Here is a 57193-nt window from a genome sequence, read left to right on the forward strand (position 1 = left end):
TGGTTCCCGGCTCTAAGGTCAGATTAACATCGCGAATCAACACATTCGCCCCCCGATTACAATCCACGCCACTAAGCCGCAACTGCTGGACTGGACTCGCCGCCTCGGTTTCCATCTCACATTCCCTTTCTCGAATAGGTTTTTCGGCTTCCGCCACCGGGTCACCACCCAGTGCCCCAGCAACTACAACCATGTTCCCACCGGAAAGAACCCGAAATCTAGCGCCAAATGTACACACTTCCCATCAACAAATGTTGAAACCCCACATCCCCCCAGGCCAGACCATTATTCCAACCACGCTCGCCACCCCGGATGACACCTCATGAAGCCGGGAAACGGCGAAAACGCAACCACCGAGACTAAACACACCACCGGTCAACACACCGTGGGCAACACCGTCCCCCATTTTAAACACAGACTCCCGGAAAGACCGGGCGGGGTGTTTTAGAATGGGGACATGGCTCGTTTAGAAGCGGGGCAAGTCGCCCCGGATTTCCACGTTGAAACCACGCAAGGCCAGGTTTCCTTGCAGGATTTATTGGCGAAGTGCGACAAAGGCGTGGTGGTGTACTTTTACCCCCGCGCCTCCACCCCCGGTTGCACCAAGGAGGCCTGCGATTTTCGCGATTCGTTGCCCTCGCTGTTGGGGGCAGGGTACCAGGTCATCGGCATCAGCCCTGACAAGACGCCCGCCCTGGAAAAATTCCGCGACAAACAAGGACTGGCGTTTCCACTGGGTTCCGACCCGGAGAAAACCGTCCTCGAGGCCTGGGGCGCGTGGGGCGAAAAGAAACTCTACGGCAAGATAACACGCGGGGTCATCCGCTCTACCATTGTGGTCGGCAAGGATGGACACGTTATGTTGGCTAAATACGGGGTGAAAGCCACCGGACACGTCGCCAGGCTACGCCGAGACTTGGGACTGGACTAGCACTTTTCACCAGCGCAGACCGTCAACAATTACATGGTTTGCAAAAGTGTGGCGGTCTTACACACTCATGCCCCGTAAATCATAGTTTGGGCTACCAGCAGCGCCCCTCCGAAAATCAGTACGAATATGACCATTGGCCAAACGAATTTGAGCCAGTGCGTGTACTTTATATCCAGCATTTGCAAGGTGGCCATCACTCCCCAAACCATGATGGGGAAACCCGCAAAAAACAACAGCAGGATAAGCACACGCCTCCAGGTGAAAGGAATGACCTCACCGCTGGCAACGCCCCATTTTTTCTGGTACCTTTCGCGGTCTTCCCAAGCATAGGAAAACTCGGGATTGGCTTTGATTTTTTTGGCATACCAATAGAGGTAACCGATTACGACCGCCGAACCCACAATACAGCCGCCGATGCGCCACCACACGCCTTCAGTAAAGGGAACCCCCATCGTGACGATGGCATCGTAGCCCATGGCAATGAAAATCGGGCACATAATCGGATAGAAAGCCACGGCTTCTTCTTCCAGACCACACAGAGTGCCGCTAATAACCATAAAAATAGACATGGCGAAAACCAAGACGAACTCGTGGCCTTTGGTTTTTTAGTCAACGCCACCAAGCCGGATTCGAAGGCGCCGGTCGCCCTGACCACGCTATCAGTCCACCAAGGGTAAAGATGAACACCATGATGTCCACGGCTTCCATCGTGCCCTGCACCATGACCAGTGGTACTTTATCCAGACCCGCCGGATTTGGTTTCAACCGTTAGTATGTTCCAGGAACCGAGATGGGCTTGTTAGTGGATCCGTTTTCGAACTGTTCATATTTAATCTTGATATCCAGTTTGTCCAGAAACTCCTGGCTGCCAGGGATTTCTTTCACTTCTCCCTGGGGACTGGTGATAGAAAAAACATTAGTTTCCTGGTCATAGGCTAGCTTTGAATACTGACCCGCCGGAACCAACCATGTAGCGATAACCGCGATGATTGTCAGGAAAAACAAAATGGTAAACGCCGTGGGGATTTGGAGTCGAAAACGTTTCTTTGATTTTGAAGTGGTTTCAGTGTCGGTGCCTTTGGCATCAACGCTCATACTTCGTCCTCTCTTGCCTTTGAGTTAAAAACATATCATTGTCCGCTACAGTTCCAGTCTTGCTAAGCGCTTATGTCACTGAAAACATGACAAGGTCGGTTTCTCTACGCCCGACAGACGCAGGGTTTAGTGCTCCCCCGGGGTGAAGTCCAGTTCTTTCAAAAACCTAGGAACAAAGCCTGGGACGCTTCATTGGAGCAAGATTTACCCGGCACATCCCGGTAAATCCCGGTGAACCCGGGCGGGGTTGCCCAGCGCCACCACATTGGCCGGCAAATCCCGGGTCACCACTGAACCGGCACCAACCACGGTGTTATCCCCGATTGTCACGCCCGGCAAAACCAGCGTATTCGCCCCCAACCACACGTTGTCACCAATGGTTATCGGGGTGCCGCTCTCCCAGCCGGCTCGGCGCGGTTCAGCCTCCAGGGGATGCCAAGCGGTCAAAAGTTGCACCCCGGGAGCCAGCTGGCAGTACTCCCCAATAGTGATGTCCGCCACATCCAACAGGACACAGTTATAGTTCAGGAAAGTACCCGCCCCAATCCGGGCATGAATCCCATAGTCGATATACACCGGGGGGCGTATCGTCACACCTTCCCCCACAAAAGCGAACATTTCCCGCAGTACCGCCATCCGGGTTTCCGAGGATGCTGCCCCTAGTGTGTTGTAGTGGCTCATGCGTTCAGCGGCTTGCTCCCCCAGGCGCTCAATTCGCTCCCCCTGGGCGATGTATAGTTGCCCCGCGCGCATTTTCTCGTACATATCATCAGCAGCCAAGTTTGCTGTATCCATAACCCCAGCCTATCGAAAACAGCAAGCCGAGTGGAAAACACCCGTATTCGAATTCCTGAAAGGGCATATCGAAAACACTGCCGGCAAGATAAACCACGATGCCAACAAATTTATTGACCGCAGTGCGAGAAATCGGCACAATAGAGCTTATGGACGCACCCTCTGGAATCAACACGCCCACCAGTTTGGCTCTGTGGCTGCAAACCCAACCGGAAGCAGCCACCAACCACACTCTACGTGTCCTTTCCTCGGAAACATCTAAGTGGGAGAGACTACCCCTCGAGACATTCCAAAAAATCGCTCACGTTGAACCGCCCTCGACCAACAGTCAGCACTGGGATGCGTTCATCGAGGCTATCACCGCTAAGAGACTTCATAATCGGGGATTGTCTGCTCCCGAGTGGACGCGGAAAACCAGCCTCGAGGAAAACTGGAACCCTTACGCAGAAGCTAATCCCCACACTGCACCTATCCAAGACTTTTGGGACATGATTCACACCACTCCAGAATTTATAGAAAAAGCCATTATCTATCCCCAACAAGACCTGGTAAACCTGTAGGCATGAGTGAAAACCAGCAAGACCTTGGACATGAAGACATACAGCGACTGCTTGGCAAGCTAGGCGAGGTTTTAGCCCGCAAACAACAGCGACTGGTTCTCTACGTGGTGGGTGGCGCCAACATCGCCCTAGCGATAGATGACACGCGTATAACCAAAGACATCGATGTAGTAGTCAAGGCTGGTAAACAATATTTACAAGCGGCAGCCGCTGAGGTCGCATCCACAGAACCCGGCCTAGCTCCGGATTGGATTAACACGGAGTTTACTGGAGATACCTATGACGGGGGCATGACCTGGTCTTGGTTCGATAATAAGAAACAAGACACACCAATACGGCGAGAATACGGTAAAGGTCTGGAAGTGCAGTTAGCATCGCCGGAAATGATTCTGGCGTTGAAAACCCTAGCGGGACGTCCTAAAGACATCGAGGATATCGCAAAACTCATGCGTCTGACAGGAATTCGTACCCCACTAGACCTCGGTAAAAACCTGTATCGTTTCACAGGAAGACGGATTTTTGATGCGCAAATCGATCCGATGATGTACTTGCATATTGACCCCGAATTTCGAGAAATTTTCAACCGGCTTCCCCCAGATTTACAGCCCGCAAAACCGCCAAAAAACACTTTGAGAGACAGAATCAAAAGATTCTTTAGCAAGAAAGCGCGCTGAGGGTTACCCCACCTCTACTTTCCTGTTTGTTGGCACCTCATGAAGAAGCCTACCTTGAAATCAACTGCAAATCGCGAACAGGTATGAAGCCGATGGGACCGGGGAGCGGAAACTATCAGGAAAATACTGCAAGCATTTCCAACCAATCCGCTAGTCAGACTAGCAAAATGATTGGTGACTGACCGTTTTATCAAACTTTGATGACCACTTGGGCAGTTATATAGATTATTAAAGGAGATAGCTATGTCCTATACGCGACAGCGTTTGGCGAAACTGGTGGCTTCATGTGCCACCGCTTCCCTGGTCTTTACCGGACTGGTAGGGAGCGCATATTCCGGCGAATCCGCAAATGACACCGAATTTAGGGAATCCCCGGTTTTGGTAAAAAACCTCTCGAAAACCCCGGATAGAGGCGTAATCGTCACTGCCCTTCAACAAAACTGGAACAGTATCGCTAAGGAATGCGCTGCTACTTATGGCCCCGAAGGTGTCAAATATGTGCAAGTCTCCCTCAAGACCACATCAGGGGTAAAGAATGGTGGACCAGCTACCAGCCCACTAGCTATAAGCTGAACTCTAAACTGGGAACCGAAGCCGAATTCAAGAGTATGGTTGCCGCCTGCCAGGCGCAGGGCGTGGGTATCACTGTCGATACAGTAATCAACCACACAGTGAATGCCAACGGCATCGGAAGCCTCAGCGTGGATGGTACCAAATATGACATCAAAAACCTGTCTTTCCCAGATGCCGGATACACTAAAGAAGATTTCCACTCCGAAGAAAAGAACATTGAAGATTACAAGGATCCCAAACAGGTTTGGAACTATCGCCTAGGTGGTCTGCTCGACCTGGATACCTCTAAACCCCATGTGCGACAGACAATCGGCAAGTTTTATGCCGACCTCCTGGCTATTGGCGTGGCCGGGTTCCGTATCGACGCGGTGCAACACATGTCACCCGAAGATTTGCTGGCGATTAAACAGGAGGCCGCTAAACAAACCGGGCGAAATTGCCTTCCACAATGCGGTACAGGGCGAACCCGTCACCAAATGGCAAGATGATGGCGACAACAACATTGCGTTCAGCCGCAGCGCTAAAGGATTTTTGGCGATTAATAACGAAATTAGGTTACCTATAAAACCGACCTGCCGGACGGTGAATATTGCAACGTGTATGCGGCTGGCGACTGCTCCCAGATCGTGAAAGTCGAGGGTGGCCAGGTCAAGACCACGATTCCGCTACGGGAGGCCGTGGCGCTGTATGTGGGGGCAACCCCGGCCAGTCATCCGAACGGTGCTGCCACCGATCCCAGTGATCCCATTTACGGCGAGGAGAAGGCAGAGGATACACTCCCTCCTGACCCGCAGGTCACCGTGTATTTCAAGCCGAATAAGGGCTACGGCAAGGGACGCTACAAGCTGCACTATCAGAAGCCGGACGGCGCCTGGACCGATAATTTTGGCGAAAAGATGGATAAGGCCTGTAAAGGCTGGTGGAAACGAACCATTACCTCCGAGGGGCTCGAATTCCCCATGGTGATTAACGACGGGAATAACCACTGGTACAACAAGGACAATGAGGGCGGCGCCAACTATGACATCCCCCCACGGACAGACACCTATATTACTCAAAACTATCAGGGGCATCCCGGAGTAAATCCCTGCCCGATAAAGTCACGAACCGCCAAAGTCAGTCACGCCGCCACCACTTGAAAGTAGTTGGCTGAGACTATTCGGTTGTGGCGTGGCTAGCAGCTGGTCGCTACCTTGGCGGCATCCCCCAGGGTGGCGACCAGGACTGCTTTAATGGTGTGCATCCGGTTTTCGGCTTGGTCAAACACAATTGAGGCCGCAGAGTTGAACACTTCATCGCTGACTTCCACGCCGTCCAAGCCGTATTCTTGGTAAATCCGTTCTCCCACCGTGGTATGGCGGTCGTGGAAGGCCGGCAGACAATGCATGAACTTCACGTCCGGATTGCCGGTCAGTTCCAGCATCGCGGTGTTTACCTGGTAGGGACGCAGCAAGCCAATCCGCTTGCCCCAGGCCGAGGCCGGCTCCCCCATGGACACCCAAATATCGGTGTACACAAAATCCACCCCGCGCACTCCCGCAGCCACATCGGCGGTGTGGGCAAGTTTCGCCCCGGTGTCGGCGGCAATCCCCCGCGCGGTGGCGACAATTTCCGGGTCATTCCACAGCGCTTCGGGTGCGACTATCCGCACATCCATCCCCAGCATCGCCCCCGTAACCAGCAACGAATTCGCCATATTGAACCGGGCGTCCCCCACATAGGCAAAAGACACCTGATGCAAAGGTTTACTGGAGTGCTCGCGCATGGTCAGCATGTCGGCGAGCATTTGGGTGGGATGCCACTGGTCGGTCAGCCCGTTGAACACCGGCACGCCCGCAAGCCGTGCCAGGGTTTCGACTTTTTCCTGGGAATCCCCGCGATATTCGATACCGTCAAAAAACCGTCCCAACACCCGGGCGGTGTCCGCGATGGATTCTTTGTGGCCAATCTGGGAGCCGCTAGGGTCAAGGTAGGTCACGTGGGCGCCCTGGTCATGAGCCGCCACCTCAAAAGCACAGCGGGTTCGGGTGGAAGTCTTTTCAAAAATCAGGGCGATATTCTTACCTTCCAGGTGTTTCGCTTCGTGGCGAGCTGTTTTAGCGGCCTTGAGTTCGGCCGCCAAGTCAAGCAGTTCCAGCCATTCCCCCGCAGTGAAGTCCAGTTCTTTCAAAAAATGGCGGCCGCGAAAGTCGGTCATTGGGGTTCCTTTCCGTTGTGGCTGTTGACGTTTCTGTACTGGGATCAAGTTTACCCGCTGGGAACGGTTTTCCCTGGGTTACCCTGCGGTTCATGAGGTGCTGGTCGTAACCGGTGCGATTTGGGTCGCATCGTCGGATATAAAACGATGTTGCTAAAATCGCACCACTTGTGACACAAGCATCGAGTACAGGCTGAACCTCAGGCTCCCTGCAGTATCTCATGAACTCGCGCCTTACTGCGCCAACCGCCCCATCACAACGGGATAAAGTCAGGATAAACCCCAGGTCACAGGCTCTATTCCGGAAAAGCGTGGCCAGCCATGTTTTTCCGGAGTGTGGCTTGTCGTTCTGGATGGCACCTCATGAAAACGAATCCCTCGTACCACCAGCCGAAATCGCAGCCAGGGCTTGAAAGTTTTGTAAACTTTCACATACAGGGAGCCGGCAAAAACTTGGCTAGTTCTTACTGGGCTCCGTTCCACACGGCTACGGCTATGCCTTGATCCAGGCTCGCCACCGGTTTGCCATTGTCCAGTGATAGTGCCCCCAGGGGTACTGTGTCGGGTGCACGTCCGGGGAAGAATTCATCGTCAATTGCTACGGGGTTGTCCCCGCAGCGGCTCAGACACACCAGAATAGTCTGTTCTTGATGTTCACGCATAAACACGACCACGTCCTCGGAAACCTGCACCCAGCGCAGCGAACCGGAGGGCAAGGCCGAACCGCTTTTACGCAAGCCACCCAGCACCCGCAGCAGCTCCCGGTTGTCTATCGTTTGATTTTCCACATCCTCCCACGGAATCGGAACCCGACAGTTGAAATCGCCCGTGCTGGCCAGGCAATATTCCTCGCCATACAAAATCATGGGTACTCCCGGCAGGGTATAGCACAAAGCCAATGCCACCCGAGCCCGCTGCGAATCCCCGGCGATATCCATCAGCCGGGCAGTATCATGCGAAGTCACCAAGTTGAAAGAAGCCGCACGTACATTCCACGTCATTTGCGCCGAAAAATCCTCGGTGGTGTCCACGAACTTTTCTCCCGTCTGGGGTCTGACCGGAACTGGGGATCCCATGAAAATCGGGGTTCGTTCGTCCATCGCGGTCACCCATTCCCACACGGGACGGGTGAAACCGGAATAATTCATGGCTCCATGGAAGGTCTCGCCCCGAATATCCAGCGTGAAATCATGGGCGTGTTCCGCCACCAGGACTTTGTCTCCACCAGCAGCGTCAACCGCTGCACGTAGCTCGCTGGCCACCGACTCATACAGGTCGCTTTGGCCAAAGCGCCCGGTCATGTTGGCCACGTCAATACGCCAACCGTCCATGTTGAAGGGTGGTTTCAAGTATTTCTGTACCACGCCACTGGGTCCAAACATACGATGTCGCAGCTCCGCCGAGTTATAGTTCAACTTGGGCAGGGTTTCCACTCCCAGCCATTTCGCGTAATCCCCAGTTTCATCGAAGAAATAAAAACCCCGTTCCACGGAATCCGGATCCGCCATGGCCTTCCTAAACCACTCATGGGTAACCCCGGTGTGGTTGGTCGTCAAATCTCCCAAGAATCGCATTTCCCGCTGGTGGCAAGCATCTACCAGAGCAATCAACGCCTCGTCCCCACCCAAATCAGCATCCACGTGTTCAAAAGAATGCGCATCGTAGCGGTGTGAGGAACGCGCCTCGAAAAACGGTGTGGTATAAATCGTGTCGAACCCCAAGTTTTGAATATAGTCGAGGTGGTCGATAATCCCCCACAAGTCCCCGCCAAACAGTTTGGTTTGCGCCGCGTCATCGTTCCACTGTGCAGGGTCGGGGTTCAGCCATCCGGTTGACCACTCCGGCAACCCGCGCACCTCCGTCTGAGCTGAACGCGCAAAACGGTCGGGGAAAATCTGGTACACCGATGAACACAAGTGTTCATGAGGAGCCGAACCATCCAACTGCACCCGGAAATCCGCATGATCCGGAACCGTATGTTCCCACACGCCCTCGCCGTTCAACCACAGCCACTCATCACCTCTGAGGCCAATCAGCCACCGGTAGGCAAATATTTTGGCACGGGTAGAAACCGATACTTCCCACCACTGGCCACTCGCCCCGACTGTTTGCGCGTCCAGACGCTCGCCCCACGCAAAGTACGGTTCCCCGTCTACCAGGGTGCGAATTGCCGCTCTTTCTATCGGCGCCTCCGGGGAACACCGCAGCCGAATTTTCAAATCCCACCCCTGCGCAGTGGGGGTTTTATGGACATAAAAAACCGAGGCGTCATGATGAAAAATCTGGTGTCGCATTATTTTACACTCCCTTGGGTAAGTCCACCGGTCAATTCATTTTGGAACATGAAATAGATTACTACAACCGGAATTGACGCCAACGCTACGATTTTCTGCGGATTCATTAGGTGCCGCCCCGCGTTTATGCCCCACAACAACCAGCACCAGTAGAATCTCGCAGTTTTGGGCACCGTAAAATCCAATCACACACACGGTATCGCCATTACCCGTTGCTGTTAGCGCTCCGCTACGCTTGACTTGAGCTGACGTTAACCGTCATTTCGTGCAGATTACCACCGCAGCTAACCGTCATTTCGTGTATATTTGAGCTAAATCTAAGTGTCATTTCGTGTTCATACCGGATTATCTCAGGAAACGAGGCGCAGAAAATGGCGACGCAACTACGGCGAAAAATTTATGCTGACCTGCTGGAATGGAAGCGGCGCGACCGGGGCACCTCCGCAGCGTTCATTGACGGCGCCCGCCGGGTTGGGAAAAGCACCATCTGTAAGCACTTCGCGCAGCGAGAATACCGCTCGTATCTGCTGGTAGACTTCGGGCACCTGCCCAGCGGAGTGCAAGAAATTTTCGAACACGATTCGAGCAATCTCGAAGTATTCTTTTTGAAACTCGCAGCTGTCTACCACACCACCTTGTACCGGCGCGAATCCGTGATAATTTTCGACGAAGTCCAGCTCTATCCCCCGGCACGTCAACTCATCAAGTACCTGGTGGCAGACGGCAGGTATGACTACATCGAGACCGGTTCCCTGACCACTTTAAAGAAACACGCTGGCGACGGTGAAATCCTCATCCCTTCGGAGGAAGAGCATCTCCAGATGTTTCCCCTCGACTTCGAGGAATACTTGTGGGCTAAGGGTGATGAAAACACGATTCCGATGCTGCACGAATTTTTCGAGCGACGGATGCCACTGGGGCAGGCTTTACACCGACGGGTGATGAATGATTTTCGCGCCTATATGCTGGTGGGAGGCATGCCCCAAGCGGTTTGCGAGTTCATGGAAAACGCTAATCTAGAGCAAGTCGACCGGATTAAACGCCGGATTATCAACCTATACCGCGAGGATGTCTCTAAGTTCGCGAAAGGGCACGAGGCACGGGTTTACGCGATTTTTAATCAAATCCCCTCGCAGCTCTCCAAGCGGGAAAAGAAATTCAGGCTGGCTGACCTCGAAAAATCCGCGCGTTTCCGCACCTACGAAGAAGCTTTCGTGTGGCTCGATGAGGCGATGGTGGTCAACACCTGTTTCAATGCCACCGACCCCATCGGGGTGCTGGCTATGAGCGCCGACCACTCGACCCTGAAATGCTACCTGGGGGACACGGGTTTGTTGACTACCCTGGCGTTTTGGGATCAGTCCTATCGCGACAATGATTTGTACCAGGCGATACTGCTGGACAAGATGAATGTAAACGAAGGAATGCTGGCGGAAAACGTGGTGGCGCAAATGCTACGCGCGGCGGGTCACCAGTTGTTTTTCTATTCCCGCACGGATTCCCAAAACCGTGCCAACACGATGGAGATTGACTTCCTAGTACCCCACGGCCGCCAAATCTGCCCCATTGAGGTCAAGTCCGGGCGCTATCAACGCCATGCTTCTCTTGACAAATTCCGAGCCAAGTTCGGCACAAACCTCGGGCAAAGCTACATCCTCTACGGCAAAGACCTGCTGGAAAAGGACGGTATCCTCCATCTTCCCCTCTACATGGCAATGTTCCTATAGCTCCGGAGGCGCTCTATCACCGCTGTGGCCGAAGCAACCTCGGCAGTGAAACGCTGATGTCCCGGCTCGGCGATTGCCAGTGTTTCCCGCACTGTGTCGAGCTCAGCCGGGGTAAGTGTCCGCTCGAAATTCCGGCGAAAAACCTCTACCGCGTCGCGGTCGCGTCCGGAATTTTCAACGGGTCGGTAGTCAATAACCGTTTATATTCCGGGTGATAGTGTCGAAAATCGTCACCGATAATCTCTGCTACAGCGCTCTTTTCATACTGAGACAAAGCAAAATTCTTTCCCCGTGTCTTACCCGCGCCAGGTTGACCACCCAGAAAATTGTCACCGGCTGGGTTGCCGCCCCAGACCTACGGAAAACTTTGTCCCGGATTTCATCCCGCCAAATCTCTATGGCCTGAAGTTCACCCATCAGCTTGCTACCAAGACCTTTTGAGCATCGAGTTCAGCGCAGCGGACATGCCACTGTTCAATCTTGGCTATCTGAGCGACTCTATCGAAAGCACCGACATCATCACGTTCGTCAAGCATAGCTATATGCTCGGCCTCATATTCGGCCGCCGCCGCTATGTTCCCCCGAGCCAGCGCCTCTCGTTTAGCGGCCACCAGCCACCCGCCGAGCATCGTTCCGGCCTCATAGAACACGTCATACAGCACAGTGTCGAAGTAGTCCTCGTATTCGTTACTGACCATTTCTTCACCTCCCGTTTTAATAGCATTTTACCGGTTTCGGCGGGCAAATCTGCGCCTCCCGGATTCAAGTTTGCAGTGTGACAGTGGGTGCACGTTTCTGTTTTCATCGGGTTCATGAGGTGCTAGCCGGATTCCCGGGCAATCTTCCCAGACTCTAGGTCAATCTGGTCACGTTCCCACTGGTGCCTCACGAACCGAAAATATAGCCCCAGCCTACAACACCCCGTAATTTATTTAAATTAAAGCATAATCGCTATTCCTTCCCAAGGTGAAAGACATTCCCGAACAAGGGAATGCACAGCGTGACTTTTATTATATGTAGATATTAATATTTTACTTGAAAGCAACGGCATAGAATTAGCCATATCTGAACAATCAAGATTGGAGCAGGTAGATTTTTTAGAAAGCCATGCGTTTCGCAGTAACGTTATGGTTTCTTTAGGAATCAATGAAGTTTCTTTGGACAAGTTTACTATTACTAATAGTTTTTCATTATTCAAAGAACGGGTAAATGAATATACATTCAAATCACTAGCATCAAGAAGATTCCAGTCACCTGTCGCAACAATAGGTTGCGCATGCCGCAAATGAATAAGACGCCTGTAGAAGTTATAAACAGAATCGTCATCATTAATCTGGCTACTAGCATTAATTTCTAAATAGTTAGAATTAACAGAAATCCACGGTTCGGTTGCACCCCGCCATGTGAATCCTGCATATGGAGAAGCGTCCCACTGCATAGGGGTTCGAGAGTTGTCGCGCGCTCTTCGGCCAAGGGCTTCAAGCATTGATTGCGGAGACTGAATACCAGCCTGTTCAACACGCTGATGGTACATATTTAATGCTTCCAAATCACGATACTGAGAAAGCGAATTAAAATGAGCATTGGTCATACCAAGCTCCTCTCCCTGAAATATGTATGGTGTCCCACGGTGCATGTGTAGCAACAGAGCCAACGCTTTTGCACTCTTTGCCACGGAATCTACTGATTTATCATCACCCCAACGAGACACTATTCTCGGTTGATCGTGATTGTTAAAATATAAACTTGTCCATCCTCTACAAGATACTGCTTCCTGCTGCTTTGTCATACACTTTTTCAAGTCAGGTAGATATAAAGGTTTAGGATTCCATTTAGTTCCATTGCTACAATCAACTTCGACATGATCAAATAAAAACAGCATATCTAACTCATTATGCTTTGGATCTGTAATAAATTGATTCCGGCTAGCAGATATTCCGGGAGCCTCGCCCACTACAAGATAGCCATCTCGATTTGCAAATACTTCACAACGCATCTCATGTAAGAATTCGTCGAGACGGGGGCCATCGGAACAGAACGGGAACGGCGAGGAATACCCATCATCGCCAGCTGGCAAATCTGGAATAGCACTGCCTTCTTCTCCAGGAAGATGCCCGGATTCATCTGTAATTTTTGAAACTTGCGTTATCACATCCATACGAAATCCATTAATTCCACGATCCATCCACCAATTCATCATGCTATAAATTGCACGCCGTACTTCTGGATTATTCCAATTAAGGTCAGGCTGTTTCGCAGAATATTGATGTAAGAAATACTCTTTACGCAGAGTATCGTAAGTCCAGGCCGATCCCCCAAAATACGAGCCCCATTTATTAGGTTCAGCCCCAGGCTCTCCTGGTACATATCCTGAACGTGCAGGTCTCCACCAATACCAGTCCGCTCTCGGATCCTGCGGGTTGCGCGAGGCCTGAAACCAGGAGTGTTCGTCAGAAGTATGATTAACAACCAAATCCATGATTATTCTTATTCCACGACGATGCGACTGATATATAAGCTCATCTAAATCATCTAAAGTACCAAACAAGGGATCAATGTCTTGATAGTCAGAAATATCGTATCCATTATCATCTTGGGGTGATTTATAAACTGGATTTAACCATATTACGTCAGCGCCAAGATTTGCAATATAATCCAGCTTTGAAATTATTCCCTTTATGTCCCCAACACCATCTCCATTTGAATCTTGAAAACTTCGAGGGTATATTTGATACACCACAGCATTTATCCACCAGGGGTTATCAGAAATTCCATTCGCCTGAAGCCCATTAGCTAGATAATTGCGATGCGAATCTGTCATAGTAAAACCTTTCATAAAACAAATATCGTATACGTTAAAGTTCATTCAATTAATACTCGGCGATACAAAATTAGATTATTTAAATAGAACACTAGGAACGTACTTTCAAAATGAATTTCTGCAAAGTTTTAGACACATAACCACTTTTTACGAAGGCTGGAATTATATCTATGGGTGTTGAAACTGTGACGGTTTGGTTACCTACATAGGATATGCCATCCCACAGACTTGTCCATTCTCCCTCCGGTAGATATACCTTCCATAATTTCGCATCAGGCTCCGTCACTGGGCAAATCAACAAATCATTTCCCAACATCCACTCTTGATGTTCGCCCCAGATTCTCTCATCGTGTGGGTAATCAAAGTACAAGGGGCACATCAAAGGTCTACCAGTTTCTATACTCGTATTTGTCTGCTCAATCAGATAGGGAATGAGCGCTTCTCTCATATGGGCAAATTTGCGGAATATTGGTATAACAGTGTCATCCTTACAGCGCTCTGCAATATTCCACGGTGTTCTATCTCGACAAGGCTTTCGGTGACAGTTGTATTCCGAGTGGTACTGCATAATAGGGAGAAAAAGTGAGGCTGCTGCTGCGCGTAGATACAACTCAGCAGAGGGTACTTCGCCGGAAAATCCAGCCATATCCCATCCCCAATACAAAATGCCAGACGCTGCGGCATTCAGTCCAGCATTAATCGACCAACGAAATGCCTCCCAAGTGGAATTTTCATCTCCTGCCCAATAAGCACCTCTAGATTGTGATCCAACGTACCCCGCTCGAGAAAATGTAACCGGAGATTTACCACATTCTGTTAGGAGATTGTCATAAGCACTAACATAATCGACGGGGAACGTATTGGTATACACAGGAGTGGTGCTATCACTAGAGAATAAGTCTGTTCCCCAGGCATGCTCGCCACCATCGGTTTTAAAACCGTCAATCCCCAATTCTTCAACCAGATACCGACGCTTATCTAGCCACCACTTGGCAGCTCTATCATTCCCCAAGTCTGGCATTAATGCTAGCGGAAACCACCAGCCGCGATTCCTGTAGGGACGTAATTTTCCATCAAATGTGCGCTCTTGAACAACATAACCGAATTTTTTCGCAGTCTCAGCGTCGATTTTTGCTTGGTTCTGAGGGTGTGGACGCATCTTTATTAATGGAATCTGCCAAAGAACCAGCTTAATGTTATGAGCATGAAGGTCATCAGTCATTTGTTTAGGGTTTGGCCAAGCACCATCTTTGGGAAATTTAAAATCAGATAGCACAAAAGGGGATGAATCTTTGCGAATTTGGTATTGCGCATCACGAAAAATATAAAATGTTTGTTCATCACTCCAGGCCTCAAGAACAAGAACACCGAAAGGAATGTCATACTTCTGGTGTAACTGCACTTGCCGCATAACTTCCTTTTGAGAATTCCACTCATTGCCGGATGCCCAAAGCTTAAAGACCCAGTCCGGTAGCGCATGAGGTTTACCTACATAATGCAAAAAATTACTCAAAACCTGGGTCGGGCTACCATCATAAAAAAAGATTTCAGGAATATCGCTTGTATTGCCATCAATAAACATATCAACAATACAAGTGGAGGAAGACTCGCGATTAGTAAAATCAAAATAAACCGAACAATTTGTCTTAATATAGAAACCCCAACCTTCCCCGCCAACAACATGGCCAAATGGCATAGGCATATATGTACGACCATACAACCCCTGGCTCTTATATTGCTCAAAAACTACGGATTCAAACGAATTTCCGAGTTGATCAATTTTGTCATATCTTTCACCAAAACCCGTCAAGTGCTCATAAGCCGCAATATCCAATTCAAATGATACACGTAAGGTACGTTTTCCATCGTGAAAACGTTTAACTGAATGTGGACGTATGTGAGAGTTTCCATGGACTTTAATAAGGGTATCGTCAGCAGCTTCCCAAATAGCGGGGTAAATTGAAAACCATCTTGTATGTTCAATACGCCCTTTGTCTGATTTACCTACAAATCTATATGAATATACGTGTCCGGATTCTAGTAGGGGCGTATTTACGCGCCAGCGCTTGCCTTCGCTTCTATTCCTTAGCTGAGCAAGTTCTAGGTGACCTTCACCAGTAGATAAGGTTTGTTTTTCCTGATAATGAGACATGGTAAGAAATGATTGTTGTATATCTGTTTCATTTACTTTATCGATAAATTCACATTCAACATGAATAATATCTTTACTACTAACTACTCCCAAGAAGGCAAAAGAATCAGTTTTTGGCGATACCGGCATTCTCTGAAAAGGCTCACAAGAATATGGATTGCCCGACCCACTAGGCTGGTGTTTTAGCATGGTTCATTCCTTAAACTTTACAATATAAACGAATTACGGATGTTAGAGAAAATAAATTTAAACAGCATCTGAAATATAGCTCGGGACGAGCAACTAAAATCAATGGTTAACTACTCGTCCCAAATTAGCTATCACTTAAGCAAATCTCCAACGATTTTCTCTAATTCTCCAAGATCATCAACCGACTTTCTTCCAGAAGCAACTTCTTCAAGATAATTCTTGAACTCGTCATTAATTTCTTCTCCTTTTTCTCCTAAGTTAGGAGCAGGAGTGGAATTATCGATTGATTTAAGTACAGCCTCCCTGTTTGCAGGATGATCTTGTTCGAGATAAGGTTTATACGTATCTGCATTACTAAGAGCAGGAAGCTCCCAGCCTGAATTCAGACGAGTATCCACCATAACTTTTGCTGAGGATAGGTATTCAGCAAATTTAGTTGCCGCCTTAATATGCTTTGATGACTTCGAAACTGCGATTGCATTGGAGAATGCTGCCGATTTTTGTTCTTTAGAGCCTGGTTCAACCACCACATCCCAATCAAAGTCAACGTCTTTTAGTGCGGAAAACATCCATATTCCAGTATGCCACATGCCAAGCTTTCCAGATTTAAACAAATTAGTATCGAAATCTGGCTTATTACTTTCTTCCACAGGTGGCATCACCTTGCCCGGCTTATCTGTCAGATACTTCACAGCATTAACACCAGCATCGGAATTAAACGCAGGCTTACCAGCTTCATCTAAGAATGATCCTCCAGCTTGCTCAATCACCTTATAGAATTCGTTATAAGTGCAAGGCTGCATATCTCCCCAAACACCTTCATCTTTATTAGTAATTTTTGATGCTGCATCTAATTCCTGGTTCCATTTCCAATTATCCGTAGGGTATTCAATACCAGCTTTATCAAATAAACTCTTGTTGTAGAAAAGAACCACGGTCGAAAACGAAGTAGGTACTGCTAATTGCTTTCCATCTGCAGAATACGAATTTAGTATAGATTGCCTATATTTGGAAAGATTATTTATTTCCAAATCAGCAAATACGTCATTCTTTTCTAATTTCTGGAACATTCCCATATCAACGTCGAAAACATCTGCAGCTGTGCCTGCTGATAAATCGGTTTGCAACTGGGTAAAATAGTTAGCATAATCAGTAGTCTTTACACTAACTTCAATATCCGGATTCTCTTTTTCAAAGGAGTCAACAATTTTCTTCAAATTGTCTTCATTTCCACCATTAGAAATAAAATTTTGGTAAACAATTGTCTCTTTGCCAATCCCGGCTTTTTCATTCGCGCTCCCTGAAGAGCATCCCGTCAAAAACATTACAGATGCCACACAGATAGCTCCAATTTTCATGCTCGTATTCATTTTGCGTTCCTTTCGCTTTGCTTATGCTGATTGTACTTATAACGAATATTAAGAATACTGTCTGACTATTTATTTGATTCCCACCCCCGCAACACCTTGAACAACATATTTCTGCGCAAAAAGATATACCAAAAACATTGGTATTATCGAGATTACTGAACCAGCCATTAGAATATCCCATTGCGTGGTATACTGCCCTTGTAGGGCTGTAAGTGCAACAGGCAAGGTTTGCGATTCTTTGTCCCTTAAGATTATCAGTGGCCATAAGAAAGAATTCCATATACCCAGAAATGCGAATACAGTCTCTGTGACTAATGCAGGCCTTACAAGTGGGAGAATAATTTTAAAGAATATCCTTACGTGCCCTGCACCATCCAAGGTTGCAGCCTCATCAAGCTGGTGTGGTAACGTTATCATTGCCTGTCTAAGCAAAAAAACTCCAAACGCAGATGCAGCCGAGGGCAATATCACACCGAAATAGCTATTTACAAATCCTAGTATCTTCATCTCGACAAACAAAGGGACTAACAATACCTGGAACGGAATCATCATTGTAGTCAAATACAGTATAAATAAGACACTGCGTCCCCTAAATGGCATTCTGGCAAAGACGTATGCCGCCATAGAACTGGTTACAACCTGTAACACCGTTCCAATTACAGCAATAACAATGCTATTGACTATTGCTCTCCCAAAGGGAACCGTGATGAACAGCTTTCGGTACGGTTCTAGGGAAAGATTACTAAGATTCATTTCGGATTGAAACGATAAGCTTGCATTGGGCGTGAATGAAGTAATCACCATCCAGCAGAATGGACAAATCATTATTACCACACCCACACATACGATAAAATATTTTATTATTGTAATTATTTTATTCCTAAAGATCATAATTAACCCATTTCTTTTGTCCCCAAAGTTGGATAATTGTTATTATCATAATTACAACGAATAGAATCATCGACAAAGCAGAAGCCATACCCGCTTCACCATATCGAAATGTCATATCATATATTTTTAACACAACTACTTCACTAGCTCTGTTAGGACCACCTTTCGTCATAACATACACTTGGTCAAATACTTGAAACCCATTGATAAAAGATAGCATCATAACAAAAAAAGATGATGGAGAAAGCATGGGTATTGTTATTGAAAATAGTTTTCGCCACCAGCCTGCGCCGTCAAGCGATGCCGCACTGTATAAGTCTGGATTAATGGACTGTAATCCTGCTAATAGGATAATCATTACAAATCCTAAGTCTTTCCATACTGATGCCAATACCACAGATGGAAGCGCCCAGTACGGATCAGCCCACCAGCCAGGACCTGTTATGCCAAAGATAGCAAGCATATTATTTACCAGTCCTGCTCTTGGATTTAAAATCCACTGCCATACCAATGCCACAACCACCCAGCTAGTCACAACGGGTAAGAAGTAAAGACTGCGAAAAAAAGAACGTCCACGTAATCTACTATTCAACAGTATAGCTAGACCCAAGCCACCAACATATACAAGCGGGAAGTACAATATTAAATAGAGTAACGTGTTAATAAATGCTTTCCTGACACTAGGATCCATTAAAGCATTTTGATAATTCTCTAATCCAACCCACCGCATTGGTGCTATTAAATTCCAGCTATGAAAGCTTATCCACACAGCTCCAAGCATCGGTATTATCACAAATAGTAATAGTGGAATGAGCGATGGCAGTAAAAAGCATGCAATAACTACATAATAAGTAATCGGTTTCTTACATTTTTTTCGTTTCTCATCATTCTCTGGATTGTTTTTCATCTCAGCTATAATAGGCATATCAAGTTTATGCATTTAAATTCACCTCTTCGTTTACTCATTCTTAGAGGAAAGAATTCGCTGACGTATTAATTCACCTTGCTCCCCCATACTTCCATCCACTTCAAATGGAGTCATCAATACTAAAGACGCCGCACCCAAAGCCCATTTATCATCACGCCATTGTCTTATTACCACATCAATATCTCTTAATTCTTTTATTATGTTACTCCTTAGCGTGTGCTTAAACACAGAATCCCAATATTTCCACGCCTGCGTACCTTCACCTTGAATGACAATTACTTCTGGAGCTAACACATTCACCACAGCCGCAATGCTCCTGCCAAGATGCTCAGCGCCACGAGAAAATATCTTTGCAGCGTCTTCATTACCACTATTTGCTAAATCTATCAGAGCTTCTATTTTTTGATCCTCTCTAATTAAACCTCGACTTCGAGCAGCAGTAATCAATGCACTTTCTCCGATCAGAGTTTCTAAACACCCACTATTACCACAATGACATTTCTCGCCGCCTGGTTTCACAATCACGTGACCCAGATTTCCAGCTGCTCCACGCATTCCGTGTAGCACGGTTCCTTCATTACAATACCCAGATCCCACGCCTGTCCCCAGAGTCACCACAAGTAAACTGTCATATACGTCACCAACACCAAATAAATACTCGGCTACTGCTAAAGCATTTACGTTATTTTCAACTATCACCGGCAACCGTAATTCGTTTCTAAGCAGTTTCCCCAGTGGCATTGTGTCCCACCCCAACAACGTAGAGTTGACCTCTCCTATTTCAAGAGCATCCACAGTTCCAGGAACTCCCACACCAACGCCAAGCACCCGATTCTCATACCCAGACCCCATAAATTTTTTCAGTTCTCGCGCTATTATTTCCGCTACCTCCAAAGATGAGGCATTAAGTGGAATCTCCGTACTTTTGCACACCTCGCCTGAAAGGGTACTTTCCACGCAAGAAATATGATCTGATGCTACCTTCAAACCCACAGCGGTATAATCAACCGATTTCAACCCCAGTTGCACCGATGGTCTTCCCATCTGTGTGGTTTCAGCCGAGTTGAGCTCCTGAATCAGCCCCTCGTCAAGCAGCTTCTTAACCACCTGCGTAATAAGTGCTGGAGATACTTCAAGCCGTCGCGCTAAATCGGCACGTGACTGACTGCCGTGTAGACCAAGAGACGCTATCACGGCAGCACGTCTACAGTCCGCACCCAAAAAAGAGCGAGCTGCAAAGGACTGAGTTTGTTTAGCCATAAATTAAGTATTACAGAAAGTAATTTAGATGTCAAGAAGTTCAGGAAATTCTACGAAAGTAAGACCATAATCCCAGGTAGAGGCCTACTAGCACTTGACGCAACAATCTCTGATTACACCTACCAACCACCTAGAGATACCAACAACTAGTCACTTTTTAGAATCCCCTTATCAGCTGTCCAAAGTGGAGCACACAAGGTAACTGGAACCTCATGAACCTGGCAGAAATCAGTGAGAATCCTCCCCAAAACCGGGTTTTTTAACCGCAAAAAAGATATTTTCACTCATTTCTGTCAGGCTCACGGATTGACTGACACCACTGACCAGAAGGCCTACTCCGGAAAAGCGTGGCCAGCCGCGTTTCCCCGGAACAGAGGAACAGAGCCCGCCACCCGCGATATATTCACCAAATCCAGCCTATGCCCCGAGATTTCCACAACTCACGACGTGAACCCCGTCGTCGCGGGTGTAGCTAAGCGAACCCTCGGTGACGACCAACAAAACCGGCGCGACATGCGAGCCGTCAACGTATCGTTTCGCAAAGGTTTTCAAGTGGGTGACGGCGGTCTCGATGGTGGCTTCGCTGGAACCAAGTTTCACCTCGGCCAAAACCACGCGACCCGCTATCTCCAGCACTGTGTCGACTTCTAGGCCGTCCGCGCCACGCCCGTGATAAGCCTCTTGGCGACTCATGAACCGCAAATCATGCACTACCTGGGACTCGAACACCTGGCCGAAGAACTCTAAATCCGCCAACAGCCCATCCGCATCCGTGTGCAGCGCGGCCACGGCCAGCGACGGGTCAGCCAGGTGCCGTTTCGGGGTTCCCGCAACGGGATGCGCGAGCGCAAATGGGGTCGCCACGCCGCCTGGTTTTGCATCACAAAGATACGCTCCAGGGAATCAAGGTATTCCCGTATCGTGTCGCGTGACAGTTCGATGTCACGCGACAGAACGCTGGTGGTTATCTCGGTTCCCACCCCGCGTGCCAGCGAGGCCGACAATCGTTTCACCCGCTGCGGGCGCGGTTGAACCCGTAAGAATGAACTGGCCAGGCTCGCGACGCTGGTCAATCTGGTGCCGGACTAAATCCCACAGAATCGGGTACACCTGTCACTCGTCTATCAACCGGAGAGTGGCGCCATGAAGTTCCTGGTCAGGTAGGGTTTCGAGCTGCTTGGCCAGCCCGGGGTCGGTATCCGCTTGCAGGATGTTTTGCGCGATTTGCCGTGCGGTTTCGGTTTTTCCACAGGCTTTCGATTCGGTAATCAACACCCCGCCCGCTCGTTGTAAGGCGGCTTTCAAGTCCTAATCGGCCAAACGTGGGTGATATGGTGTCGCGGGTGGTACAGCGGGTGTTTCGGTCATGTTTTCCCTGTTCACGAGGTGCCAGTCGCCAATTTAGCGTAGCTGGAGTCGTCTATTTATTAATTCCCAGTAGTCAGTTTGTTGTAAATCCAGCCGTCAATTTATAGTTTTAGCCAGCTTTACTCCCGCCGCAACTAAACCGATGCTACGTGTGGTGAACTCGCAGCATCGCAGGAGGCTGCGGTAGCCTCATGAAAACGGAGAGTCGTGATGATTGCCATCTCCATACAGAGTACCTCTGTGTGCCGAAACGGTGGTTCGTACGATATCTTTGGCCTTTCCCGGTTCTACTTTTACCGCCACAATTATACCGCCACTGGAGCTAATCGAGGACGGTGTATTCACTCCACCGCGTGTTTTCAGTCTTGCAACTGGCTTCTCGAGACCCGCCGGGAGGGCAGGCGCCCGCGCCAGGAAAATAACCATGCTCCCACAAACAAAACCGTACAGACCAGCACGATTGTCGCGCCGACCGGCAAGTCCAACGCCCAGGCCAGATACAGCCCCCAAAACGCCGCATTCGCTCCAATCAACGTCGCCAAGAACATCATCACCGGCAGTTTGTTGGTCAACAGCCTGGCCGTGGCTGCCGGCCCTACCAACAGCGCTAAAACCAAAACATTGCCAATAATCTGGACGGAAACCACCACCGCACCGGCCACGGTCAGGTACAACACCACGTCGAGCGCCACCAGAGGTAAGCCCACGGCCGCCGCGCTCTCCCGGTCAAGACTGACCGCCACCAGTTCCTTGTGAAAAAACCACAGCACACCCATAATCGCCACCCCGACAATCGCCACCCAGACAATGTCGCGGTTGGGAATCCCCGTAATCGAACCAAACAGGAAACTTTGCAGCGACCCGGAATAGCCCGCCACCCGCGACACAATAATCAGCCCCAGCGCGAAAGACCCCGCGAACAGAATCCCGATAATGCTGTCTTCTTTTACGTGGCGGTTTTGCGAAAACAGCGCGATAGCTACTGCTATCACCAGGCCTGCCACGGCTCCGCCCGCCAACAGTGACCCTTGCAGCACAAAGGCCACGGCGATGCCGGGGAATACCGCGTGGGATACCGCATCCCCAATAAAGGCCATGCCGCGCAGCACCACGTGGGTGCCGACCAGGGCACAAATCACAGCCGAGAACACGCCCACGAACAGGGCTTTCGGTAAAAACGCCAGGGCGGGGTTCGCCAAGTCGCCCAGGAAATCCAGGAAAGATATCATCGCGCGCCCCCCGAGTGGGTCGTGGTTGCAAGAGCCGCAATCAACCGCACCAGCGGCGAACCCGACCCTACCCCGAAAGTGCGCTGCCAAGGCTCCGGGGTCAAAAGCTCCCCCGGCGCGCCCGCGGCCTGCACGGTGCCACGCAACAGCACCAGCCGCCCACAGACTTCCAGGGCACCCATAAGGTCATGTGTGGACATCAGCAAAGTCTGTCCCCCGCCCGTCAGTTCGCTAAACAGCACGTTTAGGCTCTCTACGGCCGGCTGGTCCAAACCGGTGAAAGGCTCGTCCAAAATCAACAGTTGCGGGTGGTTCACCAAGGCGCGCGCCACCAGCACCCGCTGACGTTGCCCTCCGGAAAGCTGCTCCAAAGGCCGCCGAGCCAGCGCGGTCATCCCCACCAAATCCAAGGCGGCGTACACATCCTCCCAGTCGGCGGTTTTCGCGCGTCTGCCCCAACCCAGTTGCCGCACCTTGCCGGTCAAAACCGTTCCAGCCACGTCAATCGGGTAATCCCAGGCATAGGCATGGCGTTGGGGCACATAGCCGATTTTGGCCTGCCGGGCGGCCGCACTCCGAGCCCCGTCGACTTCGATAACACCTGTTCGCGGACGAATCAGCCCCAGAATGGTACGAATCAGCGTGGTTTTCCCCGCGCCGTTACCGCCCAGCAAACCCACGAACTGCCCCGGTTGAATCTCCAGATTCACATCGTGCAACACCGTGTTACTCCCGTAAGCGACCTCTAAGTCCTGCACTCGCAACAAAGGCTGGGGGGCGGGGGTGGCCAAGTCGTTCTCGCGCAATGCCGTGGCCGGTTGCCCCGTGGTTTCACGAGGCGCCCGCATGAATCCTTGGCGTTTGCCGGTTTTCTCTCCTGTTTCCAAGGAATTAGAGGTGGTTAGTACTTCAGTCATGCTTTCCTTCCGCGTAGCGTTTAGCCACGGCCTCCCGCTCCTGGATTCGCCGCCGCACCAGAATAATCACCCCAGCCGGCAGCAGCACCACCAACATGCCACCCACCAGCGGCAGCCACCATCCCGGTGTCGTCAGGCCGCCTTGGGGCTTCGTTTCTTCCGCAGGATTTCCCGCCGCGCCGCTCGTGGCCGCGCTCGCTGCTTTGTCCCCCGCTTTGGCCGCCGCGTCACTGTCGGATTTCGCGTCTGCACGAGGTGCCATCTCGAAACTGCCGCTTTCTTTCCAGGTCGCGGCCAGTGCCTGAGCCGGGGTTGTGTCCTTGCCCACGGCGAAGCGCAACAGCGCCGTCGCGGAAATCTGGTTCCCGGAACCGTCCGCGCCCAAGACCTTGAATTGCAGCAGGTGTACTCCAGGCTGGGTAAATACCCAGTTGGCGTGGGTATGAGTATTCGCGTCAATATAGATTTCACTGACCTGGTGTTGGGCAGTGGACCAAACCACTTGCGGGGTTCCGAAATTCCCGGATTGCAGGAAAACCTGAACCTCGCCTGGCCCCTCATGGCCCACCAGTTGTAACTTGACCCCGGTCACCCCAGTCTGCGCCAGTTCGGGGGCCTGGGTGTTCCACCCCAGCCACGGCACCCCAGAGACTTGGTTTTGGCCAATCACATACACCGGTGTGCCCGGTGCAACCCCCAGGAATTTATAGTCCGTGTTGTCTGGCACCCGCAAGACCGCGTTTTCCCCCAGCACGAAAGCCATGTCTGTGGGGCGGCGCCACACCGGGGTTTTCGCGGTGTCGTCGCGCGCGGCCAACACCCACTGGCCATCGACCAAGCGCGGACCGAGGTCAATATGCCCTTCGGTAATGGTGACTTGCGGAGCATCCTCGCCCAGCCGGGTTTCCTCGGTGGCGCTGACCTGATGGTCATGATGGTCGTGATGGTCATGGTCATGGTCATGGTCATGATCATGGTCATGATCATAATCATGACCATGATCGCGATGTGCGCCCGAAACCCGCTGGGACACCACCCCAGAATAAATTCGGTTTGAACCCAATGGGGCGGCCATACCCGGAATGACACCTAATGAACTCGCCACCACCAGCGAAACCGCCGCTAACACCGGCATCAACAAAAACAACCTGCGCATTCACTTTCCTTTCTGCGGGGGAAACGGTACCGCCGGAAGCGGCGCACCGCGATCCAAACATTCTTTTAGAGCCAGGGCATTGGCCTGCATCATGTCGATATAGCTCTGTACTGTGGAGTCGAAGGCGTCGCCGTAAATCCGGCACACCGCGATCCCGCGCTGTCCCGCCAGCTCTCGGAGGGTCGCCGCATAGGCGGCCAGATTTGGTTCCAGGAACACGGCTTTGACCTGCAACGCATCCAGGGTGCGGTTCAGCGCCACCAGGTCTTTTGTGCTGGGCTGCACGCCGGGGTTGGGCGAAACAAAACCCGCGATATTCACCCCGTAAGCCGCCCCCAAATACCCGTAAGCGTCATGCGTGGTCACCAAGTACCGTTTAGAGGCGGGAATCGAGCCGATAACCTCGCGCATCCAGGCGTCCAGGCGTTCCAGACGCTCCACCGCTCGGTCGCGATTTTCTTGATAATATCGCGCATTCGCAGGGTCAAGCTGGGTGAGGGTGTCAGTGATGGTTCGCAGGTAGGCGATAGCGTTTTTCACGTCATGCCAGGTGTGGGGGTCGAGCGTGCCGTGAATGTGTTTACCCAGCACGGCTTGCGCCAGTTGGTAGACCTCGGTGCCGGGGCGTCCCAGGAAGCGAAATTCGGGGCTGGCGGGTATCTGGGTCAGCGCCTGGTTCGGCACCACCACCACGGAATCCGCCAGGCCGTATGCCCGTTGTGCTTTGTAGCCTTGGCTGCCTTCGTTACCGTGTCCATGGTCGCAATCCGGTTCGGGTTCGTGCTTCGTTTCGGTTTCACGAGGTGCCAGCCCAGTGATAGCAGGGCTAACGGTGGTGGCAGCATCAATCTTCGAGTTTGTTCCTCCGTGGTTTCGCGCGCCTCCCGCTGCCCCGGAGTCTGCGTCGTGGCTTCCGTTTGTCAAGGATTCGGGGGATTCCGGAGTGGATTCTTGTTCATCCCCGTAAAGCTCAAGGGTCAGCCGGTTTTGTTCCCGGCGTGCGCTCAAGTCCACGTGTCCGCGATTCACGGCGGTTTTCCCCGCGAACTGCGGAATTTGTTCCGGCGAGGATCCCACTAGGAAAGTCAGCACCGACTCGGGGCTTTTTGCCACGTTTTTGCTGGTGGCTTGCAGATGCAGCCGGTAAACCCCCGGGTGTGAAAACGCCCATGACAGGTGGGTATGCGCCCCAACCGGCAAGGCCACAGCCTTGGATGGCGCCCCAACCGGCAAGGCCACAGCCTTGGATGGCGCCCCAGCGTGACATGAGGGGACTGCCGTATCCGTTTGCCCGGCTTTCGCACTAGGCTCGGTTTTCGCGTCTCGCCGGGTTGTCACGGCAGACCCAGTTTTCGCGCCAGAACTATTTTTTGCATCTCGCCGGGATTGCTCTGGCGCCTCATGAACCCGCGTCGCACCCGGCTTGACGGTCAAGTCCCAATACCGGGTGGGGTTACCGAAAGTCCCGGTCAGATACGCGTGTACCGAGACTTCCGGGGGCACCTTGCCTGCTGCCCCGCCCGTGGCCGCCTCTAGAGTCTGGTATTCCACGCAGGTGGCCTTGACGGCGACGGTTTCCTTGCGTTCGCGCGCCCCGTCCAGCAATTCACCTTGCCGGGCATCGTCAATCTCGCCGCTGCGTACCCGCAACCCCAGCCACACGGTGTTCAGCGTTACGTCTTCGACCAGGGGAATCAGTTTCACCCCGTTGGCGGCGGATTCTTCGGCCAGGTTGACGTTGACAGCACGGGGCGAGAGGTTCGCGTCTATCGCGCGAATCAGGGAGTGTTCCTCTAACATCAAATAGTTCGCAAAGGCCGCATCGGCATAGACAATATTGCGCACGTCACGCAGGGTGGGTTCATAGGAATGCGGGTCGGCATCTTTGGGCACCAGCGAGGTCACTTCGCCGCGCTCCCCCGCGATTTGTTTCACCAAATCGGCCAGCAAGGCGGTGGTGGTTACTAGATGCAGTTTTCGCCTGTCTCCCCTTGGGGGGTCGTTGGCGGTTGTGGTTCCGGTTGCATGAGGTGCCATCGCAGCATTGGGTACAGCCTTGGAATCTGGCGCAGCGAAATTCATTAATCCAGGCACCGCCAGGGCGCAACTGGCGGCTAGCGCCAGCATCGCCAGGCCTGCATTCTTGAACCGACTCACCCTCTAACGATAGCCGTTCTCATTATCGCGTGCAAAACGGCGACGCTGGGCACGTGTGGAATCGGGGATACCAGTCAAATTTTGCCACGCAGGTCTAGGATTGGCTAGGGTGTTTTCAGCATTTCCGGCGTAACTATGCACCACCAGGCATCTCATGACACAGCAAGGCGCCTCATGACACAGCAAGGAGAATCACCAATGGAAATCCGACCGGCACAACTCACAGACGCCCCCGCACTAGTGGTCTTGAGTCGCGAAACATTTACGGAAACTTTCGGGGCTGGCTACCCGCCACAAGATTTGGCAGCCTTCCTCGAGACGGCTTACACCGTGGCGGATTATTCCCAGCAAATCAATGACCCGTCATCCGGCGTGTGGGTGTTGGCAGATGGCGACGACCTGTGTGGATACGTAACTGCCGGGCGATGCAAACTGCCTAGCAAGTTGGTTCAGCCAGAGGACGGCGAAATCAAAAGACTCTATTTGTTGCAAAAATATCAACGCCGCGGCTGGGGCACAAAGCTGTTTGAAACCGCTTTGAACTGGCTGATTGACACCAATCATCCGGTGTTGTGGTTGGGCGTGTGGTCTGAAAACTTCGATGCTCAAAAGCTCTATCAACGCTACGGTTTCGACTACGCCGATGAATACCAGTTCCAGGTGGGCGAAAGTCGCGACCGCGAATTTATCTATCGCCGCATCGTTGCCTAGCCGTTCCTTGGTCAGACCAGCTCACCCTGCGTTCATGAGGCGCTTCTGTGAGTGGCGCCTCATGAAAACGGTAACTACCCAGAAACATCTCACAGAACCAACTTGACAGAAAAAGGGAAGCTTAATCCAAAGTTAGTAAATTCGGCTCCGGTGTCCCACATCAACAAGAATCAACACAATCTCTTGGTCGCATATTTCAGCTAGAATTCGATAGTCGCCAACCCGGTATCTCCATTGCCCGCTTCTATTGGCTCTTAGCGCTTTACCGAATAAACGCGGATTTTCACAATTCATAAGATTTTTTTCAATCCAGGATTTAATTATCCTTTGCGTTTGCCTGTCCAGTTTCTTGAAGGACTTATCGAATTTGTCGGTAGCGATAAGCTGATAGGTCATAGCCCTAGCTCTTCGAACAGCTCATTGACAGGGCGGGTTTTTAATGTTCCCGCTTGTTTTTCCGCTTCGTATTCTGCAAATACCTTAAGGTCATATTCATCCTCAATGCGCTCCAGCATAGTAGTCCTGATAATTTCAGACAAGGTAGCATTATTATGCTCGGCATAGGACTTAAAGATATCTAGTTCTTTTTCCGGAACCCTCAGACTAATCGTAGGCATCCCCACCTCCACTCTTAAGTAATACAATCGTATTACCCTATTCGACGTTCGTCAACCCGGGGTCTTGCCGCGTTCCCCACCTCGCCGCGATTTTTCGGGTTCATGAGGCGCTTCCCGACTTCCGACCGGTGGCACATGTCTCCCCGGGAATAATCCAGGTATACCCGAAAAATCTCGGGTTTTAGGGAATATTTCGGGTATACCTGAAATTGTTCACGAATCAAGAAGTTGCCGCTCGGCGGCCTCTACCACGTTCACCAACAGCAAGGCTCGGGTCATGGGTCCCACCCCGCCGGGATTAGGCGAGAGCCACCCGGCCACCTGGTCTACCCCAGCGGCCACGTCGCCCGCCAAACGCGACTTGCCCGTATCCGGGCAAACAACTCGTGAAACCCCCACGTCGAACACCACCGCACCCGGGCGCACCATGTCGGGGGTAATCAGTCCCGCCACGCCGCTAGCCGCGACGATAACATCCGCCGTGCGGCACTTTTCGGCCAGGTTGCGCGTCCCCGTATGGCATGAGGTGACAGTCGCATTAACGTCTTTTCGCCCCAGCAACAGGCCTATCGAACGTCCCACGGTGGTACCGCGCCCCACCACGCACACGTCCTTACCGGCAAAATCCACCCCGAAACGCCGCCCGAGTTCTATCACCGCCCGGGGAGTGCACGGCAGGGGCGAAGTAATCGGCTCGCTTACCCGCAAGACCAGCCGCCCCAGGTTCGTGGGATGCAAACCGTCCGCGTCCTTTTCGGGATCAATGGCTTCCAGCACCCGATTTGTATCCATGTCGGCAGGCAGCGGCAACTGCACAATATACCCGGTACAAGCCGGGTCTTGGTTCAAACGCTCCACGGCAGCCAGAACCTCGGCCTCCGACACATCTCCCGGTAAATCCACGCGTATCGACTCGATGCCAATCTCGGCGCAATCCCGGTGTTTACCGGCCACATAGGTTTGAGACCCCGGATCGTCGCCCACTAGGATAGTTCCCAACCCGGGCACTATCCCGTGGGCACGTAAAGTCGCTACCCGCTCGCGCAGTTCGGCCTTGATAGTGGCCGCCGTGGCTTTGCCATCCAAGACCTGCGCGGCGCCTTCCCAGGGGGCTCTCATTGCTGCAAGCCTGCGTAGAGCGGGAAAGCCTCGGTCAAAGCCCGGACGCGCGCCTGGTACTTGGCCACGTCAACCGAGTGCGCCCCACCAGTGGCAGCGTCCACCAAGACACCCGCGATAATGTCGGCCACCTCGCGGAATTCGACATCCCCGAAACCACGAGTCGCCAGTGCCGGGGTACCGATGCGCAGCCCGGAAGTGACTTTCGGGGGACGCGGGTCGAAAGGCACCGCGTTGCGGTTGACGGTAATACCCGCCGCATGCAACAGATCCTCGGCTTGCTGTCCGTCCAGTGCGGATTTCACCAGGTCAACCAGCACCAAGTGCACATCCGTACCTCCAGTCAACAAATCAATGCCCGCCGCCTTGCAATCGTCTTCCATGAGGCGCTCGGCCAAAATCCGCGCCCCGGCCAAGACGCGCGACATTCTTTCGCGGAATTCTTCGCCCGCTGCCAGTTTCAGCGCTACCGCCTTCGCTGCTACCACGTGCATCAAAGGGCCGCCCTGCTGGCCGGGGAACACCGCCGAGTTAATCTTCTTGCCGAAGGCCTCGGCGTCACGCGACAAAATCATCCCGGAACGCGGACCGCCCAAAGTCTTGTGAATCGTAGTGGACACCACATCGGAATACGGCACCGGGGAGGGGTGCAAACCAGCCGCCACCAGCCCCGCAAAGTGCGCCATATCGGTCCACAGATACGCCCCGACCTCGTCAGCAATCGAGCGGAAAGCCGCGAAATCAACGTGGCGCGGATAGGCCGACCAGCCGGCGATAATCACCTGAGGGCGCTCGTTCAAAGCCAATTCGCGCACCTGATCCATATCAATCAGTTTGGTGTCTTCACGCACCCCGTAGGCGGCCACCTGATAGAGCCGCCCGGAAAAGTTAATCTTCATCCCGTGGGTCAAATGCCCGCCATGAGCCAGTTTCAAGCCCATGATTTTTTCACCCGGCTTCGCTAGCGCCGTCAGCACAGCCGCGTTCGCCTGCGCCCCGGAATGTGGCTGCACATTGGCGTATTCGGCTCCAAACAGTGACTTCGCGCGCTCAATTGCCAGGTTTTCGGCCACATCCACGTTTTCGCAACCACCGTAATAGCGATTACCCGGGTAGCCTTCGGCGTATTTATTGGTCAGCACACTGCCTTGACACTGCAAGACCGCGCGAGGCACGAAGTTCTCGGAAGCAATCATCTCCAGGGTATTACGTTGTCGAGTCAGTTCCCCATCCAGCACGGCCTGGATTTCGGGATCTACCTCAGATAAAGGCTGGTTCAAAACATCGGTCATGGTTCCTCCTATCGGTAAGGGTTCATCACCCGTTTATTCTGGATATTTCTCGATTCTTGTCTTGGCACAACCCAGGCGTCCGATTGTGTAAATGCGCTCCCCGGAGGGTGTTTCCTCCCGCTTTCTCGGGGCGGTGCCGAAACGCCTGCCCTAGAAGCCTCGCCAGTCGCGACGCTTCTAGGTTACCAAACCCCCGCCAAGGTGTTTAAACTGTCCCTGCCATGCCAGTAACCCGACGGTAACCAACAAACACTATCGCCGTCGTTTAATCCGCCCCCGCCGTGCCAGTAGCCCCAAAATCAGAGTAGGTTTTGGTAGTCTTTCACCGTGCAGACCTTTCTTTTCCTTGCCGCTACCGCGATTCCGGTGACACCACCAAACAAGTGGTCTGTGACTCAAAACCTGCTGTATGCCCTGGTAATCTTGGCAACTATCGCCCTAACTGTGGGCGTTATCTGGCTGGCTTCCCGGCTTATGCCACGTCGTCGCAAAGTTGAGGTTCCCTCGACGCATTTGCAAGAAATCCACCTGGTTTACGAGGAAACCCTGTCCGCAGCCGACCGGGCGATTGTCCGTGACCAGCAGGTTCGCGAGGCCACCCGCTATATGCTCAAAGACCCCTCCTTGGCGCAGCCCCTCGAACAGTGGCGCGAAAAACGCCGCGAATGGGCTGCCCAACTGACCTTTTTAGAGGCACTTACTTCGAATCCGTCCAAGATGCTGACTGACCCGGCAGTGGCGGATAATCTGCGTTATGTGCACACGCTGGCTTTCGAGTTAGAGGCCGCCCAGCGCGCTATGTTGCGCGCGATTCGCCAGGCCGTGGCTACGGGCAGCGAAAATCCGCCCCTGGGTACTGCTTCCGATACCTAGGGACAGTTTCCCGCCCCGACGCTCTCAAAAGTCTCGACCGTGGGCGACCCGGAGTCTAAGCCTAGCTCTTGACCCAGGCGATTTGCCTCGGCTATCAAGGTGGTCACAATCTCGCTTTCCGGCACGGTCTTAATGACCTTACCTTTAATGAAAATTTTGCCCTTGCCATTACCCGAAGCCACGCCCAAATCGGCTTCGCGCGCCTCGCCCGGACCGTTGACAATACACCCCATAACCGCGACCCGCAACGGGTAAGTAATATCTTTCAAGCCCTCGTTAACCTCGTTAGCCAGGGCACACACGTCCACCTGCGAGCGCCCGCAAGAGGGGCAAGAGACAATCTCGAAGTTACGTTTACGCAAACCCAGGCAACGCAGAATCTCCAAGCCCACCTTGACTTCTTCCACCGGCGGGGCGCTGAGCGAAACCCTAATCGTGTCGCCGATTCCCTCGGAGAGTAAGATTCCGAAAGCCGTAGCGGATTTAATCGTGCCTTGGAACTGGGGGCCGGCTTCGGTAACTCCTAGATGCAACGGCCATTCCCCAGCTTGAGACAGCAGACGATAGGCCTGAATCATAGTCAAGGGATCGTGATGTTTCACGGAAATCGCGAAGTCGTGGAAGCCTACGTCTTCGAACAGGGATGCCTCCCACACAGCTGATTCCACCAGTGCTTCCGGGGTGGCACCGCCATATTTTTCGTACAGGCGCTTGTCCAAAGATCCGGCATTCACCCCAATGCGCAAAGCCGTGCCGTGGTCACTAGCAGCTTTGGCGATTTCCTTGACCTGGTCGTCGAAAGCCCGGATATTACCCGGGTTTACGCGCACCGCCCCACAGCCAGCTTCGATGGCTTGAAACACGTAACGAGATTGGAAGTGAATGTCGGCCACCACCGGGATGCTGGAGTGCTTACAGATTTCCGGCAAAGCTTCGGCGTCATCTTCAGAGGGACAGGCCACGCGGATAATATCGCAGCCGGCAGCGGTTAGTTCCGCTATTTGTTGCAAGGTCGCCCCCACGTCAGAAGTCAATGTCGTGGTCATGGATTGCACCGACACTGGGGCATCCCCACCCACCGGTACGCTACCCACCATGATTTTGCGGGTTTTACTGCGAGGAGCAAGAATCCGCTTTACCGGGGGGATTCCAAGATTAATTTCACTCACGCTGCGATTTTATCCTAGGTCTAGATTAAGGGCACTTCCAGGGCTTTTATACCCCGGGTGCCGGTCTAACTGGTTTAGACTGGTTTCACTATATCAGCCACTATCAGTAACACGGTCATGCCGATAAAAGCCACTACCACTGCGGCCGTCAGCGGCAAGACTCGTGCCAAGTCCACCGGCCCGGGGTCGGGGTGACCCCGCAAACGGCACCACCAGCGTCTTAGCTGTTCAAAAACTGCCCCAGCGGCTTGTCCCCCGTCAAGGGGCATCAACGGAATCAGGTTGAACAAAAACAAGGTCAGGTTCAACGACCCCATCATCAACAGGAAAGAGGCCACCCGATCGGCCAGGGTGAATCCCGGAGCTTTGGTTGAAGCTATCTGGCCAGCAATCTGTCCCATTCCCACGATTCCCATCACGGAGTTCGGATCGCGCGGTTTTTCGGTTTCAAATAGGCTCAAAGTTGTTTCCCACAGTTTCACGGGTAGAGCCACCAGAATTTTGGAAGTCGCCACCATCACCGCCCATTCGTATTTCAAAATGTCGCCGGGTGTTGCCCGATAACGTTGCGAAGCGGGTAACACCCCAATCACGCTGCGCCCTCCCGACTCACGCGGGGTAACAGATAACTCCAGACGTTCAGATCCGCGTTGCACCGCAATCCGAGCAGGTTTACCGGGCAAAGTCCGGCCAATACCTTGTTGCACTGCCGCCCAGTCGGACACCTCACTTCCGTCAATCCCCACGATCTTGTCCCCCACCTGCATTCCAGCCTGAGCAGCGGGGGAACCCGCCGAAACCTCGGCCAGGCGCAGACTCGGTGCCGCATACCCGATTGCCCCTAGGGCGATACCCACGCACAGCAAGGAAAGAGCCAGATTCATCAAGATACCGCTGAGCATAACCACCAGTCTTTGCCACACCGGTCGAGCATAGAAAGCCCGGGATTCCTGGCCGGAGGGAATCTCGGCCACGGCTTCTTGCCGAGCCTGTTCCGCCCACGTCAGCTCGCCTTTACGGTTCGTGGTCTTGCGTCCCACCCGTCCGGGAGCATACATTCCCACCATGTGGACATAGCCACCAAGCAGAATCCACTTCACGCCGTATTCGGTCTCCCCAATTTTTTTAGACCAGATAGTCGGCCCGAAACCAATCATGTACTGCGGGGTGAGGATACCGAAGCGTTTCGCGGGGATAAAGTGCCCCAGCTCGTGCAGAGCAATAGAGGCCACCAGCCCGAATACCAAAATAATTACGCCCAGAATATAACTCAATGTTGCTCCGCTATCAGTTCAGTGGCGCGACGTTTGGCCCATTGCAAGGTGGCTTCGAGTTCAGCCAGTTCCGGGGCATTCTTGCCGTGGTGTTCCGCGACAACCCGCGAAACCACATCGTAAATCCCCAGGAAGGGCAGCTGACCATCGAGGAAAGCCGCAACGGCGACTTCGTCGGCACTGGCCAGCACCGCCGGATGCGTGGCCGAGGTTTGCAACGCCTGGCGCGCCAAGTTGACCGCCGGGAAAGCTTGGTTATCCACCGGTTCGAAATGCCAGTTCACCGGGCGCGTCCAGTCACAGCTCGGCGCCACATCCCGCAGCCGGCTCGGGGCAGACAGCCCCAAAGCAATGGGAATACGCATGTCGGGTGGAGAAGCCTGGAGCAAGGTGGCTCCGTCGCGGAATTCCACCATGGAATGCACCACCGAAGCCGGGTGCACCACCACGTCTATAAATTTGGGGTCAATGTCGAACAACAGCGAAGCTTCGATAACTTCCAAGCCCTTATTGAACATGGTGGCAGAGTTGATGGTCACCAGCGGCCCCATATCCCAAGTCGGATGACGCAAGGCCTCCGCAACCGTGACGTGTTCCAGCTCCGTCCGGGTTTTACCCCGGAACGGCCCGCCACTCGCAGTCAAAATCAGGCGGGAAACCTCGGTATATCCCGTGACTTGCGAGGCACATAACCCCCGTTCGTGTTTCCCGGAACGCAGGGCTTGCCAAATGGCGGAATGCTCGGAGTCTACCGGTGTGATTTGCCCGGGACGCACTACCGCTTCTCGCACCAGGGAACCGCCAATCACCAGGGATTCCTTATTGGCCAAGGCCAGTTGCGATCCGGAATCCAGGGCACGCAGGGTGGCGTGCAAACCAGAGATTCCCGCGATACCGTTCAAAACAATCCCCCCGGGGACGCACCCGGCGGCGGCTTCCACGCCGGCACGTCCGGTCAACAGGTGATGTCGCACCGGGGGTTTATCGGATTGGGCTTGGGCGGCTTTCAGAGCCTGATCAAGTTCCCCCACCGAGCTGTTGGCGACCGCCACCAAGGGGACTTCATACTCCACTGCTTGGCGCGCCAGTAAATCTAGGTGGGTGCCCGAGGCTGCCAAGGCCTGGATGCGGAAGTGTCCGGGATGTGCCGCGACGATTTCGAGAGCTTGGGTGCCGATAGAACCGGTTGACCCCAGGATTACAATATCTTGCACGGATTTATTCTAGCGGTTTAGCGACGCAATGGGTGGTTGAGTTACTCCACGGCCGACGCTACGGGCGGCTCTGCCGCTTATTCCAGGGCTTACTCCACAGCCAGCAAGACTTCCACGGCGCGCGCTAGATAGGCATCCACGGGTCCCTCTGCGTAGGCACGGGTTCCTTTGGATTCAGCGAATACCGCGTCACGAATTTCGCGGCTGGTCAGGGGCTTGTTTTCGTCGAAATACGCCACCAGGCGTTCCAGCAGAGCATCCACGTCAGCCGAACGATAACCACGTTCCCGGCCTTTCGGGTGCGAAAATCGCTTCCCGGCGGGACGTAACAATCGCGGATAGAGCGTGGTAGCCTGTTCCGACACCAGGTTCATCCAAGCCTTCTGGCCGTTTACCGCCACATGGTCAGCGCGGGCACGTGCCACAAAGGCGGATTCGAGACGATCCATAGCCGCGTCTACTTGGGCAAAGTTATAGCCACCGCGCACGACACGAAAGCCCTGGGCGCGAACCTGGGCGGCACCGAAGTTGGCCGGCCCCCCGGTGCCTTCATAGGCCGAGCGGGCGGTTTTCAGGAATTCCTCTACCTCGTCGCGATGGTAGCCTTTTTGAAAAAACTTCGCGGTGCGAAACATCGTGTCACTCAATGTTGGGGTTCCTCGCTTCCTTGTCCTAGCACTCGCGCCACGCCGGTCTTTTTGTGGTTCTTCGAGGCGGTTGCGAGTTGCCCGCAAGCTCCATCAATGTCAGAACCCCGGGTATCTCGCAAAGTAGTGCTAATCCCACTTTGCCGTAAAATCGAGGTGAATTCCTCCATGACACGCGGCAAGCTTGCAGTCCAGATACTTCCGGGGGTGGGATTTAGAGGTATGGGGTTAACATGTGCCCAGGTTTTACCCCGTTTATTCAGTTCATCGGCTAGTAGTTGCGCGCGCCACGGGTGGTCGTTCATGTCGCGGATAAGAGCGTATTCGATAGAGACGCGTCGTCCGGTGGTTTCGAAGTATTCATGAGCGGCATCGAGCAGTTGGCCGACTTTATAGTGGCGATTCATCGGAATAAGGGCATCACGCAGTTCATCGTCAGGAGCGTGCAGCGACACTGCCAGGGTGACCGGGATTCCTTCCGAGGCTAGACGGCGTATCCCCGGCACCATCCCAACCGTGGAAACCACCAGGTTGCGCGCGGAAATCCCGAAACCTTGGGGAACCGGGGCGGTGATGGTGCGCAGCGAAGTCAGCAGCGCCCGATAGTTGGACAGGGGCTCACCCATTCCCATGAACACAATATTGGAAAGGCGGGTTTCTTGCCCTCCCAGGGCTCCGGTGGCGGCGGCTCGGGCGGAAAACCGGACTTGCTCCAGGATTTCTCCGGCCGAAAGATTGCGAGCCAGCCCCAACTGTCCTGTGGCGCAAAACGGACAACCCATCCCGCATCCTACCTGCGAGGATACACACAGGGTGACCCGTTTGGGATATCGCATCAACACGGATTCGACTTCCGCGCCGTCAAAGAGTCGCCACAGGGTTTTCTGGGTCCAATCCTGGTCGGCGGTTTTGGTCACCACCGGGGTAATGAGTTGCGGCAAAAGTTGCGCGGCTAGTTCCCGGTCGCGCGCGTTCAAGTCAGTCATCAGCTGCGGGTCAGCTTCGAAACGTCCGAAGTAATGCCGGGCTATCTGGTCAGCTCGAAAGGCCTTGAGTCCCAGTTCCGCAGCGGTTTCACGGCGAACTGCCGGTTCTAAATCCGCGAAATGTATCGGGGCTTTGCCCTTGCCGATGGGGATAAAGCTGACGCGCGGGCGCGCTTGGGGAGAAGTGGCTCCCACCGGGGGCTGGTCGCCGGGCATAACTTGTTTGGACACGCGCCTATTTTAGCCGATGTTCAGGTTTTCGGTTTGATGGCCGGCTCGGGCTTGTCCGAGGTCTTACCAATAGCCACCCGGTCTACGACATGGGGAGAACCTGGTGGAAGTGAATCGCGAACTTCAAGATGATATATGCCACAGGCGCGGCCATCAGCAAAGAATCCATCCGGTCGAGCAGCCCACCATGTCCCGGCAGTATATGCCCCATGTCTTTAATCCCCAGTTCCCGTTTCAACAGCGATTCGCTCAAGTCCCCTAGGGTGGCAAAAATTGCTATCAGCACCCCCAGAATCGGCCCGTAAAACCATGGAATTCCAATCCAAAACGTCCCGGCTATGCTGATTGCAACCGCGAAGACCACTGACCCGGCAAATCCTTCCCAGGTTTTCTTAGGGGATATCACCGGGGTCATGTGGTGACGTCCCAGGAAGCGCCCAACAACATACCCGCCGGTATCCGAGCCCAGGGTGGTAGCCAAGACGTACACTGCTGTCGCCGGCCCCCCACATTCCACCGACAATAGTCCCACGAATGATGTCAGAAAGGGGATATACGCCACTGTTAGGGCTGTGGCGCTAACATTTCGCAGCAGCTTCTCGCCGCGAGATTCCCCCGTCAAGTGCCACAGTATCCCAGCTCCTACCGTGAATAGGGTGGCGGTCAGCATGGCTTCCATCCCCATCTGAGAGGCACAAATAAAAATCCCGGCTCCCCCCACCATTGTCACTGGGGTGGCTAGATGCAAGTCAGTCTTCTGCCAGACACGGCGAAACTCCAGCAGCCCCGCCATCATGGCTATGATAACGGCCAGCCGAAACAACACTGGGACGAACAGCAGGGTCAGCCCGAAGAATGCCAACAGACCTCCACCCACGAGGAAAGCCGCACCCAAGTCACGGCCGGCTCGTGAACCCGACTTTTTTTCTTCGGTGACTACGGGCGGCGCGGCGCTCCCACCCGGTGTCGTGTCGCGCCGGGGACGTGCTCGTCTCCTCGCTGATGCCATACGTTTATCGCCCATAGTTGCCAATAATGCAGGAGTTCTACTTCCTGCCTGGTTTAGACAGTCATTAAGTCGGTTTCTTTGTCCTCCAGCAGGGTGTCAACCTCGTCGGTGAATTTCTTGGTGACGGTATCGAGTTCCTTGACCCCCCGTTCCACTTCGTCTTCGCCTAAAGTCTTGTCTTTCTTCAGTGCTTCCATGGCATCCTTAGCTTTGCGCCGAATCCCGCGAATCGACACCCGCCCTTCTTCGGCCTTGGTTTTGGCTTGTTTCACGTATTCTTTGCGTCGGTCTTCGGTCAGTGCCGGTAACACTACCCGAATGGTTTTGCCATCATCGGTGGGGGTGACTCCCAAATCTGATTCCGAAATAGCGTGGATAATGTCTTGGGTGGCGTTGCGGTCAAAAGGCTGAATAATTACGGTACGCGCCTCGGGAATATTAAATGATGCGAGTTGTTTCAACGGGGTGGGGGAACCGTAATATTCCACGACAATTCCGTCAAACATGGCCGCGTTGGCGCGCCCAGTGCGAATCGTGGCGAATTCATCCTTGGTGGCCTCCACGGCTTTTTGCATCTTGGTTTTCGTGTCCTTCAGTATTTCGTCTATCATGGGGTTTCTCCTTTGTTCGTTTTGGGGTTTCGTTTAGTTTATTGTTTTGGATTCGGGTTCATGAGGCGCCATTCTCGCTGTACAGCACTGTGCCGATATCCTCGCCTAATAGAGCCTTGGTGACATTGCCAGGTGTTCCCATCCCAAAGACTCGCATGGCTAAACCGTTGTCTTTGCACAAAGCAAAGGCGGCCGCGTCCACTACCTTGAGCCCGTCACGCAGGGCTTGTTCATAGCTTACTTTGTCTAGTTTGGTTGCGTTCGCATCTTTACGGGGGTCAGCGGTATAGACCCCGTCGACCCCATTTTTACCCACCAACAGTTCCTGGCAATGGGTTTCTAAGGCACGCTGGGCGGAAACCGTGTCGGTCGAGAAATATGGCATCCCGGCGCCGGCGCCGAATACCACAACCCGACCTTTTTCCAGGTGCCTAATGGCGCGCAGGGGCACATAGGGCTCGGCAACCTGGGTCATGGTGATGGCGGATTGGACGCGGGTGCGCACCCCCGCTTGTTCCAAAAAGTCTTGCAATGCCAAGGCGTTCATCACAGTTCCAAGCATCCCCATATAGTCGGCACGGGCTCGATCTAGACCACGTTGGGACAGCTCTGCACCCCGGAAAAAGTTTCCCCCACCGACCACGATGGCTATTTGTACCCCGTTATTCACTGCAATCGCGACTTGGTGGGCGATATCCAAGACCACATTAGGGTCAAGTCCTACGGAACCTCCCCCAAAGACCTCGCCGGATAGCTTCATCAATACCCGTCTGGGCGGATTTTCAACCATTACCTGAGTCCTCGTTTCCTTTCCTCACTGGCTCGTTCGGTTCCACATTCGGTTCCGCGAGCGGTTTTGTGGTCACCGGTCGTGGGGTGCCACAGCCGCTTTGCTTATTATATGTAAATTTAGCGGGCAGCCCCGAAGCCTTTAGCTTCGGAGCTGCCCGATTTTGAAAACTACCGTGAATTATTCGCCGGCTTGCAAGCGGGCAAAACCGGTAACTTTGCCTTTCGAGGCTTCCACAATCTTGCCAACTGTGGTCTTGGGATCCTTGGCGTAAGGCTGGTCGAGCAGCACGTTTTCCTTAAAGAACCCGTTCATCTTGCCTTCGACAATCTTGGCGACTGCCGCTTCGGGTTTGCCTTCGGCGATGGTGGCTTCAGTCAAGGTTTCACGTTCTTTTTCGACAGCCTCGGCGGGAACCTCGTCACGGCTCAAGTATTCGGGAGAATACGCCGCGATATGCATCGCCACATCGTGGGCTACCCCAGCTCCGGCCTTATCGGTGGCTACCAGCACCCCCACGGTGGGTGGCAAGTCTTGGGAGGACTTGTGTAGGTACACATCCACCGCTTCGCCTTCTACTTGGCGCACATTGGCGACATCGAGTTTCTCGCCAATAATCGCGGCCACTGCATCAATGGTGTCTTTTACGGTACCGTCAGCGGTCTTGGCTTTCATCAGTTCTTCTGTGGTGCTAGCGCCGGATTCGGCCGCCGCCTGGAGCACTACCTCGGCCATATTGATGAATTTCTCGGTTTTCACCACGAAGTCGGTTTCCGCATTGACTTCCACCAGGGTGCCGCGCTGCCCAGCAGCCGTGTCGGTTATTTTGGCGGCGATTAATCCCATTCCGGCGGAACGCCCTTCCCGCTTAGACAGGGACTTTAGACCCTTGACGCGGATAATTTGCAGAGCCTTTTCACGGTCACCCTCGGCTTCTTCCAACGCTTTCTTGACGTCAGCCAAACCAGCTCCGGTTTCTTCGCGCAGTTCTTTCAAATCTTGCATGCTGTACTTTGCCATTGTTTTTCCTTATGTCTCGTCTCGGTTACTCGGCGGGGGTTTCATGAGTTGCTTCCGGGTTCGCGGCCTCGTCCGGAGTTTCTACCGGGGTCTGTGCGGCTTCACCTTGCAGCAAATCACGTTCCCACTCAGCCATAGGTTCGGCGTCTTGTCCGCCTTCACCCATTTGCTTCTTGGACTGTTCCACCAACCCCTCGGCACAGGCATCAGCGATAATCTTGGTCAATAAGTCCACCGCACGAATCGCATCATCGTTGCCGGGAATCCCGTAATCTACTTCGTCGGGGTCGCAGTTGGTATCCAAAATGGCCACAATCGGAATCCCCAGCTTTTGCGCCTCGGAGATTGCGAGATGTTCTTTCTTGGTGTCAACCACCCACAGCATAGAGGGGGTCTTGTTCATGTCGCGGATACCGCCCAGTGTCTTGGCCAGCTTGTCCTTTTCGCGGCGCATCATCAACAGTTCTTTTTTGGTGAAGCCGGTAGAAGCAGTGTCCTCGAAATCGTACTGTTCGAGTTCCTTGAGGCGCTGCAAACGCTTGTGTACTGTAGCGAAGTTGGTTAACATCCCACCCAGCCAACGTTGGTTCACATAGGGCATCCCCACCCGGGTGGCTTGCTCCTGAATGGATTCCTGGGCTTGCTTTTTGGTGCCCACAAACAGCATGGTGCCGCCGTGAGCCACAGTTTGCTTGACGAAATCAAAGGCGATATCAATATCAGCCAGGGTCTGTTGCAAATCGAGGATGTAAATCCCAGATCGGTCGGTGAGGATGAAACGCTTCATCTTCGGGTTCCAGCGGCGGGTTTGATGCCCGAAATGTACGCCACTTTCCAGTAACTGGCGCATAGTTACGACTGCCATTGGTCGTCCTTCTTTCAGTTTTGGGGCACACCCGTGGTTAACGGATACGCCCGATTTCGGTTAATTAATGCCTGGTGTCGCAGGATTCCCCGCACCCCGAAGGGACCTAGCGAGAAATCGGTGACCGCTGCGCGACGTTTTTCGGTTCTCAGAACCGGAAAACGCGCGGCTGCGGCTGCGTACACGCGTAGTCAATTGGCCAAAGCCAATCGCGTTCTAAGTTTAGCAAAGCTGGGGAATCATCGCTAATTCTTGGCGATACCAAGCCGTTTCTCGAGTTTTCCACAACCGTCCCCCACCCCGTTTTATCCACAGGATAGAGATTCTCCGCTGTGGTTATTCCTGGTTTACACGCAAGCTCTAGATATGAAAAGAATTTTAGTGTTTTGCCTCACGCTGTTCCTACTGGGTGCTCCCGGTGTGTCTTTTGGGACAAGTTCAACTGTCACCCCCGAATCTGTGATAACCACGACCGAGTTTCTATACTGGCCCACAGGTCGCCCTGTGCCGGTGCCCCGGCGTTTTGATCCCCCAGCACAAAGGTGGTTGCCGGGTCATCGTGGTATTGATTTACGGGTGACTCCCGGCGAAACTGTTTTCGCCGCTACAGATGCCACCGTACTCTATGCCGGGCAACTTGCCGGTCGTCCAGTGGTTTCATTAGAGGACAGCAGCGGTCGACGCTACACCTACGAACCAGTCGAGCCCAGTGTCAGTAAAAACGACGAGGTTTCTCGGGGTGACCCGATTGGTATCGCGCTAGGAGGACACTATCCAGGGGACAATCGTCTCCACTTTGGGGTAAAAGACGGTCGGGATGGCTATGTTGATCCACTGGAACTCCTGGGGGGACGCATCCGACTCTGGCCGCTGTCATAACCAACCGGCAAATTGGATATGCGGGGAATCTAGCGGTAATGCTCGGGGACTTTGTAGATACCGGTAATCAGGTTCTTTCCTTGCACCGATTCCACCCGATAGAGCGACTTGGAGGTAGAGGGCGCGTCATATCCCCCGGTTGTCCCTTTAGCATCACAGCCCAAAATGGCCGGTTCCCGGTTTTGAGCCACTACCCAGAACGCGAAACCGCCTTCGAGCTTTTCGCCGTAAACATCAATAATGTCAGTGGTGGGGATCCCGGTTTGTACCTGGGCATTTTTAGCCACAAAGGCATCAACCCAATCTGCCATGGCTGCACACTTAGTGCACTCATTGGTAAACACCCGGCGCATCAACGAGGTATCGCGCTTGACGAAACTGTAATAAGTAGCATAGGTGTAATAGGCCACGACATCAGCCGCTCCCTGCTCCGAAAATTCTTCGAAGCGCTTAGGTTCAGCAAAAGGCGCCACGCTCATCAGATTCTTCGGAGGAATCAGCTTGACTTCCGCGCAAGGCTTAGGTGTATTCGAAGCCGCCTTGGTAGGAACAGAACTTTCGGGAAGAGGGAAAGATGTTTTCGGCCCCGCCGGCTGCTGCAAGGTAATATCGGAACTCATTAATTCCCGAGCCGTAACAGCGGCACCGGTTTCTTTCTCGGAGCCACATGCCGAGAGCAGCGCAGCGGCAAGCGTCAGCGCTACTAAAGAACTGATTGAACGCTTCAGATTCACCACCATAACCTCCAACACTCGGTCTGCCTACGATGCAGAATGCCCTCAACTGACGTTCCGGTTCCATTCTAGCTATCATTCTCAGCTATTTCTAGGGTTATTCTAACTTTACTTTAAGGATTTTGCAATTTTTAGTCGAGCATTTGTGCTTTTCAGGAGTGATTTCAAATCCAAAAATTGAAGACTCTCGCAAAAATCTTCACCTACAGGGACTTAAGCCCCTTTTATTGGGTGTTTTTTGCCGATTGTCCGGAGCTGAAGATTTCCTATCCGCCCTATCCCACCAGTAAATCCCAGCTAGGCGTGAGGGTGTGCCTGTAAATAGACCTGCCGCAAATGAGTCGTCGAAAGGTGAGTATACCTCTGGGTAGTGCCCAGACTGGCATGACCCAAAATTTCTTGGACACAACGCAAATCAGCCCCCCCATTCAATAAATGAGTGGCCGCCGTATGTCTCAAACCGTGCGGCCCCAAATCTGGCACTCCCGCCACCGCAGTCATACGGTGCAACATGCCTCGCACCAGGCGGGTGTCGAGCCGCCCGCCTTTCACGCCTAAAAACACCCACTCGCCCGCGTCCCTGTCAGGGGACACCAAAACCGGGCGCCCCTGTTCCAGGTATTCATCGAGAGCAATACCAGCCGGTATTCCATAGGGAGCGACCCGCTCCTTACCGCCTTTGCCGCAAACCCTGATGGTAGCCTCGCTGCGGCTAATGTCTCGCAACCGCAAACCCGTCAGCTCACTGACCCGAACACCGGTGGCATAAAGCAACTCCAAAAGCGCCCAATCCCGCAAACCTACGGGATTCACGCGATTGGGCACGGCGCTATCCCCCGGAATCGAATCAGGAATTTCCGCTTGGGATTTCGAGGCCTTCTGGTGAACTCCCAGACTGTAGGCCTGAAGACGAGCCGTATTAAGTAACCGAGCTACCTGTGCTTCGCTCAAAACCGTAGGAAGTGAATTGTCTGGCTTTGGGGAGTGAAGCCGCAATCCAGAATCGCAACTCATGAAGCCGTGCTTTAACGCCCAAGCCGAAAACGTACGGAAAGAAGCCACGCGACGCGCCAAAGTAGCACGGCTAGCTCCGCGACGGGACATGTCCCCCAACCAAGCGCGAATTCGCGCGGGGTCACTAAGCGCGCGCGAAAGCTCTGGCGCAGCGAACCCGCGTCCCGAGCTCTCACCGCTTCGCGGCGGAGCAGCCAACCCCGCAGCGGGCACCAACGCTACAGGGGGACACAAAAACTCCAGTAATTCGCGCAAATCACCAAGATAAGCCCGCAAAGAATGAGGGGAAAATCCCCGATTGGCACGCAGATATTCCGCGAATTCGGCTAATACCTGGGCTTCCCATTCCTCGCTAGCGTCTTTATCCACTATTTCAGTTTATGACTGACACCGTACGCCACCCCACCTGGCTCGCCCCAAACCGAGAGTTTACGCACCGCACCGCCAGCACCACCCCCGATTTCCACAAGTCCCCAAAACGACTCGCTCGCCCCAACCGCCCCCACACTAGGGTTTAGGGCTGGGGACGGCGATATTTTCCGTCACGGGTTTCAGCCTTCCCGTCCAAAACCAGCAAGCCCAGCTCGCCAAGAGTCGCGCTGATTCCCAAGCCGGCCTTCTGCGCGATATTTTCAGGGCTGCCCCACATGCGTTTAGGCAAGGCATCGAAGACCTTGATGGTTTCCGGTTTCAAAAACGGGCTGAACAGGGAGTCAGCACTAAGCTTGGTACTAGGATTAGCATTGCTGCCAGCTGCTGGGGCGCTATGCCCCGCCTCACTCGATTCTTTAGCCGCAGCGGTAGACAATGTCACATTCTCCGCGCTGTGCCCCGCACCCTCCCCAAGCGAGCCAGCTGTGCTACATGCCCCTATTGGTTTTTCGTCTGGAGCCACAAATGGCTGCATAAGCTCCAAAACGTCCCCGGCACACGTCACCAAGGTCGCGCCTTCCCGAATCAGCTGGTGACATCCCGCCGAGGCTCCGGAGGTTACTAAACCCGGCACTGCCGCCACTGTACGTCCCTGTTCCGCCCCGTGGTTAGCGGTGGACATCGCCCCGGAACGAGTTCCGGCTTCCACCACAACCACCACCTGGCTCAGAGCGGAAATCAGCCGGTTGCGACTCAAAAACAGGTGACGCTGCGGGCGATACGACCAGGGTTGTTCGGAAATAATCGCCCCAGTTTCCAAGATTTGGTCAAACATCGAAGTGTTCATCGCGGGGTACAACTCCCGCAGCCCTCCGGCTTGCACACACAGAGTCTTTCCACTCGAACCCAAAGCTCCTCGATGTCCCGCCGCGTCAATACCGTAGGCACCGCCGCTAATCACCCAAACTCCGTGTTGCGCCAGGTCATATCCCAGTTCCCCGGCCATGCTCATGCCATAACGCGTCGCGGAACGCGAGCCCACCAAAGCCACCGCACCGGTTTCGGTGTCCTGTACTGCCGCCGGATCCCCTCGCACCCACAGGGCTAAGGGTCGGTTTGCTCCCATCGTGTCCAAGGTTCGGGGCCACTGCGGGTCACCGGGGATTAAAAAGCTGCCATCGTTTTCCCACAGCCACTCCAATTCCTGATCCACGCTAACCACACGCCAACGCAACGCCCAGCCCGCGATTTTCGCCACCGAGGCAGGCAACACAAAGGGTTTAAAGGTGTCGCGGATGGCATCTTCATCGGGTTCGACTTCATGAGTTGCGAGTCTCATCAGCCGCTCTAAGGCCTCTAACGCCCCAAAAAACTCCACTAAGTTCCCGGCTGTCACATCGCCAGGGTCTGCTAGGGCGGTCCAGGCTGCCCGCGCCCACCGAGAAGTATCCCGCTGGGGTACGGGACGCCCTTCTTCCTGTGAAACCCCGTTTAAACCAACCTTGTCCACTTCCAATACCGTATTAATCACCGGTGTTTCCAATTTCTGCTCCTTGTTGTCTCAATGTCATTGCTGCCCCCACGTGTTCCATGCCGGGCACGGTTTTTCCTTCTAAATCTGCGGCTGTCCACGCCAATCGCAACACCCGTTGCGCCCCTCGCATCGACAGTTTGCCCTTTTCAACCACGGCATCCACCATCCCCAGGATTTCAGGAGAAAATCCCCCAGATTTGGAACGCAGGAACGAACCTGGAATCTCGCGGTTCAGCAACCATCCTTGCCCCTGCCAGCGTTCCGTTTGAGCCCGGCGTGCCTCGGCAACCCGTCGGGCGACTACCTCGGTAGTGTCAGCGGCTTGGGCGGCGCACAGCGCGCCCCGCCCCGGAGTTTCCACCTGGATTTGAATGTCCATCCGGTCTAGCAGCGGCCCGGAAAGCCGCTCTAAATAACGTTTACGCGCGAAAGGGGTACAGGTGCAGCGCGCCCGGCGCGACCCGGCATTGCCGCACGGACAGGGATTCGCCGCCATTATTAGCTGAAAACTGGCGGGATACACAGCCGCTCCGGCCGCCCGATGCAGCGTAATCTCGGCATTCTCCAGGGGCTCACGCAAGGAATCCAACACTCGTACCCCGAATTCGGGGGCTTCATCTAAGAACAGCACCCCGCAATGTGCCAACGAAGCCGCCCCCGGACGCGGCACTCCCGAACCTCCCCCCACCATCGCCGCTAAAGTCGCCGAGTGATGCGGAGCCTGGAAAGGAGGCCGCCGCATCAAGCCTTCACCAGAAAACAAGGTTCCCGCCAAAGAATGGATGGCGGTCACCGCCACGGCTTGTTCATCGGACAGCGGCGGCAAGATTCCTGGCAGACGCGAAGCCAGCATGGTTTTGCCGGAACCCGGGGTACCAACCATCAGCAAATGATGACCTCCAGCGGCGGCAATTTCCATGGCATGGCAGGCGGCGGCTTGTCCGCGAATATCCGCGAAGTCTCCGGCCGGGGCTTTACGCGCCGACACTGGTTCCACCCGGTCAATACTGTCTGGGGCGGGAGGAATCTCGATTAACAGACTCCCGCCTAAAAGCTCTATAACCTGTCCCAGGTGGTGTACCCCAATGACTTGCGCCCCGGGCACTAGCTGGGCTTCGGACACATTATCGTGGGGGACAATAAAACGGTGTTTACCTTGCTTAACCGCCCCCAAGACACTGGGCAGGATGCCTCGCACCGGGATGATGCGTCCATCCAGGCCGAGTTCACCAATCATCACGAAGTCATCGCCTGCCACCGGCGACACAATCCGCATCGCCGCCAGCACCGCCATCGCCATGGCCAAGTCGTAGCCCGACCCAGTTTTCGGCAGCGAGGCGGGCGACAGGTTCAGCACCACGCGCACATCGGGCCATTCGATAAAACAGCTAGAAACCGCTGCCCGCACCCGATCGCGAGCCTCACGTACCGCCGTATCAGGCAGCCCCACCAAAGTATAGGCCGAGATTCCCTCGGAAATATGGGCTTCAACCCGCACCAAAGTAGCCTCCATGGCCACCAGACCCACCGACCAAGTGTGTCCCGCGCTCATTTCAGCTTCTTTCGGTGGGTAATTGCGGCTTGGCCGACCCCATCCCATTCCACGCTGACCAAATCTAGGCTTACGTCGTGATGGAATGGCGCCTCATGAACCCGAAACCACGCCCCCATAACGCAACGCATCCGCGTCAACTTGGCATAGGTGATGGCCTCGGCAGGGGTGCCGTGACGTCGGGTGGAGCGAGTTTTGACCTCGACAAAAGCCAGGACGGAATCGGGGGACAAAGCCACAATGTCAACCTCGCCGGCACGACATCGCCAGTTGCGGTCAAGCACCTGGTAGCCCTGGGTTTGTAAAAACTCGACCGCAAGCTCCTCGCCCGCAAGGCCAAGCTCCCGATTATGCGGGTTTTTCCGGGGAGCCTTCGGGGGTTTCAAGGCTCGACACAGTCGGCGTTGCGCCCGCACTTGCGCCTTGTATCCCCCGCTGGCCGGGCAACTCGCCATAGTGGAGGGCGTCGGATTGGGGGCTAGCCCCTCATGAATCGTCTTCGTCATACCCCCCAGCATGGCGTGCCCCCGTCCTCACGAAAAGCGGCGCGAAAAAAACCTGTGAATTCAGGGGTTTTCCACAGGGTAAAAGTCCTTGAAACCTCAACAACGACCCCGGGTTAACGGTTTTTACCCGCCCCAAAATACCGCCGCGATGCCACCGGCACCTCCGACACCACCGCCGACTCCGACTCGACCCGCCAACAGCGGCGCACCAGTGAGCTAGCTGGGAATCTCAATCTCTGGTTTGGACAGTTCCTCGACGTTAACATCCTTGAAAGACAGCACTTTCACGCTCTGGACAAAACGTGAGGAACGGTAGACATCCCACACCCAGGCGTCTTCCAGTTCTATCTCGAAGAACACGTCCCCGCCGGTGTTGTTATGAGTGGTGACATTGACTTTGTTGGCCAGATAGAAGCGCCGGTCGGTTTCCACAACGTAGTTGAACAGGGAAATCACATCACGGTATTCCCGGTAAAGTTCCAGCTCTAAGCCGTTTTCGTAGGACTCTATATCTTCGTTGTTAACCATCAATGCGCCTTTTCGTAAATCCGTTACCTTACATATCCTAGTCGTTAAACGTTGAATCAGTGTTACCGGTTTTCAGTTTAATTTCCAGGTGTGGCGGTGCCACCGACTCGGTCCGAGTCGGGAAATGGCTTCTCGGTGCGCTTTTGTACCGTAGCCAACGTTGTGGCTCCAACCATAGCCGGGGTCTTCCAGGCGACTCATGAACGCGTCACGGTACACCTTTGCCAGCACGGCTGCTCCCGCCACCGTCGCGGCGTGTTGGTCGGCTTTCACCAGGGTTTGTACTTTTAATAGCGGGGCGGGCGGCGGGTTATGCGCCGGGGTTGTGCCCATTGCGGGTTGCGCGGGTTGCGCGGGTTGCGCCGGGTTCATGAGGTGCCATTGGGCATCAAACAGATTCGCCTGATGTTCGGCCTGTAAGTAATCAACATTCCCGTCCAGAAGTAATTTTTGGGGCAAATGCCCCCGAGCGTCCAGTTGATTGAGGGCTCGCCACCCCGCCAAACGCATGGCCGCCATGATGCCCATTTCGTCGATTTCCATATTGGTGGCCTCGCCGATAGCGAAGTCCTTGACCCAAGATTGAATTGGCTGAACCAGGGCTTCGCGCCGCCGGGCGGTTAAAGCTTTGGAATCATTGAGGCCGGGCGGGAACCCGGCGGCGAGCTCCGTGGCACTCACCACGGTGACTCCTATGCAAACCGGACCAGCCAAGGCACCGCGGCCGACCTCGTCCATACCACCCACCAGGGTGACCGGCGCGGCGGTACCACCGGAGGCCGCGAAGTAATCGCCCGAAACCGCACAGCCATTTACCCCGCCAAGGGCGGCGCTTTCCCAAGACAAGTCAGGCATTTGCTTATCCTCGACGTCCTGGGGGGACTTCATTGGATTCCGAGGAAAAGGCGTCTTTATCTCCCAAAACGGGTTTGGGAATGTTATAGAACGCACAGCTGGGCGAGATGAAACGCATGTGTTCCAACGGCCACACCACCACGAAGGCTCGACCCACGACTTGTTTTTCGGATACAAAGCCCCCCGAAGGGGAATCCATGTGATAGCGCGAGTCCGCCGAATGGTTGCGGTTATCTCCCATCACCCACAGTGAGCCTTTGGGAACCACCACATTGAACTTGACCTCAGAGGCGACACCGGTGTTCAAAGTGTAGTCCTCATCAATGGCTTTACCATTAATGTTCAACAGGCCGTCTTCGTCACAGCACGTCACGGTGTCTCCACCCATACCCATGACTCGCTTAATAACGAAGCCTTGGGCGTCTTCCGGGGCGAGGCCAGCGAAAATCATAAAACGTTTAATCCCGCCAAGCACCGGGTTGGGAGCTTTCTTTTTCACCAGCCCCTCGCGGCCTGACTGCAGCCAGTTCTCGGTGTCACGGAAAACCACAATATCGCCTCGGTTCAAAGGACTGTATCGGGGCGCGGTTTTGGCGACCAACACAGAGTCGTTAACCATTAAGGTATTTTGCATAGAAGCCGAGGGAATATAAAAGGGCTGCAGCAAGAAGGTACGCACCAGCGAGGAAATCGTCAGCATCGTGATAACCACCGCAATCAGCTCGAAGTACCAGGGGAAGTCCAAGGTAAGTTGGGGACGTCCAAAGGCTCCCGCCTGGCGAACCATCAGCTCGTTGGGATTGGGATAGGCGCGGGGGCGCATCATCCGGCTGGCGCGAAATTCGTCGACGCTGTCGCGATTAGAATCGCTTTGATGGACGGCCTGGAAATCGTTCAAATCCCCCCACAATAGGTCATCATCATTATCAGGGTTTTTTGACTCTCCTTTACCTGAGCCCGCCCGCTGAGTCACTTTGCTGCGCGCCCCCTTTTCGGGGTGGGAGGCATCCGAGCCTGTTTTCTTACCATCGGAGCGGCCAGAATAGGGATGTGCGCCGTTGCTGTAGTATTCAAAGAGCTGGTCGTACAATCCAGGCGGATAATCTCCGAAACCTAAATCCGGGTTCCAGGCGGAATACATGGGAGGATACCCGGGGTATTCTCCGGGCATCGCTCCCGGCATCCTCCCTGTCATTCCACCCGGAAATTCGCCACCAGGGTGGGCTCGAGGAAATTCCTCGGCGAAATATTGCGTCTCGCTGCTGTCAACACCCCGGGCGCCCCCGGTTCCTTTGGGGTTGAGATTGCGCCCGTTATGTCCCTCAGTTCCTGAATTCGCCGCCCCCTTAGTCGAGCCAGACGACTGTTTGTCGGATCGAGGATCGGGAGGCAGCCCCGTACCAGGGGGGAAAGTCCCCCCGTTGTCGGCGCTAAATTTCGGACTCACATCCACTCCCTAGTGATCTCTGCGCACACCCCGCCATTTTTACCGACTGGGAACCTTGGCATTACTAAAATCATAACCTAAATGGGAAACGGAACCGGCCTTATTCCAAGGCCTGGCTCCGTTTCCCAGTTTCTTTTAGCGTCTTAATCCCCGCCGGTTTGACGCGAATCCGCGAAAACACTCGGGGGATTTTACGGGTGAAATTTGTTACGCCGTGGTCTTGTTGTCACGCTTTTCGGTGACCTTCGCGGCTTTCCCGTGCCGATTACGCAAGTAGTAGAGCTTCGCACGACGCACATCGCCTCGGGACACGACTTCAATCTTGTCCACGGTGGGGGCGTGCAACGGGAAGGTACGTTCCACTCCGGTGCCGAAGGACAGTTTACGCACCGTAAAGGTTTCCCCTACGCCCGCCCCGCGACGGGCAATCACGATGCCTTGGAAAATCTGGATACGCGAACGGTTACCTTCAATAACTTTCACGTGAACCTTGACGGTGTCTCCGGCGCGGAAATTCGGGATTTCCTCGCGCAACGAGGCCTTGTTGAATTCCTCTATCTGAGGTTTTTGCATGTTTTCTCCTCGACGCCCTTGCCACAGGTCAAAAACGCCTTTCGGGGCACCCTGGCCGCAACTTCACGGTTCGGACAAATTTCATGCCTTCGCGATAGTTTCGGCGGTGCCGGTTTCGGTTTCGCCCCCGGGTCAGTGGTTTCCCCCTGTGGCAGGTTAAACCGCCCGGAAGCTTGTATATTGTGCCATAAAATTGGGTCGCGACGCTAATTAGCCCCGCCGGCTCACCCGGGCGCCTCTGGTGGATTAACTTCGGCTCGGGCTGCGGTTTGTCTGTCCTGTCGCGGCTTCATGAGGTGCCAACCGAATCTGGGCAGAGGCGGCGCATCACCACATCCTGGTTTACGCGTCCCCCCACTACGAATTCCCGGGCGCCAATTTTTTTGAAGCCGTGTCGACGATAGAATTTCTGGGCGCGTTTGTTGTAAATCGATGTTCCCAGACTGACCGCCATCGTAGAATCCAGTTCCGCCAGCGCTGCTTCCAGCAGCGCCCCGGACAGCCCCAGGCCACGCAGGGGCTCGCGTACATAGCATTTGGACAGATACGCGTCCTCCGGGGTGATCCCGGCACGCTGTGCTGCGGCTTCGTCCAGCCCGACAATCACATAGGTGTATCCCACCAGTTCCCCACCAATTTCCGCCACCAGGTACCGGTGGTGTTCCGGGTCTTTCAGCCGGGCTTTTACGGTTTCTAAGTTGAATTCTACCTCGGTGAATTCTTCGATTTCTGCGGGGGTAATATAACTGGGACAGGCCAGGGGGAAGGTTTCCGACCCTAAGGCTGACAAGGCCAGGGCTTCGCCTCGTTTCGGTTTGCGAATCACCACCCGCTGTGCCACGCAACTACGCGGCGCCGCGTCATTCGCTCCGCCGGCTACTTTCGTCTGTCGAGTCGCATTGTGTCCGCTAACAGCCGCTGCGCTGTCTCCCGGTACCAGGCTGGGTAAATAAATCCACCCCCAGCCAGCCAGGATTTCTCGCTCGGTTTTGCTTAGTTTCGCCGCGTCCAGGTGTTCCAACAGTTCGGGTCGCATCCGGGCGGTACGCCCTAAGGCTTGTGTTCGCCGCCATTCCTCGATTTTCGCGTGATTGCCGCCCAGCAAGACCTCGGGCACTTCCAGGTTTCGCCACTGTGACGGGCGGGTGTACGACGGATATTCCAACAGGCCAGAGCCCTCGAAGGACTCCTCGACCAGGGACTCGGGATTACCCACCATCCCTTCCAGCAGCCGCCCCACCGCCTCGACCAGGGCGACGGCCGCGATTTCGCCGCCATTCAAGACATAATCACCTAATGAATACTCGAAAACTTCCACGTTGGGCACCTCGCGGTAATGCGCCACTACCCGCGCGTCGATTCCCTCGTAGCGTCCACACGCCACGATGATGTTTTTGGCCTCGGCCAGTTCCCGCACCTTCGCCTGGGTCAAAGGATGCCCCGAGGGAGTGGGCACTGCTAACACGGTTTTCGCTCGCCTGGGGGATTGTGCTTCTAGTGGGGCGGATTGTCCTGTTACTTCCGGGTTTTCCGGGTCTTCCGGCGCTCGCCCCGCCGACTCCCCCGCGTCCAAGCCACAGTTTTCCAGCGCCCCATCAATGGCTTTGCCCCAAATATCGGCGCGCATCACCATCCCAGCACCCCCACCATAGGGGGTGTCGTCCACGGTGCGATGCGGGTCGTCAGTAAAATCCCGTAAATCCGTGGCTATCCAGGACAATATGCCGTTTTGCGCGGCTTTACCCACCAGGGAAATCCGTAATACGTCAAAGAATTCGGGGAAAATGGAAATCAGTTGGAAGCGCATTAATTCCCCTTTTTCGTTTCATGAGGTGCCATCCGAGTCCTCTGCTTGTTTACTTTGTGTCCCATCGGGGAACAGTCCCCCCGGCGGTGCCATTACTACCCTGCCCGCCGCTAAGTCCACCTCGGGGACAAGCTCGAAAACAAAGGGAATCAAGACCTTGTGTCCGTCCGCAGTGGTTACTTCCAACAAATCTTGGGCGGTACCGATTATCAAATCGCTCACCATACCCAGGCTTTCCCCGGTTTGGGTCTGGGCGGACAGTCCCACCAGTTCATGGCGGTAAAACCCGTCTTCACTGCCTGATTCTGTCGCGCCCGGGGTTTCGTCTGGGCCTGGCGGGTTAGTGGCTTCCGGGTCGGTTTCTATCACCAGTTTCACCCCGCCCAGGGTTTCAGCGGTATCCCGGTCGGGGATTTCTTTGAAACTGGCCACGAAGTGCTTCCCGCTGTGTCGCGCTTGTTTCACCGTCAATCGGGGAAAATCCGGGTGGTCGGTCACCAGCACCGCTCCGGGGGCGAACCGGGTATGGGGGTTATCGGTGCGCAGGGCAACGCGGATTTCGCCGCGCACTCCGCTGGCGCGACCTAGGGTGGCCACGGTGACTTTCACGGTTTTCTTCGCCTTTCCATCGGGTTGAATCTAAGTATTTCTGTTCTTGGATAATCTTATCGGCAGTTTTTCTTGGCACCTCATGAAACCGACGCAGCCAAATCGAGTTAAACCATCCTAGCCCCCACGTGTTCACGCGAGGGCTAGGATAGAGGTTTTTCTCAGTGCCGTTCCTGGTCGATAACGTCGACTCGTACCGAGCCGTTGGTCGATAGCGCGGTAGCTACGCAACGCAAGGCTTTAGCAGTGCGCCCGTTGCGGCCAATCACCCGACCCAAATCGGCGGGAGCAACGCGAACCTCCAGCAATTTGCCGCGACGCAGGCTCTTTTCGTTGACCCGCACGGCTTCCGGTTCGTCTACGATCCCGCTGACCAGGTGTTCTAAAGATTCGGCAATCATCGACATTATTCAGCCTTCTCTTCGGCGGGGGCTTCTTCAGCCGGAATCCCTTCCGCAGCCTTTTCGGACTCTGCCGCAGCCTTGGCGGCTTCCGCTTCCTTCTTGGCCTTAGCCTCGGCTTCAGCCTTCTTAGCCTTGGCCTTTTCAGCCGCGTCGTCGGCGGCCTTAATTGCCGCTGCTACGTCGTCGCCTTCATCCTTGGTGCGGATGCGGTTTTCAACATTCTTGGCACCCTTGAACTTGGCCCAGTCGCCACTGAGCACCAAGAAACGGTGTACCGCATCAGAGGGCTGGGCACCCACACCCAACCAGTACTGAATGCGTTCCGATTCCAGTTCAATCAGGGAAGGTTCCTGGTTAGGGTCGTATTTTCCGACCTCTTCGATGACGCGCCCGTCGCGCTTCTTGCGACTGTCGACCACCACTACGCGGTAAATCGGGTGATGGATTTTACCAATTCGCTTCAAACGAATACGTACTGCCACTTTTGTGACTCTCCTTGTAAATAAACTTTCGAGCAGGTCTTACCGCAGGCAGGGAAACACTGTGGCGGGGCTTGCTCTGAACTTCCGCAACCACGCAGAGAGGGAGGCGCAGCCACGTTTGTACAGTCTTTGATTATGCCAGATTCCCCACCCTCGGTGCAATTTTCGCGGTGATTTTGCGCATGCCGGAATAACCACGGCAGAGCGTGCCCATTGATAAGAATCGGGATGCCTTGGCAAAGGGCGTGACTAAACCAGGAAAAAACCGGGACACCAGGCGCTATACCGACCCCCCTTACCCGAAATCTCCTGAATTTACCACCGCAGCCTCCACCCGGTAGCCAAATTCTCCTGAATTCGTAACCAACGCTCACCTGCCGACCCGGTCTAGACAAGTATCGGGTTCCCTGGCAAGACCCAACCCACCCGCGAGTATCCCGCTGTCTTAACCCACTGGGCAAACCGGGGCGGGCGGGTGTCCGCCGGGCAACCCAAAGTATTCTGTCTAAAGAGGCGGGCAAACCGGGGCGGGCGGGTGTCCGCCGGGCAACCCAAAGTATTCTGTCTAAAGAGGCGGGCAAACCGGGGCGGGCGGGTGTCCGCCGGGCAACCCAAAGTATTCTGTCTAAAGAGGCGGGCAAACCGGGGCGGGCGGGTGTCCGCTTCGGTTCCCCGACGGGGTGAGGCTTAGGATATAACGGTGAGTCAAAAACCGGGGCGGGAGTCATCCCCTGCGAATCCGCTGGCGCATCTGTGGCGGTGGGGCTGGGGATATTTGCGCAATAACTGGTCAGAGATTGCAAAGTTTTTGACGGTGGGCGGGGCGAACTACGTGGTGGATTTGGCGGTGTTTAACCTGTTCTTGCTGTGGCTGACCCCGCAGTGGCCGCTGTTCGACAAGTGCGTGGCGGTGGCGGTGGCCACGACTTTTTCTTGGATTGCCAACCGGTCTTGGACCTTTCGCGAGCGCGGTGGCCACGGGGTGGCGAAGGAAGCCCTGCTGTTCGTGCTGGTTAATGTTATCGGAGCGCTGCCTCCCCTGGCCTGCCTATGGGTGTCCCATTATTTACTGAGCTTCACTTCGCCCCTGGCGGATAATATCTCGGCCAATATTATCGGCCTGATTATCGGCACCGCGCTGCGCTACGTCCTGTACAAACTGGTGGTTTTTCCTACAAAGACCACAAAACCAAACTAGTCTCAAGTGTTATGGTCGCCTCATGAAAACCGCCGGGGAAACGTGACCTTTCACAGACAAGTATCCGGCAGCAGCCAGGCGTTGTCGCCAACAGATGTGGGAGCGTCGACGGTACAGATGCACCCCCAGTAGGGCACCCGCGCTGCAACCGGCGCGAGCACCTCGAATTTTTTAAAAGGCGCGTGGGGCGTAGACGACACCTTTATTTCTAGGGGGAGGATTGTTTCACCAATTTCCAGAATCAAATCAATCTCTTTTTGGGACTGGTCACGGTAATAGAATACATGTTCACGCAAGCCCTGATTCCACCAAGATCGCAGAATCTCGCCCACCACCCACGTTTCATAGATTGCCCTGGAAATCGGGGAATTTTGCAGCGCCGCCTCGCTGGTGATACCGCAAAGATAACAAACCAGCCCGGTGTCGAGAAAATAGACTTTAGGACGCTTCACCACGCGTTTGCCCAGGTTCCTCGCCCACGCCGGCAACAGGTACACCAGTCCCGAAGACTCCAGCACCGACAGCCAAGAAGTCACGGTTTTCGTATCAACCTGCAAGGCAGCGGCCAAGGCACCCTTGTTTAGCTCCTGGCCGGTACGCGCGGCCAAAAGCCGGACAAACTGCAGGAAAGTCGACTCCGAGCGCAGGTTTAGCTGCTGGTACACGTCACGTTCCAACCAGGTCTGAATATAAGACGAAAAAAAACAATTCGGCACTCAAATCCGGGTGGGTAACACTACGAGGAAACTGACCCCGCAAGATTCGTCCGAAACGTGACTGGCTCAGTTTTTGCCGCACGACGGGTTCCGGAAGGGATTGCGCGAGTTCGCCGTGATTGGTCGCCAGTTCATGAGATGCCAGCCCGTATTCCTCGCGCCCAGTCAACCCACCCAGTCGCAGCACTGCTACCCGCCCCGCGAGGGATTCCGTCACGCCTTTCATGAGGGGAAACACCTGGGATCCGGTAATCCAGTATGCTCCATCTGC

Annotated in this window: 61 protein-coding genes and 1 pseudogene (1 of these 62 cut by a window edge); 11 read left to right on the forward strand and 51 right to left on the reverse strand. The window is 54.0% G+C overall.

Going from position 1 to position 57193, the window contains the following annotated elements:
* Nucleotides 1–193, reverse strand: a pseudogene (locus HMPREF0577_RS05935) (ABC transporter ATP-binding protein); the annotation flags it as partial.
* A 264-nt stretch (nt 194–457) separates the two neighbouring features.
* Between HMPREF0577_RS05935 and HMPREF0577_RS05940 the strand changes: the two are divergent.
* On the forward strand, nt 458–931 hold the full coding sequence (locus HMPREF0577_RS05940; RefSeq protein ID WP_004012843.1) for a peroxiredoxin: 474 nt from the start codon (nt 458–460) through the stop codon (nt 929–931).
* A 65-nt stretch (nt 932–996) separates the two neighbouring features.
* Here HMPREF0577_RS05940 and HMPREF0577_RS05945 read toward each other — a convergent pair whose 3' ends face one another.
* The 4 genes from HMPREF0577_RS05945 to HMPREF0577_RS05955 all read right to left on the reverse strand — a co-directional run bounded on the left by HMPREF0577_RS05945 (nt 997) and on the right by HMPREF0577_RS05955 (nt 2821).
* Nucleotides 997–1500: an arginine:ornithine antiporter gene (locus HMPREF0577_RS05945; protein ID WP_004012845.1), complete on the reverse strand. Its 504-nt coding sequence runs from the start codon at nt 1498–1500 to the stop codon at nt 997–999.
* 40 nt (nt 1501–1540) lie between these two features.
* Nucleotides 1541–1696 carry a hypothetical protein gene (locus tag HMPREF0577_RS10965; RefSeq protein WP_004012846.1) on the reverse strand — a complete coding sequence of 52 codons (156 nt, stop codon included), beginning with the start codon at nt 1694–1696 and terminating at the stop codon, nt 1541–1543.
* Nucleotides 1697–1699: 3 nt separating this feature from the next.
* Nucleotides 1700–2026: a hypothetical protein gene (locus HMPREF0577_RS05950; RefSeq protein ID WP_004012847.1), complete on the reverse strand. Its 327-nt coding sequence runs from the start codon at nt 2024–2026 to the stop codon at nt 1700–1702.
* Between the two features lie 204 nt (nt 2027–2230).
* Nucleotides 2231–2821 carry a sugar O-acetyltransferase gene (locus HMPREF0577_RS05955; RefSeq protein ID WP_004012848.1) on the reverse strand — a complete coding sequence of 197 codons (591 nt, stop codon included), beginning with the start codon at nt 2819–2821 and terminating at the stop codon, nt 2231–2233.
* A gap of 98 nt (nt 2822–2919) precedes the next feature.
* Between HMPREF0577_RS05955 and HMPREF0577_RS11835 the strand changes: the two genes are divergently transcribed.
* From HMPREF0577_RS11835 to HMPREF0577_RS05975, 5 genes are all read left to right on the forward strand, one after another.
* Nucleotides 2920–3381, forward strand: a complete 462-nt coding sequence (locus tag HMPREF0577_RS11835; protein WP_004012849.1) for a hypothetical protein — start codon at nt 2920–2922, stop codon at nt 3379–3381.
* A 2-nt stretch (nt 3382–3383) separates the two neighbouring features.
* The gene (locus HMPREF0577_RS05965; protein ID WP_004012850.1) at nt 3384–4055 is read left to right on the forward strand and encodes a hypothetical protein; all 672 of its coding nucleotides are present in this window, start codon (nt 3384–3386) and stop codon (nt 4053–4055) included.
* Between the two features lie 243 nt (nt 4056–4298).
* Nucleotides 4299–4628, forward strand: a complete 330-nt coding sequence (locus HMPREF0577_RS11400; protein WP_139042001.1) for a hypothetical protein — start codon at nt 4299–4301, stop codon at nt 4626–4628.
* Between the two features lie 35 nt (nt 4629–4663).
* On the forward strand, nt 4664–5116 hold the full coding sequence (locus tag HMPREF0577_RS05970; RefSeq protein WP_231282860.1) for an alpha-amylase family glycosyl hydrolase: 453 nt from the start codon (nt 4664–4666) through the stop codon (nt 5114–5116).
* A gap of 108 nt (nt 5117–5224) precedes the next feature.
* Nucleotides 5225–5767 carry a carbohydrate binding domain-containing protein gene (locus HMPREF0577_RS05975; protein WP_004012853.1) on the forward strand — a complete coding sequence of 181 codons (543 nt, stop codon included), beginning with the start codon at nt 5225–5227 and terminating at the stop codon, nt 5765–5767.
* Nucleotides 5768–5802: 35 nt separating this feature from the next.
* On the opposite strand, the gene argF is transcribed toward HMPREF0577_RS05975, so the two are convergent.
* Complete coding sequence (gene argF / locus HMPREF0577_RS05980; protein ID WP_004012854.1) at nt 5803–6825, reverse strand: ornithine carbamoyltransferase; 1023 nt, start codon at nt 6823–6825, stop codon at nt 5803–5805.
* A 464-nt stretch (nt 6826–7289) separates the two neighbouring features.
* Nucleotides 7290–9119: a glycoside hydrolase family 13 protein gene (locus HMPREF0577_RS05985; protein WP_004012855.1), complete on the reverse strand. Its 1830-nt coding sequence runs from the start codon at nt 9117–9119 to the stop codon at nt 7290–7292.
* Nucleotides 9120–9490: 371 nt separating this feature from the next.
* Here HMPREF0577_RS05985 and HMPREF0577_RS05990 point away from each other — a divergent pair, with 371 nt between their 5' ends.
* On the forward strand, nt 9491–10846 hold the full coding sequence (locus HMPREF0577_RS05990) for an ATP-binding protein (protein WP_004012857.1): 1356 nt from the start codon (nt 9491–9493) through the stop codon (nt 10844–10846).
* Nucleotides 10847–10991: 145 nt separating this feature from the next.
* Here the strand turns inward: HMPREF0577_RS05990 and HMPREF0577_RS10975 are convergent, their stop codons facing one another.
* From HMPREF0577_RS10975 to HMPREF0577_RS06050, 15 genes are all read right to left on the reverse strand, one after another.
* Nucleotides 10992–11120: a zeta toxin family protein gene (locus HMPREF0577_RS10975; RefSeq protein WP_004012858.1), complete on the reverse strand. Its 129-nt coding sequence runs from the start codon at nt 11118–11120 to the stop codon at nt 10992–10994.
* A gap of 142 nt (nt 11121–11262) precedes the next feature.
* Nucleotides 11263–11544 carry a hypothetical protein gene (locus HMPREF0577_RS05995; RefSeq protein ID WP_004012860.1) on the reverse strand — a complete coding sequence of 94 codons (282 nt, stop codon included), beginning with the start codon at nt 11542–11544 and terminating at the stop codon, nt 11263–11265.
* Nucleotides 11545–11783: 239 nt separating this feature from the next.
* The gene (locus HMPREF0577_RS10980) at nt 11784–13682 is read right to left on the reverse strand and encodes a glycoside hydrolase family 13 protein (RefSeq protein WP_244854400.1); all 1899 of its coding nucleotides are present in this window, start codon (nt 13680–13682) and stop codon (nt 11784–11786) included.
* 76 nt (nt 13683–13758) lie between these two features.
* Nucleotides 13759–16008 (reverse strand): glycoside hydrolase family 31 protein, encoded by a 2250-nt coding sequence (locus tag HMPREF0577_RS06000; RefSeq protein ID WP_004012862.1) that lies wholly within the window; start codon nt 16006–16008, stop codon nt 13759–13761.
* 131 nt (nt 16009–16139) lie between these two features.
* Nucleotides 16140–17378 carry an ABC transporter substrate-binding protein gene (locus tag HMPREF0577_RS06005; RefSeq protein WP_004012863.1) on the reverse strand — a complete coding sequence of 413 codons (1239 nt, stop codon included), beginning with the start codon at nt 17376–17378 and terminating at the stop codon, nt 16140–16142.
* Nucleotides 17379–17447: 69 nt separating this feature from the next.
* Nucleotides 17448–18131: a carbohydrate ABC transporter permease gene (locus HMPREF0577_RS06010; protein ID WP_244854402.1), complete on the reverse strand. Its 684-nt coding sequence runs from the start codon at nt 18129–18131 to the stop codon at nt 17448–17450.
* A 127-nt stretch (nt 18132–18258) separates the two neighbouring features.
* Nucleotides 18259–19209 carry a carbohydrate ABC transporter permease gene (locus tag HMPREF0577_RS06015; protein ID WP_004012865.1) on the reverse strand — a complete coding sequence of 317 codons (951 nt, stop codon included), beginning with the start codon at nt 19207–19209 and terminating at the stop codon, nt 18259–18261.
* Nucleotides 19210–19227: 18 nt separating this feature from the next.
* The gene (locus HMPREF0577_RS06020; protein ID WP_004012866.1) at nt 19228–20457 is read right to left on the reverse strand and encodes an ROK family transcriptional regulator; all 1230 of its coding nucleotides are present in this window, start codon (nt 20455–20457) and stop codon (nt 19228–19230) included.
* Nucleotides 20458–20874: 417 nt separating this feature from the next.
* Nucleotides 20875–21267 carry a DUF4143 domain-containing protein gene (locus HMPREF0577_RS11840; RefSeq protein WP_244854482.1) on the reverse strand — a complete coding sequence of 131 codons (393 nt, stop codon included), beginning with the start codon at nt 21265–21267 and terminating at the stop codon, nt 20875–20877.
* Complete coding sequence (locus HMPREF0577_RS11845; protein WP_244854404.1) at nt 21201–21530, reverse strand: DUF4143 domain-containing protein; 330 nt, start codon at nt 21528–21530, stop codon at nt 21201–21203. Before HMPREF0577_RS11845 ends, HMPREF0577_RS11840 begins: the two co-directional genes overlap by 67 nt.
* Before the next feature lie 40 nt (nt 21531–21570).
* On the reverse strand, nt 21571–21762 hold the full coding sequence (locus HMPREF0577_RS11850) for a hypothetical protein (RefSeq protein ID WP_004012870.1): 192 nt from the start codon (nt 21760–21762) through the stop codon (nt 21571–21573).
* A gap of 422 nt (nt 21763–22184) precedes the next feature.
* A complete protein-coding gene (locus tag HMPREF0577_RS06035) occupies nt 22185–23054 on the reverse strand; it encodes an anchored repeat-type ABC transporter permease subunit (RefSeq protein WP_004012872.1) in 870 nt (289 codons plus the stop codon).
* Nucleotides 23051–23971, reverse strand: a complete 921-nt coding sequence (locus HMPREF0577_RS06040; RefSeq protein ID WP_004012873.1) for an anchored repeat-type ABC transporter ATP-binding subunit — start codon at nt 23969–23971, stop codon at nt 23051–23053. The genes HMPREF0577_RS06035 and HMPREF0577_RS06040 overlap by 4 nt, the downstream gene beginning before the upstream one ends.
* Nucleotides 23964–25127, reverse strand: a complete 1164-nt coding sequence (locus HMPREF0577_RS06045; RefSeq protein WP_004012874.1) for a choice-of-anchor M domain-containing protein — start codon at nt 25125–25127, stop codon at nt 23964–23966. Before HMPREF0577_RS06045 ends, HMPREF0577_RS06040 begins: the two co-directional genes overlap by 8 nt.
* Complete coding sequence (locus HMPREF0577_RS06050; protein ID WP_248613719.1) at nt 25128–27284, reverse strand: metal ABC transporter solute-binding protein, Zn/Mn family; 2157 nt, start codon at nt 27282–27284, stop codon at nt 25128–25130.
* 198 nt (nt 27285–27482) lie between these two features.
* Here HMPREF0577_RS06050 and HMPREF0577_RS06055 point away from each other — a divergent pair, with 198 nt between their 5' ends.
* Nucleotides 27483–27995: a GNAT family N-acetyltransferase gene (locus HMPREF0577_RS06055; RefSeq protein WP_004012877.1), complete on the forward strand. Its 513-nt coding sequence runs from the start codon at nt 27483–27485 to the stop codon at nt 27993–27995.
* Between the two features lie 132 nt (nt 27996–28127).
* Here the strand turns inward: HMPREF0577_RS06055 and HMPREF0577_RS06060 are convergent, their stop codons facing one another.
* The 4 genes from HMPREF0577_RS06060 to glyA form a co-directional block, all read right to left on the reverse strand.
* On the reverse strand, nt 28128–28391 hold the full coding sequence (locus tag HMPREF0577_RS06060) for a type II toxin-antitoxin system RelE family toxin (RefSeq protein WP_004012878.1): 264 nt from the start codon (nt 28389–28391) through the stop codon (nt 28128–28130).
* The gene (relB, locus tag HMPREF0577_RS06065; RefSeq protein ID WP_004012879.1) at nt 28388–28612 is read right to left on the reverse strand and encodes a type II toxin-antitoxin system RelB family antitoxin; all 225 of its coding nucleotides are present in this window, start codon (nt 28610–28612) and stop codon (nt 28388–28390) included. The genes HMPREF0577_RS06060 and relB overlap by 4 nt, the downstream gene beginning before the upstream one ends.
* Nucleotides 28613–28825: 213 nt before the next feature.
* Nucleotides 28826–29731: a bifunctional methylenetetrahydrofolate dehydrogenase/methenyltetrahydrofolate cyclohydrolase gene (locus HMPREF0577_RS06070; RefSeq protein WP_004012881.1), complete on the reverse strand. Its 906-nt coding sequence runs from the start codon at nt 29729–29731 to the stop codon at nt 28826–28828.
* On the reverse strand, nt 29728–31023 hold the full coding sequence (glyA, locus tag HMPREF0577_RS06075; protein ID WP_004012882.1) for a serine hydroxymethyltransferase: 1296 nt from the start codon (nt 31021–31023) through the stop codon (nt 29728–29730). The genes HMPREF0577_RS06070 and glyA overlap by 4 nt, the downstream gene beginning before the upstream one ends.
* 327 nt (nt 31024–31350) lie before the next feature.
* Here glyA and HMPREF0577_RS06080 point away from each other — a divergent pair, with 327 nt between their 5' ends.
* On the forward strand, nt 31351–31896 hold the full coding sequence (locus HMPREF0577_RS06080) for a hypothetical protein (RefSeq protein ID WP_004012883.1): 546 nt from the start codon (nt 31351–31353) through the stop codon (nt 31894–31896).
* Here the strand turns inward: HMPREF0577_RS06080 and ispG are convergent.
* From ispG to rpsB, 10 genes are all read right to left on the reverse strand, one after another.
* Nucleotides 31893–33065, reverse strand: coding sequence for a flavodoxin-dependent (E)-4-hydroxy-3-methylbut-2-enyl-diphosphate synthase (gene ispG, locus HMPREF0577_RS06085; RefSeq protein WP_004012884.1), 1173 nt, complete (start codon nt 33063–33065; stop codon nt 31893–31895). The genes HMPREF0577_RS06080 and ispG overlap by 4 nt on opposite strands.
* Nucleotides 33066–33139: 74 nt before the next feature.
* Complete coding sequence (locus HMPREF0577_RS06090; RefSeq protein WP_004012885.1) at nt 33140–34339, reverse strand: M50 family metallopeptidase; 1200 nt, start codon at nt 34337–34339, stop codon at nt 33140–33142.
* Nucleotides 34336–35553: a 1-deoxy-D-xylulose-5-phosphate reductoisomerase gene (gene dxr / locus HMPREF0577_RS06095; protein ID WP_004012886.1), complete on the reverse strand. Its 1218-nt coding sequence runs from the start codon at nt 35551–35553 to the stop codon at nt 34336–34338. The genes HMPREF0577_RS06090 and dxr overlap by 4 nt, the downstream gene beginning before the upstream one ends.
* Nucleotides 35554–35642: 89 nt before the next feature.
* Entirely contained in the window at nt 35643–36188 is a 546-nt protein-coding gene (locus HMPREF0577_RS06100; protein ID WP_004015520.1) for a DivIVA domain-containing protein, read from the reverse strand.
* 8 nt (nt 36189–36196) lie between these two features.
* Complete coding sequence (gene rlmN, locus HMPREF0577_RS06105) at nt 36197–37402, reverse strand: dual-specificity RNA methyltransferase RlmN (RefSeq protein ID WP_004012888.1); 1206 nt, start codon at nt 37400–37402, stop codon at nt 36197–36199.
* Between the two features lie 97 nt (nt 37403–37499).
* The gene (locus HMPREF0577_RS06110; protein WP_004012889.1) at nt 37500–38441 is read right to left on the reverse strand and encodes a phosphatidate cytidylyltransferase; all 942 of its coding nucleotides are present in this window, start codon (nt 38439–38441) and stop codon (nt 37500–37502) included.
* Nucleotides 38442–38479: 38 nt separating this feature from the next.
* Nucleotides 38480–39037, reverse strand: coding sequence for a ribosome recycling factor (frr, locus tag HMPREF0577_RS06115; RefSeq protein WP_004012890.1), 558 nt, complete (start codon nt 39035–39037; stop codon nt 38480–38482).
* 58 nt (nt 39038–39095) lie between these two features.
* Nucleotides 39096–39827 (reverse strand): UMP kinase, encoded by a 732-nt coding sequence (pyrH, locus tag HMPREF0577_RS06120; protein ID WP_004012891.1) that lies wholly within the window; start codon nt 39825–39827, stop codon nt 39096–39098.
* A gap of 180 nt (nt 39828–40007) precedes the next feature.
* Nucleotides 40008–40847 carry a translation elongation factor Ts gene (gene tsf, locus HMPREF0577_RS06125; RefSeq protein ID WP_004012892.1) on the reverse strand — a complete coding sequence of 280 codons (840 nt, stop codon included), beginning with the start codon at nt 40845–40847 and terminating at the stop codon, nt 40008–40010.
* Between the two features lie 25 nt (nt 40848–40872).
* Entirely contained in the window at nt 40873–41712 is an 840-nt protein-coding gene (gene rpsB / locus HMPREF0577_RS06130) for a 30S ribosomal protein S2 (RefSeq protein WP_004012893.1), read from the reverse strand.
* A gap of 546 nt (nt 41713–42258) precedes the next feature.
* On the opposite strand from rpsB, the gene HMPREF0577_RS11855 reads away from it, so the two are divergent.
* Complete coding sequence (locus HMPREF0577_RS11855) at nt 42259–42591, forward strand: M23 family metallopeptidase (RefSeq protein WP_231282857.1); 333 nt, start codon at nt 42259–42261, stop codon at nt 42589–42591.
* Between the two features lie 29 nt (nt 42592–42620).
* Here the strand turns inward: HMPREF0577_RS11855 and HMPREF0577_RS06140 are convergent, their stop codons facing one another.
* The 13 genes from HMPREF0577_RS06140 to rpsP form a co-directional block, all read right to left on the reverse strand.
* Nucleotides 42621–43331, reverse strand: coding sequence for a hypothetical protein (locus HMPREF0577_RS06140; protein WP_004012896.1), 711 nt, complete (start codon nt 43329–43331; stop codon nt 42621–42623).
* A gap of 291 nt (nt 43332–43622) precedes the next feature.
* Nucleotides 43623–44708 (reverse strand): tyrosine recombinase XerC, encoded by a 1086-nt coding sequence (locus tag HMPREF0577_RS06145; protein ID WP_004012898.1) that lies wholly within the window; start codon nt 44706–44708, stop codon nt 43623–43625.
* Between the two features lie 145 nt (nt 44709–44853).
* Entirely contained in the window at nt 44854–46254 is a 1401-nt protein-coding gene (gene dprA, locus HMPREF0577_RS06150) for a DNA-processing protein DprA (protein ID WP_248613722.1), read from the reverse strand.
* Nucleotides 46235–47797, reverse strand: a complete 1563-nt coding sequence (locus HMPREF0577_RS06155) for a YifB family Mg chelatase-like AAA ATPase (RefSeq protein WP_004012900.1) — start codon at nt 47795–47797, stop codon at nt 46235–46237. The genes dprA and HMPREF0577_RS06155 overlap by 20 nt, the downstream gene beginning before the upstream one ends.
* Entirely contained in the window at nt 47794–48303 is a 510-nt protein-coding gene (locus HMPREF0577_RS06160; RefSeq protein ID WP_248613724.1) for a YraN family protein, read from the reverse strand. The genes HMPREF0577_RS06155 and HMPREF0577_RS06160 overlap by 4 nt, the downstream gene beginning before the upstream one ends.
* Nucleotides 48304–48519: 216 nt before the next feature.
* Nucleotides 48520–48831, reverse strand: coding sequence for a DUF2469 domain-containing protein (locus HMPREF0577_RS06165; protein ID WP_004012903.1), 312 nt, complete (start codon nt 48829–48831; stop codon nt 48520–48522).
* A 72-nt stretch (nt 48832–48903) separates the two neighbouring features.
* Nucleotides 48904–49686 (reverse strand): ribonuclease HII, encoded by a 783-nt coding sequence (locus HMPREF0577_RS06170; RefSeq protein ID WP_036342538.1) that lies wholly within the window; start codon nt 49684–49686, stop codon nt 48904–48906.
* A gap of 4 nt (nt 49687–49690) precedes the next feature.
* Nucleotides 49691–51139 carry a signal peptidase I gene (gene lepB / locus HMPREF0577_RS06175; RefSeq protein WP_004012905.1) on the reverse strand — a complete coding sequence of 483 codons (1449 nt, stop codon included), beginning with the start codon at nt 51137–51139 and terminating at the stop codon, nt 49691–49693.
* Between the two features lie 201 nt (nt 51140–51340).
* Nucleotides 51341–51706, reverse strand: coding sequence for a 50S ribosomal protein L19 (gene rplS, locus HMPREF0577_RS06180; RefSeq protein ID WP_004012906.1), 366 nt, complete (start codon nt 51704–51706; stop codon nt 51341–51343).
* 289 nt (nt 51707–51995) lie between these two features.
* Nucleotides 51996–53513 (reverse strand): tRNA (guanosine(37)-N1)-methyltransferase TrmD, encoded by a 1518-nt coding sequence (trmD, locus tag HMPREF0577_RS06185; RefSeq protein WP_004012907.1) that lies wholly within the window; start codon nt 53511–53513, stop codon nt 51996–51998.
* An 18-nt stretch (nt 53514–53531) separates the two neighbouring features.
* Nucleotides 53532–54122 (reverse strand): ribosome maturation factor RimM, encoded by a 591-nt coding sequence (rimM, locus tag HMPREF0577_RS06190; RefSeq protein ID WP_004012908.1) that lies wholly within the window; start codon nt 54120–54122, stop codon nt 53532–53534.
* Nucleotides 54123–54283: 161 nt separating this feature from the next.
* Nucleotides 54284–54523, reverse strand: a complete 240-nt coding sequence (locus tag HMPREF0577_RS06195; RefSeq protein WP_036342646.1) for an RNA-binding protein — start codon at nt 54521–54523, stop codon at nt 54284–54286.
* Between the two features lie 5 nt (nt 54524–54528).
* Entirely contained in the window at nt 54529–55008 is a 480-nt protein-coding gene (gene rpsP, locus HMPREF0577_RS06200) for a 30S ribosomal protein S16 (protein WP_004012910.1), read from the reverse strand.
* A gap of 700 nt (nt 55009–55708) precedes the next feature.
* Between rpsP and HMPREF0577_RS06205 the strand changes: the two genes are divergently transcribed.
* Nucleotides 55709–56206: a GtrA family protein gene (locus tag HMPREF0577_RS06205; RefSeq protein WP_004017097.1), complete on the forward strand. Its 498-nt coding sequence runs from the start codon at nt 55709–55711 to the stop codon at nt 56204–56206.
* A 50-nt stretch (nt 56207–56256) separates the two neighbouring features.
* On the opposite strand, the gene HMPREF0577_RS11860 is transcribed toward HMPREF0577_RS06205, so the two are convergent.
* The gene (locus HMPREF0577_RS11860; protein ID WP_248613725.1) at nt 56257–56883 is read right to left on the reverse strand and encodes a DUF4143 domain-containing protein; all 627 of its coding nucleotides are present in this window, start codon (nt 56881–56883) and stop codon (nt 56257–56259) included.
* Nucleotides 56873–57193 carry the 3' portion of an ATP-binding protein gene (locus tag HMPREF0577_RS11865; protein ID WP_004012914.1) on the reverse strand. 285 nt of this gene lie beyond the right edge of the window, so the window shows 321 of its 606 coding nt (coding positions 286–606); its start codon lies beyond the right edge, outside the window — the gene reads right to left on this strand; it ends in the stop codon at nt 56873–56875. The genes HMPREF0577_RS11860 and HMPREF0577_RS11865 overlap by 11 nt, the downstream gene beginning before the upstream one ends.

The sequence above is a fragment of the Mobiluncus mulieris ATCC 35243 genome (genome assembly GCF_000160615.1).
In the GTDB taxonomy this organism is placed as follows: domain Bacteria; phylum Actinomycetota; class Actinomycetes; order Actinomycetales; family Actinomycetaceae; genus Mobiluncus; species Mobiluncus mulieris.

Bases quoted from the DNA above. Each gene is read 5' to 3' on its own strand.
- HMPREF0577_RS05940 (WP_004012843.1), top strand. From the start codon at position 458: ATGGCTCGTTTAGAAGCGGGGCAAGTCGCCCCGGATTTCCACGTTGAA.
- HMPREF0577_RS05945 (WP_004012845.1), bottom strand. From the start codon at position 1,500: ATGTCTATTTTTATGGTTATTAGCGGCACTCTGTGTGGTCTGGAAGAA.
- HMPREF0577_RS05950 (WP_004012847.1), bottom strand. From the start codon at position 2,026: ATGAGCGTTGATGCCAAAGGCACCGACACTGAAACCACTTCAAAATCA.
- HMPREF0577_RS05955 (WP_004012848.1), bottom strand. From the start codon at position 2,821: ATGGATACAGCAAACTTGGCTGCTGATGATATGTACGAGAAAATGCGC.
- HMPREF0577_RS11835 (WP_004012849.1), top strand. From the start codon at position 2,920: ATGCCAACAAATTTATTGACCGCAGTGCGAGAAATCGGCACAATAGAG.
- HMPREF0577_RS05965 (WP_004012850.1), top strand. From the start codon at position 3,384: ATGAGTGAAAACCAGCAAGACCTTGGACATGAAGACATACAGCGACTG.
- HMPREF0577_RS11400 (WP_139042001.1), top strand. From the start codon at position 4,299: ATGTCCTATACGCGACAGCGTTTGGCGAAACTGGTGGCTTCATGTGCC.
- HMPREF0577_RS05970 (WP_231282860.1), top strand. From the start codon at position 4,664: ATGGTTGCCGCCTGCCAGGCGCAGGGCGTGGGTATCACTGTCGATACA.
- argF (WP_004012854.1), bottom strand. From the start codon at position 6,825: ATGACCGACTTTCGCGGCCGCCATTTTTTGAAAGAACTGGACTTCACT.
- HMPREF0577_RS05985 (WP_004012855.1), bottom strand. From the start codon at position 9,119: ATGCGACACCAGATTTTTCATCATGACGCCTCGGTTTTTTATGTCCAT.
- HMPREF0577_RS05990 (WP_004012857.1), top strand. From the start codon at position 9,491: ATGGCGACGCAACTACGGCGAAAAATTTATGCTGACCTGCTGGAATGG.
- HMPREF0577_RS05995 (WP_004012860.1), bottom strand. From the start codon at position 11,544: ATGGTCAGTAACGAATACGAGGACTACTTCGACACTGTGCTGTATGAC.
- HMPREF0577_RS10980 (WP_244854400.1), bottom strand. From the start codon at position 13,682: ATGAAAGGTTTTACTATGACAGATTCGCATCGCAATTATCTAGCTAAT.
- HMPREF0577_RS06000 (WP_004012862.1), bottom strand. From the start codon at position 16,008: ATGCTAAAACACCAGCCTAGTGGGTCGGGCAATCCATATTCTTGTGAG.
- HMPREF0577_RS06005 (WP_004012863.1), bottom strand. From the start codon at position 17,378: ATGAATACGAGCATGAAAATTGGAGCTATCTGTGTGGCATCTGTAATG.
- HMPREF0577_RS06010 (WP_244854402.1), bottom strand. From the start codon at position 18,131: ATGAATCTTAGTAATCTTTCCCTAGAACCGTACCGAAAGCTGTTCATC.
- HMPREF0577_RS06015 (WP_004012865.1), bottom strand. From the start codon at position 19,209: ATGCATAAACTTGATATGCCTATTATAGCTGAGATGAAAAACAATCCA.
- HMPREF0577_RS06020 (WP_004012866.1), bottom strand. From the start codon at position 20,457: ATGGCTAAACAAACTCAGTCCTTTGCAGCTCGCTCTTTTTTGGGTGCG.
- HMPREF0577_RS06035 (WP_004012872.1), bottom strand. From the start codon at position 23,054: ATGATATCTTTCCTGGATTTCCTGGGCGACTTGGCGAACCCCGCCCTG.
- HMPREF0577_RS06040 (WP_004012873.1), bottom strand. From the start codon at position 23,971: ATGACTGAAGTACTAACCACCTCTAATTCCTTGGAAACAGGAGAGAAA.
- HMPREF0577_RS06045 (WP_004012874.1), bottom strand. From the start codon at position 25,127: ATGCGCAGGTTGTTTTTGTTGATGCCGGTGTTAGCGGCGGTTTCGCTG.
- HMPREF0577_RS06055 (WP_004012877.1), top strand. From the start codon at position 27,483: ATGGAAATCCGACCGGCACAACTCACAGACGCCCCCGCACTAGTGGTC.
- HMPREF0577_RS06060 (WP_004012878.1), bottom strand. From the start codon at position 28,391: ATGACCTATCAGCTTATCGCTACCGACAAATTCGATAAGTCCTTCAAG.
- relB (WP_004012879.1), bottom strand. From the start codon at position 28,612: ATGCCTACGATTAGTCTGAGGGTTCCGGAAAAAGAACTAGATATCTTT.
- HMPREF0577_RS06070 (WP_004012881.1), bottom strand. From the start codon at position 29,731: ATGAGAGCCCCCTGGGAAGGCGCCGCGCAGGTCTTGGATGGCAAAGCC.
- glyA (WP_004012882.1), bottom strand. From the start codon at position 31,023: ATGACCGATGTTTTGAACCAGCCTTTATCTGAGGTAGATCCCGAAATC.
- HMPREF0577_RS06100 (WP_004015520.1), bottom strand. From the start codon at position 36,188: ATGTTTCGCACCGCGAAGTTTTTTCAAAAAGGCTACCATCGCGACGAG.
- rlmN (WP_004012888.1), bottom strand. From the start codon at position 37,402: ATGCCCGGCGACCAGCCCCCGGTGGGAGCCACTTCTCCCCAAGCGCGC.
- HMPREF0577_RS06110 (WP_004012889.1), bottom strand. From the start codon at position 38,441: ATGGGCGATAAACGTATGGCATCAGCGAGGAGACGAGCACGTCCCCGG.
- frr (WP_004012890.1), bottom strand. From the start codon at position 39,037: ATGATAGACGAAATACTGAAGGACACGAAAACCAAGATGCAAAAAGCC.
- pyrH (WP_004012891.1), bottom strand. From the start codon at position 39,827: ATGGTTGAAAATCCGCCCAGACGGGTATTGATGAAGCTATCCGGCGAG.
- tsf (WP_004012892.1), bottom strand. From the start codon at position 40,847: ATGGCAAAGTACAGCATGCAAGATTTGAAAGAACTGCGCGAAGAAACC.
- rpsB (WP_004012893.1), bottom strand. From the start codon at position 41,712: ATGGCAGTCGTAACTATGCGCCAGTTACTGGAAAGTGGCGTACATTTC.
- HMPREF0577_RS06140 (WP_004012896.1), bottom strand. From the start codon at position 43,331: ATGGTGGTGAATCTGAAGCGTTCAATCAGTTCTTTAGTAGCGCTGACG.
- HMPREF0577_RS06155 (WP_004012900.1), bottom strand. From the start codon at position 47,797: ATGAGCGCGGGACACACTTGGTCGGTGGGTCTGGTGGCCATGGAGGCT.
- HMPREF0577_RS06160 (WP_248613724.1), bottom strand. From the start codon at position 48,303: ATGACGAAGACGATTCATGAGGGGCTAGCCCCCAATCCGACGCCCTCC.
- HMPREF0577_RS06165 (WP_004012903.1), bottom strand. From the start codon at position 48,831: ATGGTTAACAACGAAGATATAGAGTCCTACGAAAACGGCTTAGAGCTG.
- HMPREF0577_RS06170 (WP_036342538.1), bottom strand. From the start codon at position 49,686: ATGCCTGACTTGTCTTGGGAAAGCGCCGCCCTTGGCGGGGTAAATGGC.
- rplS (WP_004012906.1), bottom strand. From the start codon at position 51,706: ATGCAAAAACCTCAGATAGAGGAATTCAACAAGGCCTCGTTGCGCGAG.
- trmD (WP_004012907.1), bottom strand. From the start codon at position 53,513: ATGCGCTTCCAACTGATTTCCATTTTCCCCGAATTCTTTGACGTATTA.
- HMPREF0577_RS06195 (WP_036342646.1), bottom strand. From the start codon at position 54,523: ATGATTGCCGAATCTTTAGAACACCTGGTCAGCGGGATCGTAGACGAA.